The organism is Polaromonas vacuolata (genome assembly GCF_012584515.1).
In the GTDB taxonomy this organism is placed as follows: Bacteria; Pseudomonadota; Gammaproteobacteria; order Burkholderiales; family Burkholderiaceae_C; genus Polaromonas; species Polaromonas vacuolata.
On the sequence record NZ_CP051461.1, the window covers coordinates 653,015 to 709,785 of the forward strand.

Sequence of the window (56,771 nt, forward strand, 5' to 3'; positions counted from 1 at the left end):
TTGCACTTCAAGCTTGAATCCGCCGTTGATAACTTTTGTATTATTTCAATTTAAAAAAAACAAAAATTCAATAGTAATTTTTATATGTCAATTTATAGAGATTTGTACAAATATGTGGTTGGGTAGCTTTCATAGCGAGGTGCTATTCCAACTACCGCGGTGCACCGTTCGATTGCGACCTTGATGCTTGGCGGCATAGACCGCTTCGTCAGCCTGTTTGAGGGTGGGCTGTATGTCATGTGATTTATCAAGCTTAGCGGTTGCCGCGCCAATGCTCACGGTTAAGGCTATACCGCCGGGTCGCGCTGTGGCAATGATTTCATGCACGCGCTGGGCTACACGCAGTGACTGCTCTGCGTCTGAGTTTGGCAAAATAAGCGCAAACTCTTCGCCACCGTAACGAACCAGCGTATCGCTTTGGCGTGCAGCGGCTTGCAGGCACTGGCCTACATCGCGCAAAACGTCATCGCCTCGATCGTGGCTGTAGGTGTCGTTGACGGTTTTGAAGTGGTCTATATCGACCATCAAAATGGAGAACGTAGCGTCACTTTCTTGCCCTAGCTTGGCTACTGCTGATTCAAGTGCGCGTCGATTACCTAGCCCGGTCAAGCTATCGGTGTTGGTGAGAATAGTCAATGAGCGATTGGCGTCTTCTGTCACCACCATACGTGCTTCTAGTTGTGCATTGAGTTCGCGCAGACGTTCATGCGCATCTTGAAGTTGGGACGTCAGCTGCTCTGAGCGCTTGCGTGCTTCTAGTAATTCGGATTCAAAGCGGCTGCGTTCTAATGCCAAAAAAAATAACCAAATGTAGACGACCTGGTCTTTCATCAATGTTTTTTTGATGTTGGTCATGACTGGTAAGGGCGAACCATTTGGTCTATGAAGATGCAGGAAAACTTCATGTACTTCGCCATTGCGACGCAGCAACGGCCAGACATGGGTCTGACAAAAAATACTTGATGCACGGGTAAGCAAGCTGTCCATGAACTCAGGGAACAGCGCATTTTGTGCATTGCAAATTAGCGCGTTCAAATTGGGGTTTGCGCTCACTACCCGCTCGTGTTCATCCGTTACTAAAACAGCGCAGGGCAGCTCAGAAAAAATATCAAAAGTCATGGTGACGGCGGTTTACGAAAAATCAATGAACGAGCGTATGGCTGCTACCACCAACTCGGGTTGACTCATGTGGGCGCAGTGTCCCACCACATCCATGATTTCTAGTTTGCTCTGCGGCAAATGGTGGTGTAGGTACTCCCCCACTGACAAAGGGGCAAGCGTATCTTTACGATGCTGCAAGATTAGGCAAGGCACGGTCACCTTGGGCACGTCAGCGCGGTTGTCGGAGAAAAAAGTAGTTTGGGCAAAGACGCGTGCTGTGAGTGGATCGGTCGAGCAAAAACTTTTATTGAGTCTTGTGTTGGTGGCGTCGCTCGCCCCATTTTCTCCCGCCAACACGGGTGTGAGAAAGTTGGCCCAACCCATAAAATTACGGTCCATCAGGTCAAGTAGTTCTTCAAGGTCTTGGTGTTCAAAGCCACCCTTATAGTCTGGTGCTTGATTGACAAAACAGGGATTAGGTCCTACCCAGACCATTTGTTTGAATAGGCCGGGGCGGGCTATCGACGCGAGCATGCTGATAGAGCAACTCACAGAGTGACCAATAAAGACCGCGTCTTGCGTAACACCTTGGGCATCACAGACTTCTAGTAGGTCTTGGGCATAGCCTTTTAGCGTGCTGTAACGCTGGGCATCAAATGCAGACAGGTCAGACTCACCGCAGCCGACATAGTCAAACAAAACTTGCTTACAACTGCTCTCGAATGCCGGCGTAATGGCGTCCCACATGTTTTGGTTGCAGCCAAAACCATGGCCGTAAACCAGTGTCGGGTTGCCGTGACCGGTCACGGTAACGTTATTTCGCTTGTTGATGTCCATACAAATAATTCCAAATTATGCTGTTTATTGTTATTTAACATCAAATAAGTGTGAATGTATTTGGTATTGTCCGCAGTATTTAAACTAGGCGGATTCAAGCTTGAAGTGCAACCGTATGCTGATAGGACTCTAACTGTTCCATAAAAACCTGATGCGGCGTTCGATACCCTAAACATTTTCTAGGACGATGATTGAGCCTGTGCATCGCTAAAGCAATGTCATCGTCGGTGATGCAATTAAAGCGCATCCCCTTTGGGAAAAACTGGCGAATCAAACCGTTCATATTCTCGTTCGCCCCACGCTCCCACGAGGCGTATGGATGGGCGAAAAAGAAATCTGCACTCAGCGCAGAAGCTATTCGTTCATGCTGGGCAAATTCCTTGCCGTTATCAGTCGTGAGAGTGTGCACGCAATGAGCGAACGGTTTGAGTAAAGTGATTAACGCGTCCCCTACGGCTTGCGCTGTTTTGAATGGCACGTGGAAAATTATTGAATAGCGAGAGACACGCTCATTAATCGTCACTAGTGCTTGCTTCTGCCCGGCACCAATCACCAGATCAGCCTCCCAGTCGCCAAAGCGCGCACGCTCAAGCACGATGTCGGGTCGCAGTTCTATTGAGACCTGGTGAGAGATGGTGCCGCGCCGTTCACGGCCACTGCTGCGTTTTTTTCGCGTCTTCTGGCAACGCAGTGTTTTATGCAAGGTGCCGCCCGCGCGTTTGTCAGCGTAGATGTACTGGTAAATGCTCTCATAGCTAACACCGGGTTGGTGGCTAGCTTCGAGGTGGCCGCTGATTTGCTCGGGGCTCCAAGCCTCAGCCAACTTTTCCTCCACTACAGCCCATGTCGAGTCAGCAACTCTAGGACTATTGGCGCAGGCAAGTCTACGTTCTTGGGCTTTGTCATTTGCCTGCTTAGGGCGATAGCCTCGTAGACCGCGGTTACGACGCAACTCACGGCTGATGCTCGATTTATCACGGTCCATCATTTTTGCAATTTCACTTTGATTGAAGTTTGCTTTGACGAGGATTGCAATCTGGTAACGTTCGTCACGGGTGAGGTGTGTGTAAATCATTCTGGGCAACTTTGACTTGGTAGTCGGGAAGCTTGGATGCTCTCACATCTCACCCACCCGTACGGTTAATTTCAAAGTTGCACTTCAGACTTGAATCCGCGCTAATTAAAACCTGTAATGCGATGCCTCCGCACTGAAAACCGATTTAAACAATCAGGCATAAAAATTTTCAATTGGGCACATTGCGTGCGAATCTGCTGAAACTTAGCAAAATTTCTGAATGACTAATCACAGCAATACGGCGCTAAAAAAAGTGCTTGAGTGCGACCCCATTTTCTCTTTATAGCCAACTATAAAAAATCAATGCGAGAAGCGTTGAAATCATCACCAAAATAGCGTCTAACCGGGCTCGTATTGGACTGATATTCGGTTCCGAAAAGCGGCCAACTTAGTGATTAACCGCGATGAAATCGTCAAACTACTCAATGGTTTGGCGACGTCTGCAAAAGCTTAGATAGACGCACCTAGTCCTTGGTTTGGCAAGCCGATTTTTTTAACACCGCATAATCCTTTTATGAATTTCAACTTCAACAATCCCTACAGCTCAACCCGCTTGCCGGTGTTTGCCCGCAATGTCGTCTCTACCTCGCATCCGCTGGGCTCGCAAGCCGGTCTGCGCATGCTGCTCAAGGGCGGTAATGCTGTCGATGCAGCGATTGCCGCTGCAGCAGCTATGACGATTCTTGAGCCGGTTAGCAATGGTTTGGGCAGCGATGCTTTTTGCATTTTGTGGGATGGCAAAGAGTTGCATGGCCTAAATGCGTCGGGCCGCGCGCCACAAAGCTGGACGCCGGATTACTTTAAACAAAAATACGGTGACAACGCAGCCAGCCCGCCTAAGCGCGGCCTAGATGCAGTCACCGTTCCCGGCGCGGTGGCTAGCTGGGTGGCGCTGAGTGAGCGATTTGGTAAGTTGCCGTTTGCTGACTTAATGGAGCCAGCGATTGAAATCGCCGAGCGCGGCTATTTGCTGCCGGTCGTGATTCAAGAAAAATGGGCTGCTGCAACACCAGAGCTAAGCGCCATGCCGGGCTTTGCCCAGGCCTTTATGCCTTGGGGCCGCGCGCCCCAAGTCGGTGAGCTGTTTCAGTTCAAAGCCGCAGCACGCGGATTGCGGGCGATTGCACAGACCAAGGGTCAGGCCTTTTACGGTGGTGAGATTGCGCAAGCGCTAGAGAAATTTTCTGCGCAAAACGGCGGTAGTTTGACGGCCAGAGATCTTGAGAACTACCAACCCGAATGGGTCAAACCGATTGGCCGCGATTACCGTGGTTACACCTTGCACGAGATACCGCCGAATGGACAAGGCATCTCGGCACTGATGGCGCTGGGCATATTGGAGAAGTTTGATCTAGCCAGTCTGGCGCTTGACGGTGTGGATTCCCAGCATTTGCAAATTGAAGCCATGAAGCTGGCGTTTGCGGATACCTACAAATATGTTGCCGAGCCATCGGCAATGAAGGTGAGTCCAGAGCAAATGCTAGATGACGACTACCTCGCCTCGCGTGCCAAACTCATAGACATGAAAAAAGCACAAGATTTTGGTGCCGGCAATCCCGTCAAAGGCGGCACGATTTATCTCACCGCCGCCGACGAGGACGGCATGATGGTGAGCTTTATCCAAAGCAATTACATGGGCTTTGGCTCGGGCTGTGTGGAACCCGGTTTTGGCGTTAGTCTGCAAAACCGCGGTCACGGTTTTAGTTTAGCGCCGGGTGTGAATCAGGTCGCACCGGGTAAAAGACCGTTTCACACCATCATCCCGGCTTTCTTAAGCAAGGACGGTCAACCGGTCATGAGTTACGGCGTGATGGGCGCGAACATGCAGCCGCAAGGCCATATGCAAACCTTGGTGCGAATGCTCGACTACAAGCAAAGCCCGCAAGCCGCATGCGACGCACCGCGTTGGCGCTTTAATCAGGGCTTAGAAATTAATGTTGAATTGGCCATGCAAGCTTCCACCGTTCAAGGCTTGGCCGATCGCGGTCACAAAATGGAAGTGATTCAAGATACCTACCAAGATTTTGGTGCTGGCCAGTTCATCTGGCGCGGCGCTAACCCCAAGGTTGAAGGTTATGTCGCGGCCAGCGACTCGCGCCGAGATGGCCAAGCCGTGGGTTTTTAAAGATAAATTTTGAACAATATTTCAGATCAAGAAATCAATACAGTTAAAGAAGACAGCGCCCAGCAATTGGAAAATAAAAAAGCCAAGCAAAGCGCAATGACTACCGGCTTGGTATTAGCCGTGCTGGGCGCGATTGGGTTTAGCGGCAAAGCCATCATCGTCAAGCTGGCCTATCGCTACGATGTGGATGCGGTCACCTTGATCATGCTGCGCATGCTGTTTTCCTTGCCGGTGTTTGTGTTGATGGCTTGGTGGGCCAGCCGCGGCAAAGCGGCTCTCACACGCAAAGACTGGATAGGCGTAGCTTGGTTGGGTTTTACCGGTTATTACTTAGCGAGTTTTTTAGACTTTGCTGGCTTGGCCTACATCAGCGCATCGCTTGAGCGCTTAATTCTCTACCTCAATCCCACGCTGGTGATGATCATGGGTTTGGTGCTTTACAAACGCAAAGTGACTAGGCCGCAAATACTCGGTATGGCGCTGAGTTACTGCGGCGTAGTGTTGGTGTTTGGTCACGAGATTTCAAGCCTAGGCAGCAGAGCTGCATGGGGCGCACTGCTGGTGTTTTTGAGCGCGATCAGCTATGCGGTTTATTTGGTTTACAGCGGCGAGATGGTGCGACGTTTAGGCTCACTCAGACTGGTGGGGCTGGCCAGCACTGTTGCTTGTGTATTGTGCCTATTACAGTTTGTCATCCTCATGCCTTTAAGCGCAGCACTGGTCGCGCCTGAAGTGGTTTGGTTGTCTATTCTTAACGCTGCGCTATGCACTGTGGCACCGGTACTTATGGTGATGATGGCGATTGAGCGCATAGGCGCGAGTGCTGCGGCGCAGACCGGAATGGTGGGGCCACTGTCAACTATCTTGATGAGTGTACTGATTTTGGGCGAGCCGTTTACGGTCTGGATTGCCGTGGGAACACTGCTGGTGATCACCGGTATTTTTGTTTTTACCCGATCTGCGCGGCGCTGACTAAGACAGTCTAACTAAGACGTGCTAGATAAGCACTTTTGCTGCTTGTGAAAGCTGAGTTTGCAAGGTTGGTGATAGCGGTAGTTTTAGCGTTTGGAGTGCAGTTTGTATCGCCAATAATTGGGGCTGAGTTAACGTTTCAAATGCGAGATAGTTGCCTAGCTTTTGAATCAATTCCTCCTTTGAGTCATCCATTTCTTGACGCGACTCCTGCGTTGCACCATCTGTGACCGCGCCCCACAGTTGGTTGTGCTGATCTAACTCTTTTTGTATCGTTGACAGCTTCACAAAATCATCGACAAACTGGTCTGTGTGTGTGGGTTTCGCAGTCATGAGCATTATTTGTGCGCTGTCGATCCAGTTTTTCTCAAGCCTGTCGCTAAAGACTGACGATAAGCCTGAGATCATGCGTTGCATAGTAAAAGTATCTTCCTTAAAGACGCCTTCTGCATCCAGACTTTTAAGCTCTTTGCTTGAAAGAAAACGTAAAAAATTACTCGTATTAACCGCTGATTCTTGCGAGTCCTCGGCGCTGGTTAAAAATTGTTCAAAGCTAGACACCAATAAGCTGCTGCGCAGTTTTAGTCTTTCTTCAGCGCTGCCTATCAGTAGACCGTCGCGTAATAATTTAGCGTCTGCTTCAAAACATAATTCTTTATAAATCGAATGAACTTTGTCGTCTGTTTTGCCGTCGTTTTTAGCGGCTATAGCAATTGCATCTTCTATCAAAATTTTAAAATCTTTTGATTTGACTGGCGGATTCAAGCTTGAAGTGCAACCGTATGCTGATAGGACTCTAACTGTTCCATAAAAACCTGATGCGGCGTTCGATACCCTAAACATTTTCTAGGACGATGATTGAGCCTGTGCATCGCTAAAGCAATGTCATCGTCGGTGATGCAATTAAAGCGCATCCCCTTTGGGAAAAACTGGCGAATCAAACCGTTCATATTCTCGTTTGCCCCACGCTCCCACGAGGCGTATGGATGGGCGAAAAAGAAATCTGCACTCAGCGCAGAAGCTATTCGTTCATGCTGAGAAAATTCCTTGCCGTTATCTGTCGTGAGTGTGTGCACGCAATGAGCGAATGGTTTAAGTAAAGTGATTAACGCGTCCCCTACGGCTTGCGCTGTTTTGAATGGCACGTGGAAAATTATTGAATACCGAGAGACACGCTCGTTAATCGTCACTAGGGCTTGCTTCTGCCCGGCACCAATCACCAGATCAGCCTCCCAGTCGCCAAAGCGCGCACGCTCAAGCACGATGGCGGGTCGCAGTTCTATTGAGACCTGGCGAGAGATGGTGCCGCGCCGTTCACGGCCGCTGCTGCGTTTTTTTCGCGTCTTCTGGCAACGCAGTGTTTTATGCAAGGTGCCGCCCGCGCGTTTGTCAGCGTAGATGTACTGGTAAATGCTCTCATAGCTAACACCGGGTTGGCATCGAGCTTCGAGGTGGCCGCTGATTTGTTCGGGGCTCCAAGCCTCAGCCAACTTTTCCTCCACTACAGCCCATGTCGAGTCAGCAACTCTAGGACTGTTGGCGCAGGCAAGTCTACGTTCTTGGGCTTTGTCATTTGCCTGCTTAGGGCGATAGCCTCGTAGACCGCGGTTACGACGCAACTCACGGCTGATGCTCGATTTATCACGGTCCATCATTTTTGCAATTTCACTTTGATTGAAGTTTGCTTTGACGAGGATTGCAATCTGGTAACGTTCGTCACGGGTGAGGTGTGTGTAAATCATTCTGGGCAACTTTGACTTGGTAGTCGGGAAGCTTGGATGCTCTCACATCTCACCCACCCGTACGGTTAATTTCAAAGTTGCACTTCAGACTTGAATCCGCGATTCATAAACATAGTCTTGCTTAGTATTTCCGGGGGTATGTATTTCAAGGGACAGTTGCCTTCTTTTACCGCTAATTCATACATTTCAGCGGTACGCATATGTGGTTGTAAAAACGCAATCAGTTGGCTGTTTCCCATGACTTGTGCCAAAGCTAACTGATACATTTTTTCTGTGCGCTTGTTTTCTGGCACATACGCTATAGCCATAATGTTGTTGGCTACGGCTGCATCCCGCAACGCTGGCGTATGAAATTGTGGTTTTATTTTTCCAAGCGCTAAACCGTTGCTTTTCACCGCGATCATGGCCAAATCAGCACCCAAACTTGTATGGGCTTCTTCCCGAAATTTTCTTGGAATATGCGGCCATGCCAAGCCGTTTTGCTTTAATGCGGCTTTGCATATGTTTAAGTCTCGCATCCCCATAGGCAGAGTTGATAACACCATTGCGTTAAGGCTGACCATAGTCATCAACATAGATTTAGGAATGCGGTTGTCTATAGATTTATTGTCGCGACTGCTTATCCATACCCTGTTGAGAGACTGAAATTGATCGCCACAAAAACTGGCCATCAAAGGAAAAAATTCTTTTGGAATAGCATTAAACGTTGGCTTACTAGAAGCACTAGAAGCACTAGAAGCACTAGAATTTTTGCTGTCCAATATTTCAACGTTATGCAGTCTGGGTGTTTGCGGACTTAGCGCAATTGCTGTATGGCTGCTTAATGCTGGAGTACTGTGGCGGCTAGTGGCTAACAATTCATTTGAGCGTGGATTCTCGGGCGCTAGCGAAATAACGGGTGAAATCACTGGCTGCATCACCGGCGACAGCATTGGCGACAGCACTGGCGCTATTGGCGTTATTGGCGTAATAACTGGTGAATTACTCTGTGTTGTAGGGGCGGTGGCAATGTGTAGATTTACAGGATTCATTTGCTATTCCTTTCGGTTTGTCATTCACTACGCTTTTTATGTGTGAGCACTGTGCAGTGCAAGTTTTGAAGCATGACTTTTCATTTCAAACACTATTGACCGATGTCAGGTTTTTAGACTTTATTTATATAGTCTCAAAATAGTACAAAAAGTAATGTAAATAGTATTGACTAATTGATCTGTGCGTGACGCGGTACTTTCCCTTAGTACTTTCATGTGGCTAAAGCTTGCGCGCTTGTGTGTCGCTACGCCTTTAGTAACTGTTTTGCTGGGGCTTATTGGGAAATTAGATGTTGACTTTATTGCGGCCCGTTTTGCGTGTCTGGCATCGCTTAGCTTTGTGTTTGCGGGTCTGTTTAAGCGGGGAAAGTTACAGTCATGCGTAATACTTTTTAAACTTATCTCACACTAGGCGCGTCATTCCTCGGCACATATCTCGATCGGTATTTGCCGGCCTACATTGGTGCGATGATTGCGTTGGCCGCAGTCTTTCGTTGACTGCTTGAGTTAGGCTCCTACTTTTTCTTGCAATCTTGATGCGTCGTTTCATAAAACGATTTTTCTAATTGCCTCTCTTAATTAACAGCGGTTTCACCGCATAAAAAGGCTTTATATGGATTTAGGTATTTCAGGCAAATGGGCATTGGTTTGCGGCGCTAGCAAGGGTCTGGGTCTGGGTTGTGCACAAGCACTGGTTAAAGAGGGTGTGCACGTGTTGGTAGTTGCGCGTGGCGTTGAGCTTCTCTCGGCTTCAGTACAAGCAATGCTGGCCGATACCAGCCGCCCTACCGGCACAGAAGTGCTGTTTGTTGCCGCTGACATCACCACTACTGAAGGTCGTGCTGCTGTATTTGCCGTGCGCCGCGAGTTTGATATTGTTGTGACCAATGCTGGCGGTCCGCCTCCCGGTGACTTTAGGGATTGGGACAGGGAGGCGTGGATTAAAGCGGTCGACGCCAATATGCTCACGCCGATAGAGCTGATTAAGGCCACTGTTGACGGTATGGCTGCGCGTGGCTTTGGCCGCATCATCAACATCACATCTAGCTCGGTCAAAGCGCCTATTGATATTTTGGGTTTATCCAACGGTGCGCGCAGTGGTTTGACTGGTTTTGTCGCGGGTGTGGCGCGCAGCGGCTTGGCCGCCAAAGGTGTGACGATTAATAATTTACTGCCCGGTGCGTTTGATACCGACCGTCTGCGCGGCACCATGAGTGGTGCGGCTGCTAAGTCTGGCAAACCGATTGAAGAGGTCATGGATGCTCGGCGAAAAAATATTCCGGCGCAGCGTTTTGGCAACCCGCAAGAGTTCGGTGCGATTTGCGCCTTTTTGTGCAGCACCCACGCGGGCTATATGACGGGTCAAAATGTGCTGGCCGATGGCGGTGCTTTCTCTGGAACGTTTTAACTTTTGAGGTAGTCTTTGTTAGCCATGGCACCCGGCCCAAACTGGGCGCTTTAATAGCGCAAAATAGCAGGCATGAAACCACCTAAAAGATTGCAAGCACTGATTGAAGAAGGTCTGATAGATACAGTCGTCAGGCAGTTAATGAGCGGTAAAGAAGCGACGGTTTTCGTGGTTCGCTGCGGCGACGAAACGCGCTGTGCCAAGGTCTACAAAGAAGCCACTGAACGCAGTTTTCGTCAAGCGGTGGACTACACCGAAAATCGTAAAGTTAAAAATACCCGTCAAGCCAGAGCCATGGCTAAGGGCACTCGCTTTGGCCGTCAAGCACAAGAAGCGGCTTGGCAAAGCGCTGAGGTTGATGCGCTTTATCGTTTGGCTGATGCTGGTGTGCGGGTGCCTAAACCGTATAACTTTTGTGATGGCGTGCTCATCATGGAGTTGGTGACGGATGAGAATGGGGACGCCGCCCCTCGCCTAAACGACGTGGCCTTTAGCCCTGAGCAAGCGCGCCGTCATCACGCTACTTTGTTGCTGGAGGTTGTGCGCATGTTGTGCGCTGGCGTTGTGCATGGCGACTTGTCTGAGTTTAATATTCTGCTCGGCCATGAGTCGGGTGTGGACTGCCCAGTGATTATTGATTTACCCCAAGCCGTGGATGCGGCCGGCAACAACCACGCCAGCCGTATGCTGCTGCGTGATGTGGCTAATTTGCGCGCCTATTTCACCCAGTTTGCGCCTGAACTGCGCAGCACTGATTACGGCTTAGAGATATGGGACTTGTATCAGCGCGGCGTTTTACAAACGGAGAGTGTGCTGACGGGGCGCTTTGTGCAGCAAGCAGGCAGCGTAGACATGCGCAGTGTGATGCGCGAGATTGATGACGCGAGAGATGAAGAAAGTGCACGCCTTATTCGCATGGGCTAGGCGCATGGACTAGGTATTTATCGCAGTGAAGAATGAATAAAAAATACTAAGAATGCATATGAATTTTAAAGTTTTGGTTACTGCAACCGAACTGGCCACAGAGGGATTGGTTCTACTTGAACAAGCTGGCGCTAAAGTGATCTACATGCAGGAACCCGAAAGCACGCATGAGCTAAGCCTTATTTTGGCCAGCCAAGCCGTAGACGCCATCATCGCCAGAACCGTGACTATTTCTGCTGAGGCTATGGCTAAAAGCTGCACGCTAAAAGTGATTTCTAAGCACGGTGTAGGTTTCAACAATATTGATGTGGCGGCCGCGACAGCGCTGGGCATACCGGTTTTTTTTACACCCGGTGTGAACGCCGCATCGGTGGCTGAAATGACCATAGGTTTATTGCTGGCTGCGGCGCGACGTATCAGTTGGATGGATAAAGAAGTGCATGCTGGCCGCTGGTCGCGATTGCAACACGGCATAGAGCTGCAAGGCAAAACCATAGGCTTGGTGGGTCTGGGTCAAGTCGGAAGGCGCGTTGCCCTTGTCTGCCAAGCGCTAGGCATGCGGGTGCTGGCTTTTAGCCCTTCGCTCAAAACTAGTCCGCTGCATGGGGTTGAACTTTGCGCGTCACTAGCGCAACTGCTTCAAACCAGCGATGTGCTCAGCTTGCATTTGCCGCTGACGGCGCAAAACAAAAACCTGTTGGGTGCGGCGCAATTTGCACTCATGCCGCGCGGCGCTATTTTGATCAATACGGCGCGCGGTGAATTGGTCAATGAAGTCGCACTGGCCGAAGCTTTGCAAACCGGTCAGTTGTTTGCAGCAGGCATTGACACCACGGTGCAAGAACCCTTGCCTGATGGCAGTGCGCTGCGGGGTTTGCAAAATTTGGTGATCACGCCGCATGTGGCTGCCTCTACTCCAGCGGCGCTGGCGGGCATGGCCAGTGGTGCGGCGCGCAATTTGTTAGATTTTTTGCGCGGTCAATCCATGCAACATGCAGCCTGCGCTAATCGTCAAGTGCTGCGTTAAGACTAAGCGCGCACTTTTCGTTGCCGTGACGACAGCACAATTCCGCCGGCGATCAGCATAAAGGCTAGCGCGTGAAAGAGTTGCGGCATCTCGCCGAGAAACGCGGCTGACAGCAAAGCGGTAAACAGTGGCGCGAGATTAGAGAAAAATCCTGCAACTGCCGGTCCAACCCGCTGCACGCCCAGACCCCAGCAGCGATAAGCAATCACCGCCGGGCCGACCGCAATATAGAGCAGGGCGGTGATCAGTGGCCAACCCCAACTGATGCTGGCTGGCGTTAAGGTCCACTCAGCGCCGGCAAACAGGCCTGACCAGAATAGGCCAAACACAATTTGTCCTATCAGTAGCGCAGCCCAGTTGCTGCGAATGTCGTCTGGCGCTTTGGCGAGAGACAGCATCCAGTTATAAAACGCCCAAGACAAAGTGGCGAGCAGCACATAAAAGTCGCCCGGCACCAAGCGAATTTGCGTCAGCAAAGTCCAGTCACCGCGAGACAGCACGACCAGCACGCCCGCCACAGACAGCGCCGCGCCGCCCAATTGCTGACGGCGAATGCGCTGGCCGAAAAACACTGCACCCACCAGCAGCATCCACACTGGAATGCTGGAAGCGACCAGCGTCACATTCAGCGCTGTGGAGGTTTTTAGCGCCAAGTATTGCAGTGAGTTGTAGCAACCCACACCGAGCAGACCTAACAACGCAAAATGCCGCCAAGCGGGCCACAGACTGCTGCTGCTCCTGAGCACGCGCCAGCCCAGCGGCAGCAATATCAACAAGGCCAGCACCCAGCGAATAAAGTTCAGCGTCATGGGCGGCACCAGACCGCTGACCAGTCTGCCAACGACTGCATTGCCAGCCCAGAGCAATGGCGGCACGATTAACAGGGCGGCAGTGCCGGGAGTCAGTCTTTGGTTCATATGGGCTACTCTAACCGCTGTAAGTTCTGTGCTCGGCAGGCGCTGACGATTCGTGGCAACATAACTGGCCAGTCGTTAGGCCGTCGGCCAACGCATTAAGCAGAGACAAAAAAACAAGGAAATTTCCATGAGTGTTAGCGCATCCACAATCTCCAAAGCCGTTCGTATTGATAAGCATGGTGGTCCTGAAGAGCTCAAGCTAGTTGACGTCGAAGTTGGCGAACCCGGCCCTGGTGAAATCCGCATTCGCCACAAAGCCATAGGTCTTAACTTCATCGATATCTATCAACGCAGCGGCCTCTACCAGTTGCCCATGCCCTTGCAAATGGGTATGGAGGCCTCGGGTGTGATTGAAGCGGTTGGTGAGGGTGTGAGCCACCTTCAAGTGGGTGATCGCGCTGCTTATGCCAGTCAGCCACCGGGTAGTTACTGCGAACTGCGTGTAATGCCAGCCAAGTGCGTCTGCAAGCTACCCGATGCTATTTCTTTTGAGACCGGTGCGGCCATGATGCTCAAAGGCTTGACCGCGCAATACCTGCTGCGCCGCACCTTGCCCCAAGGCGGTCTGCAAGCCGGAGATTTCATCTTGTTCCATGCCGCTGCCGGCGGCGTTGGCCTGATCGCCTGTCAGTGGGCCCGTGCACTCGGTCTGCAACTGATTGGCACGGCGGGATCGGATGAGAAATGTGCGTTGGCCAAGCAAATGGGTGCAGCGCACGTGATTAATTATTCGACCGAAGATTTTGTTGCCCGGGTCAAAGAAATCACCGGCGGCAAGGGCGTTAAAGTGGTTTACGACTCGGTCGGTAAAGACACGTTTGACCGCTCGCTAGACTGTTTGAGCCCGTTTGGTTTGATGGCCAGTTTTGGTAATGCGTCCGGCCCGGTCGCGCCATTCTCGCCCGGTATTCTTGGCCCCAAGGGTTCCATTTATGTGACGCGCCAGACGCTGTTCTCGCACATCACCACGCGTGAAAACACGCAGGCCATGGCTGATGAATTGTTTGACATGGTGGTTAGCGGCAAGGTTGAAATTCGTATTGATCAGCGTTTTGCATCCGCCGACGTGGCGCTAGCGCATCGCTCTATGGAAGAGCGCAAGACAACTGGTTGCAGCATTCTCACGCTGTAGACGCTAAGGTCTATCCGGTCTGGCCAAGGGCTTGACCGGATATCTGGCTAGAGAATTAGTTGGGTGATTAGTTGGGTGAATAGTTAACTAACTAACCATCAAGCCGTGTTCAACGGCTTTTTCTTACCCTGAGCAATTCATCGAGTATCAAACAAATCGCGCCAATCGTGATGGCGGCGTCGGCCACATTAAACGCCGGGAAATGCCAACCCAAATAATGAAAGTCTAAAAAGTCCACCACATAGCCGTGCATGCTGCGGTCAATCACATTGCCCAGCGCGCCGCCCAAAATGCAGGCCAGCGCAAACGAGAATAGTTTTTGCCCCGCGTGCGACCTGAGCATCCAAATAATAAAGCCCGCAGCAGCCACGCCTATGGCGGTAAAGAACCAGCGTTGCCAGCCTGAAGCACCGGCTAAAAAAGAAAACGCTGCACCGCTGTTATGCACCCGCACCAAATTAAAAAAGCTGGTCACATAGCTCGTATCACCCAAGCGAAAGTAACCCACAACCAGCACTTTGACGAACTGGTCAACAATCAAAATTATCAAGGCTAGCCCCAGCCAAGGCAGCATGCTGCTAGCCGCTGAGGTGGACGATGATTTTCTCACTAGGGTGGTTTTGGCCATGATTTTTTGTTTTTAAAATGAACCGTGCTCTCGCATCAGTGAATTTTTATTTGCTCTTTTTTTTGCGCTGAATTTTTGCTTTAGGCAAATTGGCGTGTCTCGCCCGCACCAAACAAATTGCTGGTACAACGCCCGCAAATAGTTGGATGGGCAGCATCAACGCCGACGTCCTCGCGGTAATGCCAGCAACGCTCGCACTTGGCGTTTGTGCTGGTGCTAACGCTGGTGGCGAGTGCCTCACCTGGCTTTAGCGTGATGCTTGATGTGATGAAGACAAACTTCAAATCTTCACCCAACGAGGCGAGTAAAGCGTGGTCTGCGCTGGCCGCTTCTAGCGTGACTTCGGCTTGCAGCGATGAGCCTACTTTGCCGTCTGCGCGCAAGGCTTCAATGTCTTTATTTACCGCGTCGCGAATCTCGCGCAAGCGGCTCCATTTGGCCAGCAGCGCTTCGTCTGGCTTGGCTAAATCGCTATAGGTTTCTAAAAAGATAGATTCCGATTTACCAAAAATCGTCCACGCTTCTTCTGCGGTAAAGCTCAAGAATGGCGCCATCCAGCGCAGCATGGCGTGGGTAATCGTCCATAGCGCGGTTTGCGCGCTGCGCCGGGCCAGTGAATCAGGGGCGTAGGTGTAGAGCCGGTCTTTGAGAATGTCTAGGTAGAAAGAGCCCAAGTCTTCGCTGCAATAAATCTGCAACTTAGAGACCACCGGCTGGAATTCATAAACCTCGTAATGCGCCAGAATGTCGGCCTGCAATTGTGCGGCGCGGCTCAGTGCGTAACGGTCTATCTCCAACATCTGATCGACGGGAACGGTTTGTGTCGTTGGATCGAAGTCACTGATATTGGCGAGCAAAAAGCGCAGTGTGTTGCGAATCCGGCGGTAGGCGTCGACAACCCGGGCCAGAATTTTATCGTCAATGCTCAGGTCGCCCGAGTAGTCGGTCGAGGCGCACCACAAGCGAATAATCTCAGCGCCTAGCTTGCCTGAGACCTGCTGGGGCGCAATCACATTGCCTTCGCTTTTACTCATCTTGCGGCCCTTGCCGTCAACCGTGAAACCGTGGGTGAGCAGGCCTTTGTAGGGCGCGTGGTCATACATGGCACAAGCGGTGAGCAAGGATGAGTGGAACCAGCCGCGGTGCTGGTCATGGCCTTCTAGATAAAGGTCTGCCGGCCAAGTCGATTGGGCGGCATGGCTGTGCCGCAGCACATGGTCGTGGGTGGTGCCGGAGTCAAACCAGACATCAAGTATGTCGGTGCTTTTGAGGTAGTCGGCGGCGTCTGCGCCAATAATGGATTCGGCGCTGGCATTGCTCCAAGCCTCAATCCCGCCGGCTTCCACCATGCGTGCTGCTTGGTCCATGATTTCCATCGTGCGTGGGTGCAGCTCGCCGGTAGCGGTGTGGATGAAAAATGGCAGTGGCACGCCCCAGTTACGCTGGCGGCTAATGCACCAATCGGGCCGGCCGGCAATCATGCCGTGTAGTCTGGTTTTGCCGTTTTCTGGATAGAAACGGGTTTCTTCAATCGCTGCCAATGCCAATTCGCGCAGGCTTTTGCTGGCCGGCGTGCTGGTGAAAACACCTTGGCTGGCCGGGCCTGGTGCATCCATACGGATAAACCATTGGGCGGCGGCGCGGTAAATCACCGGCGTTTTGTGGCGCCAGCAATGTGGGTAGCTGTGGGTGATGTCGTGGGTGGAAAACAGCCGGCCGTGCTCGCGCAGTTTGTCTATCACCAGTGGTGCAGCTTTCCAGATGTTCAGGCCGCCAAAAAATGGCAACTCGTCAACATAGCGGCCATTGCCTTGGACTGGGTTGAGTATGTCTTCATGGGCAATGCCATTGGCGACGCAGGAGTTAAAGTCTTCTACCCCGTAAGCGGGTGAGGAATGAACCAAGCCGGTGCCGTCGTCAGCCGTGGCGTAGTCGGCCAGAAACACCGGGCTCATGCGCTGGTAGCCGGGGTCTACATCGTAGAAGGGGTGCATGAAGTTAAGCAGCGCCAGATTTTTACCCTGGGTCGTGGCCAACACGCTGCCGGTGAGTTGGTAGCGCTCTAGGCAGGCGCTCACTAGCGATTCGGCCAGCAGCAAAATACCGCGCTCGGTGTCAACCAAGGCGTAAATTAATTCTGGATTCAGGTTCAGGGCTTGGTTCGCCGGTATGGTCCAAGCGGTCGTCGTCCAGATAACCGCGAAGGCTTCTTTGGATAAATGGGCCAGACCAAAAGCGGCGGCGAGTTTGTCTGGCTCGGCGCATTTAAAACCCACGTCTAATGTGTGCGACTTTTTGTCAGCGTATTCAATTTCAAATTCGGCTAGCGACGAGCCGCAATCGAAGCACCAGTAAACCGGTTTCAGGCCGCGATAAACAAAGCCGCGTTCCATGATTCGCTTGAGCGCGCGTATTTCATTGGCTTCGTTCGCGAAATCCATGGTTCGATACGGGTTGTCCCATTCACCGAGTACGCCTAAGCGCTTGAAGTCAGCCATCTGACCGGCGATTTGTTCGGTCGCAAAGGCGCGGCTTTTGGCTTGGACTTCGGCGCGCGGCAGATTGCGGCCATGCAGTTTTTCAATCGCGTTTTCAATTGGCAAACCGTGGCAGTCCCAGCCCGGCACATAAATCGCGTCCATGCCTTTGAGTTGGCGCGCTTTGACAATCATGTCCTTAAGGACTTTGTTCACGGCGTGACCGATATGAATCTGGCCATTGGCATACGGAGGGCCGTCGTGCAGCACAAACTTGACCGCACCTTGACGCGCATCGCGCAGTTTTTTGTAAATGCCTTTGTCTTCCCACTCTTGGACCCAACCGGCTTCCCGCTTGGGTAAGTCGCCGCGCATGGGGAACGCTGTATCTGGCAAATTTAAGGTGCTACGGTAATCGATTTTTTGGTCTTGCATGTTGCGCTTGTGCTTGTATTGGGGGTGGAAGTTGTCGCGAGGTTTTGGGCAAAAAATGCCCTAGCGTCGTCGCAGTCCCGGTTGATGCCGGCCTTTAGGCTTTCAAGGCTGTCGTATTTGAGCTCGTCATGCAGCTTGTGCAGCAGTTCCACGCGCACGATCTTACCGTACGCCCCATCGAGCCCTAGCTCGGCTGGCCACTCTAGGCAACTGGTCTCAAGCAGCACTCGACCACCATTGACATCGTTGGCATCGACCGAGGGACGAACGCCTAAGTTGGCAACGCCGGGTAGGCTGTGTTCGGCCAGACCATGGACTTGTACCGCAAAGATCCCACTGGCCGCCGGGTTCCAATGTGAAAAGCGTTGGTTGAGTGTTCTAAAACCTAACTCGCGCCCCAATTTTCGACCATGTACTACGTGACCAGAGATGCTGTAAGGCCTACCTAACAAGCGTGTGACGCGTTCCATCTGCCCCAAACTCAAGGCTTCGCGCACGGCGGAACTTGAGACGCGGCTGCTGTGCACTGGGCTGCTATCTTGCTGCTGGCTTTTGAGTGCTGCGTCGGGAATTTCATAGCTATTCATACGTGCGACTTCAAAGCCTAAGCGCGCCCCAGCCGCTTGCAGCATGGCGTAGTCGCCCGCGCGTTTGGCGCCAAAACGAAAGTCATCGCCGACCAGTAGATATTTAACGCCAAGTGCTGCGACCAGTACTTTTTCGATAAAGTCTTCTGGCGTTTGCGTTGCTAAGTCGGCACCAAACGGCATGATGACGCACTGGTCTATATCGCAGCGGGACAGCTCGGTGAGCTTGTCGCGCAAGGTGGCGATGCGCGCTGGTGCTAGTTCTGGCCGATTGGCTTTGGCGGCAAAGTAGTCGCGCGGATGGGGCTCAAAACTCATCACGCAACTGGGAATATCTAGGTGCCGGGCTTCGTTTCTGAGTAGTGCCAACATGGCCTGATGACCACGGTGTACACCGTCGAAATTGCCAATGGTTAAAGCGCAGGCTGGCGCGAGCTGGGAATGGCGGTAGCCGCGAAAAACTTTCATAGCTTTGATTATCGTTTTTATAGCGGCGCAGCCATTTGCCACGGGCTTTTGTGATGTGCTTGGCTCGCTGTCATGTTTTCCCTGTATATTGCATTGAGGTATTCGATGGGTTGCAAGCAACACATTTGCAAGCAGCTTTTTCTGACGTCATCTACTTAAGTGGAGGTTCGTTTTGAAGGTTTTGAAACTATCAGCTCAAGGACTGCCGCAGTCTTGGATTAGCCTCGAAGAGGCGGTCTTGCATTACGCTGCCGACGAGGTGCGTTGGGAAATGGGTGCGCGCATCGCCACTTTCCATGGCGGTCACAACGCCATGACTGGTGTGCAGTCAGTCATCGATATCAATAGCATTATTGGCACCAAAGGTCTGCCCAAAATCAATCCGTTTCAGCTCAAACCCGGGCTAACCAATGGCAAGTTGTTTGTGCGTGACCGCAATGTCTGCGCTTATTGCGGTCAGCATTTTCATGAAGACGCATTGACCCGCGAGCACATCGTACCGTTTGCGCAAAATGGCGTAGACACATGGATGAATGTGGTGACCGCTTGCCGCGCCTGCAACCACCGCAAAAGCAGTCGCACACCAGAGCAAGCCAACATGCCGCTTTTGTATACGCCTTATGTGCCCAGTCTTTGGGAAGATTTTATTTTGCGCAATCGCCGAATCTTGGCGGATCAGATGGAGTTTTTAATGGCCCACGTGCCGCGCACCTCACGACTGATCAGTTAGCTGTTTAATTCCTGTATGTTGCCCCTGCGCAAGCTGGCTTTACTCGCCAGCTTGCGTTTTTTTGGGCTCAGGTTTTTAGCTTTAGTTTTTTGCTTTAGGCAAACACGCCAGCGGTTTCTTGCATCTTGTCTGAAACTTGTCCCAGCTGATAAATGCTGTCGCCAAAAGTCATTTCCAGTTGCGTGAGCTTTTTAAAGTAATGGCTCACGATGTACTCGTCAGTCATGCCAATGCCGCCGTGCAGCTGCACGGATTGCTGGCCCACAAAACGCATGGATTGACCGAGTTGGTACTTGGCTCTGGCCATGGCGCGGCTGCGCTCAGCTGGTGGTGAATTGAGTTTTAGCGAAGCGTAGTAGCTCATGGAGCGCGCCAATTCAAGCTGCATCTTCATATCGGCGACGCGGTGACGCAAGGCTTGAAAACTGCTCACGGCTACTTTGAACTGCTTGCGCGTATTCATGTATTCAACCGTTACGGCGAGTGCTTTATCCATCACGCCAACGGCTTCTGCGCAACTCGCCGCAATGCCTATGTCCATGGCGTGTGCCAAGGCGGGTAGACCGTCTGCTGTCATGAGAGTTGCTGGGCAGTTTTTGAGATGCAGTTCGGCAGCACAAGCGCCGTCTTGAGTCAGATAGTCTTGCGTCGACAAACCGGCAGCGTTTTTAGCGACCACGAACATCGCGAGCTTGCCGTTAGCCATAGCTGGCACCATAAACGCATCCGCATGCGCGCCGGCTGTGACCATGCTCTTGGTGGCGTTCAGCGTCCACTGACCGTCTTTTTTAATCGCTGTGGCTTTGCATTGCGTAAAGTCGTAACGTGCGCCGCGTTCTTGTTGGGCCAGTACCACCAGTGCTTCGCCAGAAGCGATGCCGGGCAGCCACTTGGCTTTAACTTCTGCGCTGGCGTAGTTGGCCAGCAGTGCGCCAGCAATTAAGGCTTGGGTAATTGGCTCTAACACGATGCCGCGCCCTAGCTCTTCCATCACTACCATGCCTTCGACTGGGCCCATGCCCATGCCGCCGTCGTCTTCGGGAACATACAAACCGGTCAGGCCGAGTGCAGCTAGTTCTGCATAAGCTTCGCGTGAGAAGCCGCCAGCAGCGGTAATGCTTTTGCGGCGCTCAAAGTCATAGCCTTTGGAGACCCATTTGTTGACCGCGTCGCGCAGTTGTTCTTGATCGTCTGTGAAATCGAAATCCATATTTTTCTCCTTTAGCCCAACAGAACTTGCGAGACGATGTTGCGCTGCACTTCGTTAGAGCCGCCGTAAATCGTGGTTTTGCGCATATTGAAATAAGTCGATGCCAAAGGCGCATCGGCAGTCGCGCCGCCGGGGAAGTTGCCTTGCCAGCCGGCTTCCATAGCTTCTTCGATGAAGGGTAGGCTAAATGGGCCGGCGGCCAACATCATGAGCTCGCTGTAGCGCTGCTGTATTTCACTGCCGCGAATTTTGAGCAGACCGGCGATATCCAATGAATTTTTGCCAGCTTTCTCAGCTGAGAGTACGCGCAACACCAACATTTCAAGTGCCACAACGTCGACTTCAAGCTTGGCAACTTCGTCGCGAAAGCGCAGATCTTGGTAGACACCTTCTTGCTCGGCAATGCGTTTGAGACGCTCTGGTTCGCGCTTGGCGCGGTTCACGTCGGCGATATTGGTGCGCTCGTGGCCGAGCAAATATTTGGCATAAGTCCAGCCTTGATTTTCTTCACCGATCAGGTTGTTGTCGGGTACTTCGACATTGTCAAACCAGACTTCATTGACTTCGGATTCACCGTCTAGCAGTTTGATCGGACGCACTGTCACGCCGGGCGACTTCATGTCAATCAGCAGGAAGGAAATGCCGGCTTGCGGTTTGCCTTCGGTGCTGGTGCGAACCAAGCAAAAAATCCATTCGCCGTACTGGCCCAGCGTAGTCCAAGTTTTTTGTCCGTTGACAATAAATTTGTTGCCTTGGCGTTCGGCGCGGCATTTGAGCGAGGCCAAATCTGAGCCCGCACCTGGCTCGCTATAGCCTTGGCTCCACCAGACTTCGCCACTGGCGATGCCGGGTAAAAAACGCGCTTGCTGCTCTGCATTGCCAAAACTCATGATGACGGGTGCAACCATGACGGGGCCAAACGGCACCACTCTGGGTGCGCCGGCGAGTGCGCATTCTTCTTCAAACAAATGTTTTTGCACGGCGTTCCAACCGGGGCCGCCAAACTCTTTCGGCCAGCCGTGGCCTAGCCAGCCTTTTTTGCCGAGAATTTTGGCCCAGCGCTGCATGTCGTCACGCGACAGGCGCAAGGCGTTGTGCACTTTGTGCGAAATGTCAGCGGGCAAATTGGCATGAACCCAGGCGCGTATTTCCTCGCGGAAGGCCTGCTCTTGCGGGGTGAAAGCTAAATCCATGGTGGTTTTGTCCTGGTTGTGAGCGTAGTGATTGCTTGATAACCACGGTTTTAGCACGATTGTGCTTTTTAGCTTGTCAAGGTGGTGACTCCGGTCTTAAATGTGATGCCCAGTTGCTCGCTGATGTCTAAGAGTTGATGGCGAAGCGCGTTGTTGTCGGCTTTAAGTTGAGCCACGCTGTTTTCTAAGGCTGTCAGGCGTGCGATTAATTCTGAGCTTTCTTCTTTATGGGGCAGGCTCGCTGCCAGTGCTTGCAGATCGGGCTCGCCACACAGCAGATGGACCCAACGCTGTTCGCGCGCGCCCGGCATACGCGGCAGTTTTTGCACCATCGGTTGGCCGCCGTCGTCGCCGCGTTGTTGCAACTCTTGCAACACGCCCTCAATCGCTGCGTTGTCTGCGAAACGGTGCCAGCGGTCTCCATTGGTGCGCAGCTCTGCTGGTGTTTGTGGTCCGCGCAGCATGAGTAAGCCCATCACGACGGATTGGGTTTCGCTACTGCCGCTGCCGCGCTGAAAATTGTGCTCAAAGCGCGGTACGCGGCTGGAGCTGGCTTCAAACACCAGGCTTTGGGTTTTCAGGCTGGTGAGTGCTTGGCGAGCCTCGTCGTCGTTGATTTCCATTAAGGGCTCGCGGCTGGATTTTTGGTTGCAACCCAGTACCAGTGTGTTCAGACTCAAAGGGTAGCTGTCAGGTACTGTGCGTGCTTTCTCCATCAAGGTTGCGAGTACACGGGCTTCAATAGGGGTGAGTGTTCGTATGGTCATAAACTATGCGCTTGATAAATGTTGGTTAATTCAGGTTTTGTCGGTTTTTGCAGGTTGCGGGAATATGGATAGTCACAAGAAAAACATTGTTATTTTGATATCTGGCAGTGGCTCAAATATGGCTTGCATTGTGCAGGCTGCCCGGCGTGAGCAGTGGCATAAGCGTTTTGATGCGCAGATTGCTTGCGTGATCAGCAACCGGCCGAATGCCGAGGGTTTGTCGCTTGCCGACAAGTTGGGGCTGGCCAATCAGGTGCTGGATCACCAGCTATTTGCTTCGCGCCAAGCTTTTGATGCTGAGCTGATGCAGCTGATCGATAGGTGGCAGCCGGCGCTGGTGGTGCTGGCTGGTTTTATGCGTATTCTCACGCCAGATTTCGTAGAGCATTACGCCGGCCGCATGCTCAATATTCATCCGTCATTGCTGCCTGCGTTTACCGGCTTACACACGCATCAACGCGCGATTGATGCTGGTTGCAAGGTTGCAGGGGCCACCGTTCACCAAGTAGTCGCCGAGCTCGATCACGGACCGATACTGGCTCAAGCTGTGGTGCCGGTAGTTGCCGGAGACACTGCGCAAAGCCTGGCTGCGCGCGTTCTGAGTCAAGAGCATTTGCTCTATCCAAAAGCGATTCGGGAATGGCTGGAGAGGGCTTGATGCTGAATTTTTTAGTCGTACCTGGACTTTTTTTAAGCTGACTTTGCTTAGATTTTGGGTTCGCGACACAGTCTTCTTTTTTCAAATCTATAGTTTGCTTAACTAAGAGCCCGCTTTGCGTCTAAGCACCATGCATTTGTCCAATTGATTTATTTGTACGTCTAAATAACTACATTTTTTTACATGGTCATATTGAATCCAATCCTAAATTCAGTCCGTATACCTAACAGCAGCTGAGATTAATTCTTAAGTTCAGCTTCTCATTAACTACTACCTACAGGATTTCAAATGCAAACAAAACACAAAATCGCTTCTATTGGCCTGGCTATCGCAATGACTATGGGCGCCGCTTCGGCTTTTGCTCAAGTGATGGTGGGCGGCGCTTCTATGCTGCCGACTAAGGACATCATTGACAATGCTGTCAATTCAAAAGACCACACCACACTGGTTGCTGCTGTTAAGGCCGCCGGTCTGGTTGATACCCTGAAAAGTGCCGGTCCTTTCACCGTTTTTGCACCTACTAACGAAGCTTTCGCTGCACTGCCAGCCGGTACAGTTGACACCTTGCTCAAGCCAGAAAACAAAGCCACGCTCAGCGGCATTTTGACCTACCACGTTGTGGCTGGAAAAATGGATGCTGCAGCACTGACCAAAGCGATTAAGGCTGGCGGCGGTTCGGCTTCACTCAAGACAGTTGCTGGCGGTACCTTGATTGCTAAGGCAGCAATGGGCGGCGTGACTATTACTGACGAAAAAGGCGATGTTGCCAAGGTCACTATTGCAGACGTATACCAGTCAAATGGCGTGATTCACGTGATCAACAAAGTGATGTTGCCTAAGTAAGTTCAGCATTTGCTAAATTAATTTTAGCTAATCTGCAAAGCCCGCCAGCAGTTTTCTGCTGGCGGGCTTTTTCGTGTTTACTCAGGCGCAGTGAGTTGGTGCATGGCCGCGCTGGCTATGCTTTTGGCATTCACACCAAAAAATTCACGCAGCGCAGCGCGCGTGTCACTGCGGCCAAAGCCGTCTGTGCCCAATGTGATAAAGCTTCTGCCCTTGGGCAGGAAGGCTCGAATGCTTTCCGGCACTGCACGCACATAGTCGGTGGCCGCAATGATGGGTCCCTGGCTTGAGTCTAGTTGCTGCGTGACGAATGGGCGTTCAGAGGTATCGCCACCGTTTAATGCTTTTTGCTGGCAGGCTGCACCGTCTCTGGCCAGCTCACTCCAGCTGGTCACGCTGTAGACCGTGACGCTGACGCCTTGGGCGGTGAGCAAAGCGGCGGCTTTGATGACTTCGGTGAGAATCGCGCCCGAGCCCATTAAGCTGACTTTGGCGTTGGCCGTGTTATTGCTGGCGGGGTAGTCAGCAAATTTATAGCAACCGCGTATGACTTGGTCCTCTATCCCAGCAGGAAGGTCTGGCTGTGCGTAGTTCTCGTTCATCAAGGTTATGTAGTAGAAAACATCTTGCTGCTCGAACATCATCTCCCGCATGCCGCGGTCCAAAATAATCGCTAACTCTCCTGCAAAAGCGGGATCGTAGGCTTTGCAGTTGGGAATAGTGGCCGCCATTAAGTGGCTGCTGCCGTCTTGGTGCTGCAAACCTTCACCGCCCAGCGTGGTACGTCCCGAGGTCGCGCCGAGTAAAAAGCCGCGCGCGCGTTGGTCGGCTGCAGCCCAAATTTGGTCGCCCACACGCTGAAAGCCAAACATTGAGTAATAAATATAAAAAGGCAACATGGCCAAGGCATGCACGCTATAGCTGGTGGCCGCTGCCGTCCAACTGGCCAATGCACCGGCTTCGCTAATGCCTTCTTCCAAAATCTGGCCGTCCATGGCTTCCCGGTAACTCAGCACCGAGCCAATGTCTTCGGGTGCATAGCGCTGGCCGAGACTGGAGTAAATACCAACTTGCTTAAATAAGTTGGCCATGCCGAAGGTGCGCGCTTCATCGGCCACTATCGGCACTATGCGTTGGCCTAACAACGGGTCTTTGAGAAGACCGCCCAACATACGCACAAAGGCCATGGTGGTGCTCATTTCTTTACCGGCTGGGGCTAGTGCAAAGCTGGCGTATGCGCTTAAGGACGGAATGGCTATTGGATCAGCCGTTGTGTCGCGCTTGGGCAAGTAGCCGCCCAAAGCTTTGCGGCGTGCGTGCATGTATTGCATTTCTGCACTGTCTTTTGCTGGTTTGTAAAAAGCCAGATTGCTGGCTTGCTCGTCGCTCAAGGGCAGGTTAAAGCGATTGCGAAAAGCCAGTAGTTCGTTACCATCGAATTTTTTCTGCGAATGGGTAGTCATCTTGCCTTGACCGGCGCTGCCCATGCCATAACCTTTTTTGGTATGGGCCAAAATCACAGTGGGTTGGCCTTTATGGGCTGCAGCCTTTGCATAAGCCGCGTGGATTTTGACTAAATCATGGCCGCCGCGCTTGAGGTGGTCGATCTGATCGTCCGTCATGCCTTGGGCAAGCCTTGCCAGCTCTGGATTTTGACCAAAGAAACTGTCCCGGTTAAAGCGCCCATCCTTGGCGGCAAAAGTCTGCATCTGGCCGTCTACCGTTTGCGCAAAAGCTTTGACCAGTGCGCCCGTCAAGTCGCGTGCAAACAGGCCATCCCAGTCGCTGCCCCAGACAAGCTTGATGACGTTCCAGCCAGCGCCTGCAAACAGTTTTTCAAGCTCATCAATGATGCGGCCGTTGCCCCGCACTGGGCCGTCTAGGCGCTGTAAATTGCAGTTCACCACCCAGACCATGTTGTCCAGACCCTCGCGTGCGGCCAAAGTCAGAGCACTCATGGATTCGGGCTCATCCATCTCACCGTCTCCAAACACGCCCCAAACCTTGCGGCCGCTGCAATCTAACAATCGACGGTGCGTGAGGTAGCGCATAAAGCGCGCATGGTAGATCGAGCTGATAGGTCCTATGCCCATGGAGCCAGTGGGAAACTGCCAGAAGTCTGGCATGAGATAGGGGTGGGGATAGCTGCTTAAACCCCGCGCGCCTTGGCTGGCGGCGCTAAGTTCTTGGCGGTAAAAGCCTAGGTCTTGCTCGCTGAGTCGGCCTTCTAGAAAAGCTCTGGCGTAAACGCCGGGTGCGCTGTGCGGCTGCAAAAACACCAAGTCGCCCCTGTGCTCGTTTGCGCCAAGGCCTTCGCGGGCATGAAAGAAATGGTTAAAGCCGGTTTCAAATAAATCGGCTGCGCTGGCGTAACTGGCGATATGGCCGCCTAGCTCGGCTGAGCCACCGGTTTCCACCTGATTGGCGCGCACCACCATGGCCAGTGCGTTCCAGCGCATGAGAGAAGCGAGTCTTTCCTCCATCGCCAAATCTCCCGGGAAAACCGGTTGCTCATCCACATCTATGCTGTTGATGTAAGGCGTTTCCAGCTCAGGCTGCCAGCCGATTCGGTGTTGGCGCGCTAGACGGCTCAATTCGTTAAGCATGTGTTTGGCACGTTCTGGGCCTTGTGTTGCAGCCAAGGCTTCGAAGGCTTGACACCATTCTGCGGTTTCCTCGGGGTCGTTATCGACCGTGTCTTGGGTAGCTCGCGTCAGAGTTGGGCTTGGGAGATGCTTGGGTGGAGTATTGTTCATAGCCATTTAACTGTAGCCCGCTTGCCGCCAAAGGTGTTGCCTTTGTCAGTATGGGAATAGGGCTGGAACAGCATAAAATGCCGTAAAAACGATTAATCTAAGATGATGCAACTTGATAACACCGATTTAAAGATTCTTGATGAGCTTCAACGCGACGGCTCACTGTCCAATACTGAGTTGGCCAAGCGGGTGCATTTAAGCGCTTCGCCGTGCTTGGTGCGGGTCAGAGCAATGGAAGAGTCCGGGGTGATAGACCGCTATGTCGCCATCGCCAATGCTTCAGCATTGGGTTTGGGTTTGAGCGTTTTTATCTCGATTAGCCTGCGCACTCAAAGCAAACAAGCGCTGGCAGAGTTCGAGCGTTTGATTGCGGAGCACGACGAGGTGATGGAGTGCTACCTGATGACTGGCGACAGCGACTACTTGATTCGTGTGGCTGTAGCTGATTTGGCGGCGCTAGAGCGCTTTATCCTCGATCAGCTCACGCCGATTCCGGGGATAGAGAAAATTCGCTCTAGCTTTGCGCTTAAACAAGTGCGCTATAAAACCGCCTTGCCTTTGTATGGCTTGGGCAAATAACTGGCTAACGGTTAGTGCGATATCGTCAGCGCACTTTCGTCAGTGCGCTATCGTTAGCTCAGCCGTAAGCGATGAAATTACATTTTTGACTGAAACACCAGTCCCGCATGTTCACGTAGCGCATGAAAGCGAATCTTGGGCCACTGCTGCTCGACCGCGCGCAGCGTGGCGCTGTGGTCTACCAGCAGCGTAGGCGCGTCGACTGCATCCAAGGCCACACGGTGCGCGTTGGCTTCCATGAATTTCTTTAATTCGTTTGGATCTTCTGCGGTTACCCAGCGTGCCAAGTTGAAGTGGCTGGAGAGGATTCGGGCTTTGACGCCGTATTCATGCTCAAGCCGGTGTGCAACGACTTCAAACTGAAGTTGTCCAACCGCGCCCAGTAGCAGCAACGAGCCGCCAATTGGGCGGAAAACCTGAATCGCGCCTTCTTCACCCAATTGCGTCAGACCGGCACGCAGTTGTTTGCTGCGCAGCGGGTCGGCGACTTCAACAGCACGAAACATCTCTGGCGCAAAAAAGGGCAGGCCGGTGAACTGCAAGGCTTCGCCTTCAGTTAGCGTGTCACCGAGTTGTAGCACGCCGTGGTTGGGTATACCTATGATGTCGCCGGCAAAAGCGGTATCTAACAATTCGCGGCGTTGGCTCATAAAGCTCACCACGGTGTTGGGCCTTAGCTCTTTGCCGCTGCGAACAACCTTTAAGCGCATGCCGCGTGTGAACTCGCCGCTGGCGACGCGTAAAAAGGCAATCCGGTCACGATGGGCCGGGTCCATATTGGCTTGAATTTTAAAAACTACGCCAGAAAACTTCTTTTCTTCAGGATGGACTACGCGCTGCATGGCTTCGCGGTTGGCCGGTGCGGGTGCTAAGTCGACTAAGGCGTCCAGCACTTCTTGCACGCCGAAGTTGTTAATCGCTGAGCCAAAAAACATCGGTGTCTGGCGGCCGGCTAAAAATTCTTCGCGGTTAAATTCTGGCGTGGCACCGGCAACTAGTTCGATTTCGCCTTTGGCTTGGGTGTATTCGTCGCCAAAGCGTCGGGCCGCTTCTGCGTTTTCTAGGCCCGACAAAATCTCGTCGTCGCCGCCAGCCTTGTCTTCGCCGGGGCTAAACACGCGCATACGGTCTTCGCGTCTGTCGTAGACGCCGTGAAACAACTTGCCCATGCCGACTGGCCAGGTAAAGGGCACGACAGTCATGCCTAATTCGCGCTCAATTTCATCCATCACGCTGATGGGATCTTGAACTTCGCGGTCCATCTTGTTGACGAAGGTCAAAATGGGAGTGTTGCGTGCACGACACACTTGCAGCAGGCGCCGTGTTTGGGGTTCTACGCCGTTGGCAGCGTCAATCACCATCAAGGCGGCATCGACAGCAGTTAGCACGCGATAGGTATCTTCTGAGAAGTCTTGGTGGCCCGGAGTGTCGAGCAGATTGATCACGCAGTCGCGGTATTCCATCTGCATCACTGAGCTGGCAACCGATATGCCGCGCTGCTTTTCGATCTCCATCCAGTCAGAGGTTGCATGGCGTGCGGCCTTGCGGGCTTTAACGCTGCCAGCGATTTGAATCGCACCGGAGAACAGCAGTAGTTTCTCGGTTAACGTGGTTTTACCTGCGTCTGGGTGGGAGATGATGGCAAACGTACGGCGGCGTTTGACTTGTTTTTCGATGGCGGTGATTTCGGACATAACCCATGATTATCGGTGACTCAGCCCCGTCTTGCGGGCTAGTTGGTAATTAGTCGGCTTGGCGGCTAAAACGGGGCTGGCGCACGCCGTCAATCACCACTTCTTCATTGAACATAGCAGCAGGGCGTACCCACAGGCCGTGTTCGCCATAAAGCGCGCGGTATAGCGTCATGGGTTCTAGAGTTTCGCTGTGGCGCACTGTGCCCTCGACACGGTAAAGCATGCCCTTGTAATGACGGTAAAGGCCGGGCGGGGTCTGAATCAGGATGGGCATTTCATCGGACATTGTTGATTTATATTTATTTATTTAAAGCTCAATTGTGGCGGCAGTGGGACAATAGTCGGTTATGCATCCAAAAGCCCTCCTCGATAGTTGTTCCGAGCTGCTCAAGCAAGTACTCAGATTTGATCACCCCGCCGACATGGTTTTGTCGCGCTATTTCCGTGAGTTTCGTCTCGGGCCGCGTGAGCGCGCCACGATAGCTGAAACCATTTACGGTGTACTGCGCAAGAAAAACCTTTACGCTTATTTAGCCCAGCACGGTAGTGGCCCGCCAGAGCGGCGCTTAGCTATCTTGGGCTTTACCAGCGACAGGGAATATCTCTCTAGCGCGCTAACCGACCAAGAACTTGACTGGCTGCAACGCTGCGATCAGGTCTTGCCCGAAGACTTGATGGAACTACACCGCCACAATTTGCCGCAATGGCTGGTTGATCCGCTCAAAGAGCAGTTGGGCGCAGACTTTTGGCCATTGGTTGAAAGCCTGAACGCACCCGCTGGTTTGGACATGCGCGTCAATACCCTTAAAGACAAACGTGCTGATGTGCAAAAAGAATTGCTCAAAGTCGGCTTGAAAACCACGGCAACGCCTTATTCCCCTTGGGGCCTGCGCTTAGCTGACAAATCACAGTTGGGCAAGCTAGATGCCTTTACCCGCGGCGCTATTGAAGTGCAAGACGAGGGCTCGCAACTATTGGCTTTGCTAGTTGACGCCAAGCGCGGTGAGATGGTGGTGGACTTTTGCGCCGGCGCCGGTGGCAAAACGCTGGCGATTGGCGCTGCCATGCGCAATACCGGCCGTCTTTATGCGTTTGATACGTCAGCGCATAGGCTGGAAGCCCTTAAGCCGCGGCTGGCGCGCAGCGGTTTGTCAAACGTTCATCCGGTTGCGATAGCGCATGAGCGTGACGACCGCATCAAGCGTTTAGCTGGCAAGATTGATCGTGTGTTGGTTGATTCGCCTTGTTCGGGGTTGGGCACTTTGCGCCGTAACCCGGATTTGAAATGGCGTCAAAACCCCAAGGCAATTGAAGAGTTAACCGCCAAGCAAACCGCTATTTTGCAAAGCGCTGCCAGATTGCTCAAGCCTGGCGGTCGCTTGGTTTATGCCACTTGCAGTATATTGCGCGAAGAAAACGAAGCCATCGCCGAGGCTTTTAGCCTAGCCAATCCCGGTTTTACCCTAATGGAAGCCGGGCCAATACTGACGCATATGGGTGTGGAGCATGCTGACACTTTGGTGCGCGGCCCCTACCTTCGCCTGTGGCCTTACCTGCACCAGACGGACGGGTTTTTTGCTGCAGTTTGGCAAAAAGAGCTGTAATTTTGTAGGTTAATAAGCATTTTTTAGCGGGCTTTAGCGACATTTAGATTTGATTTACGGATTTTCGTGGGTGTTTAGGGTTATCACGCCGAGATTCGCTTTTTAAGTTGCTACGCCATACAATAGATGCTTGTTTGTCATCGCTTCAAAAGCTAGGCCTCATGCTGGTAGCGGATACAAAGGATACAAAAATTGTTTAAAGGACTTGTATGATCTTTTTCGATGCCGCCGTTGAATGGCTGGCTCATGGACTGCTTGCTGCAACTTGGTGGCAAATCGTCCTGTACACGCTGGTGACAACACACATCACGATTGCCAGCGTGACTATTTACCTGCATCGCCATCAAGCGCACCGCTCAATGGACTTGCACGCGATTCCGTCGCACTTTTTCCGCCTCTGGCTTTGGCTGGCAACCGGTCAGGTGACTAAAGAGTGGGTTTCGATTCACCGCAAGCACCACGCTAAATGCGAGACTTCTGAAGATCCACACAGTCCTCACGCGCACGGTATTAAAACCGTGTTCTGGAAGGGTGCAGAGTTGTATCGTGCTGAAAGCAAGAACCGTGAAACCATGGCCAAGTTTGGTCATGGCACGCCTAACGACTGGATTGAACGCAACCTTTATACCCGCTATAGCTGGCAAGGCGTTGGTTTGATGATGATCATCAACCTAGCTCTCTTCGGTGTAGCTGGTCTGTCGGTTTGGGCAATTCAAATGGTTTGGATTCCTGTGACTGCAGCGGGCATCATTAATGGCATTGGTCACTATTGGGGCTACCGCAACTTTGAAGCACCGGACGCGAGCACCAACATCTCGCCATGGGGCATCATGATTGGCGGCGAAGAGTTGCACAACAATCATCACACTTACCCGACTTCGGCGAAGTTTTCGGTCAAGCCTTATGAGTTCGATATTGGTTGGTTCTACATCCGAGCACTCGAGCGCGTAGGACTCGCAACGGTTAAAAAAGTACCGCCTAAACTTCAAGTGGGTTCCCTAAAGGCCGTAGCGGATGAAAAAACGCTGCAAGCTTTGATTGCCCACAGGTATGAAGTCATGGCCGGCTTTGCACGCGAACTCCGCTTGGCAGGCAAGGCTGAAATAGCAGTCCTGAAGGCTAAAAAAGCTGACTTCTCAGTGTTGCTAGCCGCTAACCGCTGGCTGCACCGTGATGCTGACAAGGTTCCGGCGGCTGCTGTATCGCAAGTTGCACAAGCCAGAGCAGAGCATCCCATACTAGACAAGATGGTTACCATGCGCGAAGAGTTGCGTGTGATGTGGATGTCAACTAGCGCAAGCAGCGAGCAGTTGGCTTCTGACTTGCAAGCTTGGTGCCGACGCGCAGAGAACAGCGGCATTGCTGCACTGCATGAGTTCTCTGTCAAATTGCGCACAGCGCGCGCTTAATCGTCTTATGCAACGTCATACGGCTTAGCGCTGTATGGCTAACAGAAACCAAAAAAACCGCCTTGGTTCTTAGAACTTAGGCGGTTTTTTTTATTTTTGTTATTCGAGTGTGAATCGTATTTGATCGGTTTTGCTTGAGGGTTTTGCTCAGGCACTAATGCACTAATGCACTAATGCACTAATGCACTAAGGCTCTTAGCTCTTAGCTCTTAGCTCTTAGCTCTTAGGTGTCCGGTTTTGACGGGTGTTTCGGTTGTGGTTTAAGTCTCTTTTGATGCAGTGCAGGCTAAGGCTCTAAACATTCCAAGCCGCTATAGGCGTCTGGCGGAAGCCGACTTAATGGTTGTTTTTTTCATGGTTTGAGCCAAGGTCATTTCTTCGCCTGAGGCCTAAGCATCACCAGCATCAGCACCAACACCAGTAACCACCACCGCTACTTAATAGTCTTAAACCTTAGTCGTTGGATCAACTGAGTTTTGACTGAATGCTCACTTTTATTTAAAAGTTAATGAGAGACAAATTGTGGACATAAAAAAACCCGCTGTAATGACAACGGGTTTTTTAGTGCGGCATAGAGCCGGAAGTCCTCCAAGCTGAATTACTTCAGTTTGATTTCCTTGTACTCAACATGCTTACGAACCTTAGGGTCGAACTTCATGATGAGCATTTTGTCAGGAGTGGTCTTCTTGTTTTTGGTGGTCGTGTAGAAGTGACCTGTGCCGGCGGTAGATTCCAGCTTGATTTTTTCGCGTGCGCCTTTTGCCATGATTTATTTCCTTAGACTTCGCCGCGGGCACGCAAGTCAACCAAGACTTCGTCGATGCCTTTTTTGTCGATTAGACGGATACCGGCGCCGGTGACGCGTAAACGCACCCAACGGTTCTCGGTTTCGACCCAGAAGCGACGGTACTGCAGATTAGGCATGAACCGGCGCTTGGTTTTGTTATTTGCGTGGGAAACATTATTCCCCACCATTGGGCCTTTGCCCGTGACCTGACAGACGCGTGCCATGCGCACTCTCCGTAAAAAAATAAAATCGGATGCGAGATACCCTTGCGGATATTCAACTTAGCCATAGAGTATAGCCTGAAAACTCAAGCGAGACTAACGGCTCTGGTGTACTTTCCTCAAAACCGGTTTAATCCGGCCTTCGAAAAGCATACCTTGATCAGCCTACTTGTTCCAAGAACCGCTGAGCGTCTAGTGCTGCCATGCAGCCGGTACCAGAGCTGGTAATGGCTTGGCGGTAAACATGATCTTGCACATCGCCGGCGGCGAAAACGCCGGGCACACTGGTCATAGTGGCAAAGCCTTGAAGACCGGTGCGGGTGGTGATGTAGCCATCTTTCATCTCTAGTTGACCAGCGAATATTTCGGTATTTGGCTTGTGACCAATGGCGATAAAGCAGCCTTTGAGGGTGATGTCCTCTAGCGCGCTATTGATTGTGCTTTTGAGTCGTACGCCGGTCACACCACCTGCATCGCCAAGAACTTCTTCTAGCGTGTTGTTAATCTTGAGTACGATTTTGCCTGCCGCTACTTTTTCATGCAGCTTGTCTATCAAAATGGCTTCGGCTTTGAATTTGTCGCGCCGGTGAACAAGGTAGACCTTGCTGGCGATGTTGGATAGGTATAAGGCCTCTTCTACCGCCGTATTGCCGCCGCCGACGACGCAGACTTCTTGCTCACGATAGAAAAAACCGTCGCAGGTTGCACAACCGGACACGCCGCGGCCCATGAACGCAGTCTCTGATTCCAGTCCCAAGTACTGTGCTGAAGCGCCAGTTGCCAAAATCAAGCTGTCGCAGGTGTAAGTGCCGCTGTCGCCCGTTAGAGTAAATGGGCGTTGGCTGAGGTCGACGGTGTGAACGTGGTCAAAAATAACCTCGGTTTTAAATCGCAGTGCGTGGTCTAAAAAACGTTGCATCAGCTCTGGTCCTTGTACGCCGTCGACGTCGGCGGGCCAGTTGTCCACGTCGGTGGTGGTCATTAACTGGCCGCCTTGGGCGATGCCGGTGACCAGAACTGGGCTTAGGTTTGCTCGCGCTGCATAAATCGCAGCCGTGTAGCCTGCGGGGCCTGAGCCGAGTATCAAAACTTTAGAGTGTTTCATGTAGTTGTTGGCAAATGGGGCTGTCAGCGCATGTCTTGAACATTTGCCTTAGTCCAAAGCGTATTGGTTTAGCCTGAAAAAATTTTCAAAATTTAAGTTCTTATTGTATGAACTCGCGCAAGCCCCGTTCTTGTCGAGGTCAGACGTAAGCTCCCCACTCCTTTTGCGACTTCAAAGTCAAAACCATTAACGAAAAATAGCGATGTTTAGCTTGCCAATACAAGTTAGTGCGGGTCTGGCTGGGTTAAGCTCTGATTCGGCCTTATGACTTACACACTCGACATTCTTAATTCCCGCAACAAGCCTGGCTCTGAACCGCCCAGCGGTATCAAACGCTTCGCACATGAAGTGGGTCTAATTTTGGGCCTACTTGGCTTACTCCTTTGGTGCGCTGCGTTATTGAGTTTTTCGGCGCAGGATGCGGCTTGGTCGAGCTCCGGCAGCATTCAGACCAGCGCTGCTTTGCCCAGTGGTATTCATAACTGGGTCGGCCGGCTGGGTGCTTGGTTGGCTGACGGCAGTTATTTTTTGCTTGGTTTTTCGGTTTGGTGGTTACTCGCTGCTGGCAGTCGCGTCTGGCTGGCGTCACTAGCGCGTTGGCTACGTGGCGAGCGCTTAGACAATCGGCCACCCTTGCATTCGGGACGCATACAGTTTTGGCTCTGCCTGTTGCTTTTGTTATCCGCGAGTTGCGCGCTGGAATGGTCTCGCCTTTACCGCTTTGAGGCCTATCTGCCGGATCAGGCCGGTGGCGCTGTGGGTTATTTATTTGGTAGTTTGAGTGTGAAATGGTTAGGTTTTGCTGGCTCTGGCTTGATGCTGATTGCGTTGAGTGTGATTGCGGTGTCGGTAGTGTTCGCTTTTTCTTGGGCGCACACTGCTCAGAGTCTGGGTGAGTGGGTTGCCACTCGCGTTGATTCATTACGCGTTAACCGTGAGATTGCTCAAGACGAAGCCTTCGGGAAAGCCGCTGCCAAGCAGCGCGAGGAAACTTTGGTTGACGAGCGCATAGAGATTCACGAACAACACCCAGTGCCTGTGTTCATTGAACCCGCGCCTGTAGACATTCCCAAAAGTGAGCGCGTTGCCAAAGAACGCCAAAAGCCGCTGTTTACCGAAATGCCTGACTCTAAGCTGCCCCAAGTTGATCTGCTTGATGCTGCGCTGGCGCGCCAAGATAGCGTAGCGCCCGAGACGCTAGAGATGACCTCACGGCTGATTGAGAAAAAACTCAAAGACTTTGGCGTTGAAGTGCGTGTGATCGCCGCCGCGCCGGGTCCAGTCATTACCCGCTATGAAATAGAGCCAGCTGTGGGCGTTAAAGGCTCTCAAGTGGTGAATTTAGCCAAGGATTTGGCGCGCGCCCTGAGTTTGGTTTCTATCCGCGTCATCGAGACTATTCCTGGCAAAAACCTGATGGCTTTGGAGTTACCCAACGCCAAGCGTCAGTCCATCAAGCTCAGTGAGATTCTTGGCTCCCAAGCCTATAACGAAGCCAAGTCCTTGCTCACCATAGGCTTAGGTAAGGACATAGGCGGCAATGCCGTGGTTGCTGACTTAGCCAAAATGCCGCACTGTTTGGTTGCGGGCACGACGGGCTCTGGCAAATCGGTGGGCATTAACGCCATGATCTTGAGCCTGCTTTACAAGGCTGATGCGCGCGATGTGCGTTTGCTGCTGATTGACCCCAAGATGCTGGAGATGAGCGTCTACGAAGGCATACCGCATTTGCTCGCCCCAGTAGTGACGGATATGCGTCAAGCTGCCCACGGCCTGAACTGGTGCGTGGCTGAGATGGAAAAACGCTACAAGCTCATGAGTAAGTTGGGCGTGCGAAATCTGGCGGGCTACAACGCAAAAATCGACGAGGGCAAGCAAAAAGAAGCCTTAATCTACAACCCCTTTAGCCTGACACCCGAGCAGCCCGAGCCGCTTGAGCGCTTGCCTTACATCGTCGTGGTCATAGATGAGTTGGCTGATTTGATGATGGTGGTGGGCAAAAAAATTGAAGAATTAATTGCCCGCTTGGCCCAGAAAGCCCGCGCCGCTGGTATTCATTTGGTGTTAGCGACTCAGCGCCCCAGTGTGGACGTGATTACCGGCCTGATTAAAGCCAATATTCCCACGCGCTTGTCTTTTCAGGTCAGCAGCAAGATAGACAGCCGCACCATTCTTGATCAGATGGGCGCCGAGGCGCTGCTGGGTATGGGTGACATGCTTTATATGCCCAGCGGCTCCGGCTTTGCACAGCGCGTGCACGGCGCTTTTGTCAGCGATGAAGAGGTCCACCGCGTCGTCGCCTACCTAAAGCAGCAGGGTGAGCCCAACTACGTTGAAGGACTGCTTGAAGGCGGCACCTTAGACGGCGAGGAGGGGGATTCGCTCTCAGGCGCGACTGACAGTGCCAGCGAGAAAGACCCGATGTACGACCAAGCAGTTGAGATAGTCCTGAAAAACCGTAAAGCCTCCATCTCTTTGGTTCAGCGCCATCTCAAGATCGGCTACAACCGCGCCGCACGCATGCTGGAAGAAATGGAGAAAGCCGGCATGATCAGCACCATGTCAGGCAGTGGTCAGCGCGAGATTCTGGTGCCGGTTCGGGCTGAATGACGACAGCTGGGGGCTGTTTTTTAAGCCATACTGCTTGGATGATTCAATACCAATTTGCAGTTGCCGGCGTGGCGCTTAAGCGTCCCGCCCTGAGCCTTGCTAAATGCTTTGGCGCCTTAGCGCTTTGCGCCCTAGCCAGTGTTGCCAGTGCTCAAACCGTGGCTTCCCAAGGCTTGGAAAGCCTAGAGAATTTTGTTAAAAACACCAAAACGGGTAGCGCCAGTTTTACCCAAATCGTGACCAGCCCGTCCCGTGACGGACAAACGCCTAAAACCAAAAGCTCTAGCGGCAGTTTTGAGTTCTCAAGGCCAAACCGCTTTCGCTTTATCTACAAAAATCCTTTCGAGCAAAGCATAGTCTCGGACGGCCAGACGCTCTGGTTGCATGACGTCGGCTTGAATCAGGTGACGACCTCTAAGTTGGCGAAAGCACTAAACGGCACACCAGCCGCCATGATTGCATCGGCAACTGACATCAAAGGAATGCAGGCCGAGTTCGTGCTCAAGGCGCTGCCTGATAAAGACGGTTTTCAATGGGTTCAAGCCACACCCAAGACTAAAGACGGTCAGTTGCAGAGCTTTAGCATGGGTTTTAAGTCCACCGACAAAGGCCAAGCGCTGGCCTCGCTGGAGATATTGGATGGCCTAGGCCAACGCTCTGTGATGCTGTTTAACCAGTTTGAGGTCAATCCGGTGCTACCAGATTCAGTCTTTAAGTTCACACCACCGGCTGGCGCTGATGTGATCAAGCAGTAAGAGTCATAAAAGTATTCAAAGTGGTTTTTGCTATCTATGAAGTCTGACGCCAATAAAACTTCGCCATCACGCGGCGCGCCCGCACCACTTGCCGAGCGCTTGCGACCGCAAAACTTGGGCGAGGTTATAGGTCAGCGCCATCTGCTGGGCGAAGGCATGCCACTGCGTATTGCGTTCGAATCTGGTCAACCCCACAGCTGTATTTTGTGGGGCCCGCCTGGTGTGGGAAAAACGACGATTGCACGTCTGATGGCCAGCAGTTTTGAGGCGCATTTCATCACTATTTCGGCAGTCTTAGGCGGTATTAAGGAAATCCGCGAGGCGGTTGAGCAGGCCAGTATCTGGCGCGGTCAAAGTAGCGATTTGGCTCAGGCTGGCGGCAAACCCAGCATTGTTTTTGTCGATGAGGTGCACCGCTTTAACAAAAGCCAGCAAGACGCCTTTTTGCCGCATGTTGAAAGCGGGCTGTTTACTTTTATTGGCGCGACGACGGAGAACCCTTCGTTCGAGGTCAACTCAGCCCTGCTCTCGCGTTCTACTGTCTACGTACTGCAACCCCTTGGCGAAGCTGATCTACGCCAAATTGTTGCGGTGGCTTTGGAGCGCCAAGCAATTGGCGCAATCCAAAGCATAGATCCCGAAGCACTAGACCGCTTAGCGGCTTATGCCGATGGCGATGCGCGCCGACTGCTCAATACTTTGGAGACCTTGGGTGTTGCCGCTGGCAATGAGAAGGGCGCTGAAAAACTGAGCCACATCAGTGACGACTGGCTGCTCAAGGTGCTGGGCGAGCGTATGCGTCGCTATGACAAAGGTGGTGAGCAGTTCTACGACACTATCTCGGCACTGCACAAATCCGTGCGTGGCTCTGACCCCGATGCTGCCCTGTATTGGTTTATGCGCATGCTGGACGGCGGTGCAGAGCCTAAATATATGGCTAGGCGCTTGGTGCGCATGGCCAGCGAAGACATTGGTTTGGCCGATCCGCGTGCCCTGCGCATGGCCCTAGACGCTGCTGAGGTCTACGAGCGGCTGGGCTCCCCAGAAGGTGAACTGGCGCTAGCCCAATGTGTGATTTATCTTGCCGTAGCGCCTAAGTCGAACGCTGTCTACAAGGCCTTTAATGAGGCCAAGGCCTTAATCAAAAAGGACGGCACACGCCCAGTGCCCTTGCATCTGCGCAATGCGCCTACAAAGCTGATGAAGTCCTTGGATTACGGCAAAGACTACCGTTATGCGCATGACGAGGAGGACGGTTTTGCCGCGGGGGAAAACTACTTCCCAGAGGGCATGACTGCCACGGAATTTTACCGACCGGTTAACCGTGGCTTAGAAATCCGTATTGCAGATAAGTTGAGAGAATTAAAAATAAAAAACCATAAGTCAGGCTAATGAAGCAAAAATCCTGCTGATAAGTTGGTTTTCGACATTATTTTTTAACTATCTCAAGGGTAAATACTTGTCAAACGCTTAATTTGGCCCGTTTCTCGCTATAGTCCGGTTGCTACAATTTGTATGTAAGCTCGCGTCCTGATCCAGTCTTCTGGCCTCAGGTGCGGGCTTTTTGTTAAGCCCACCGGCTGTTGCAGTGAGCGTCGTCCGAAATGGACGCACAAATTCAATCCATTCGTCACGGAGAAGCTAAGTTATGGAAGTATTCCTGCAGCAGATTATTAATGGTCTGGTACTTGGCAGTATGTATGCCTTGATCGCATTGGGCTACACCATGGTCTACGGCATCATTAACCTGATCAATTTCGCCCACGGCGAAGTGCTCATGGTGGGTGCGCTAACCAGTTGGACCATTATTGGTTGGATGCAAACCGCCATGCCTTGGGCGCCAGGTTGGTTGATGTTGTTGATTTCGTTGTTAATTGCGTTCGTGGTTTGCGGCGCGCTTAATTTTGCAATTGAAAAAATCGCCTACCGCCCGCTGCGCAATTCGCCTAGGTTGGCCCCACTGATTACCGCCATCGGTATGTCGCTGCTGCTGCAAACACTGGCCATGATTATCTGGAAGCCTAACTACAAGCCTTATCCGACTTTGTTGCCGGCCCAGCCGATAGAGATCGCCGGCGCTGTGATTACAGTGACACAAATTTTTATTTTGGGTACCACTGCGGTCACTTTGGCAATATTGATGTGGCTGGTAAATCACACCAAACTCGGCCGTGCTATGCGCGCTACCGCTGAGAATCCACGGGTTGCGGCTTTGATGGGTGTAAAGCCAGATACGGTGATTTCAGCAACCTTTGTGATTGGTGCGGTGCTCGCAGCGCTAGCCGGTGTGATGTATGCCTCGAACTACGGCACCGTGCAACACACCATGGGCTTTTTGCCCGGTCTTAAAGCTTTTACCGCAGCCGTTTTTGGCGGCATTGGCAATCTTGGCGGAGCAGTTCTGGGCGGTATTTTGCTTGGCTTAATTGAGTCTATAGGTGCGGGCTACATCGGCCCACTCACGGGCGGTGTGCTGGGCAGTCAGTACTCTGATATTTTTGCCTTTATCGTGCTTATCGTCGTGCTGACCCTGCGCCCTTCTGGCCTGCTGGGCGAGCGTGTGGCGGATAGAGCCTGACCCTAGACATTCACGAAAAATTCTCATGAACTCCACAAAACTCCTCAAATACATCTTCATCACGGTCGCCTTGCTGTTGCTGCCGCTGGTGTTGCAGCAAGGCGGTAACGCCTGGGTGCGTATCTTAGACATGGCGCTTTTATATGTGCTGCTGTCGCTGGGTCTGAACATAGTGGTCGGCTATGCCGGTCTGCTCGACTTGGGCTATGTCGCTTTCTTTGCCGTCGGTGCCTATCTTTACGCTTTGCTGGCTTCGCCGCATTTGTCCGAAGCTTTTCCATGGATTGCGGCAGCTTTCCCTAACGGATTGCATCTACCGATCTGGGCGATTATTCCTGTGGCTGCCGCGGTCGCAGGCTTGTTTGGACTCGTGCTGGGTGCACCTACTTTGAAATTGCGTGGTGACTACCTCGCCATTGTGACGCTGGGCTTTGGCGAAATCATTCGGGTGTTTCTGAATAATCTGGATCGCCCCATCAACCTGACAAACGGCCCAAAAGGTATTAATCAGATCGACTCTATTAAAGTGTTTGGTCTGGACTTGGGCGATACGCATAGCTTTTTTGGCTTTGCTGTTAACTCGGTGTCCATGTATTACTACTTGTTTTTAGCGTTGGTAGTGATTTCAGTCGTCATCTGCCACCGCTTAGAAAACTCACGCATTGGCCGCGCATGGATGGCGATTCGTGAAGATGAAATTGCGGCTAAGGCTATGGGCATCAATACCCGCAACCTTAAGCTCTTAGCCTTCGGCATGGGTGCAACGTTTGGCGGCGTATCTGGCGCTATGTTTGCATCCTTTCAGGGCTTTGTCTCACCCGAGTCGTTTAGCTTGATGGAGTCCATCATGATTGTCGCTATGGTGGTGTTAGGCGGCATAGGCCACTTGCCTGGCGTGATACTGGGCGCCTTATTGCTCGCCTCGCTGCCTGAAGTGCTGCGCCATGTGGCGGGTCCGTTGCAGGCTATGACTGACGGCCGACTCGACTCGGCAATTTTGCGCCAGCTGCTGATTGCATTGGCCATGATTAGTATCATGCTGCTGCGACCACGCGGTCTATGGCCTTCGCCAGAGCACGGCAAGATCCCCAATAAATCTGACAATAACTAAGGGCAATGGCCATGAGTGAAACCATTCTCAAAGTCTCCGGTGTCTCTAAACGCTTTGGCGGTTTGCAGGCCCTCAGTGATGTCGGCATACATATTGAACGCGGCATGGTCTACGGACTAATCGGCCCCAATGGTGCTGGTAAGACTACTTTCTTTAATGTGTTGACTGGCCTTTACACGCCCGACAGTGGCACGTTTGAGCTCGCTGGTAAACCTTACACGCCTTCGGCTGTGCATGAAGTGGCCAAGGCCGGCATTGCCCGCACCTTTCAAAACATACGCTTGTTTGCTGAAATGACTGCCTTGGAAAACGTCATGGTCGGTCGTCACGCACGTACTAAGTCCGGCTTGATCGGTGCGGTGTTTCGCACCAGCAGCTTTAAGTCTGAGGAAGCCGCGATTGCTAGGCGTGCGCATGAGTTGCTTGACTATGTTGGCATCGGTAAATACGCCGACTTCAAAGCCCGAACACTGAGTTACGGTGACCAGCGTCGGCTTGAGATTGCGCGCGCGCTGGCCACTGATCCACAACTGATCGCGCTAGACGAGCCAGCTGCTGGTATGAATGCAACTGAAAAAGTGCAGCTGCGTGAACTCATTGACCAGATTCGTAAAGATAACCGCACGATCTTGCTCATTGAGCATGACGTCAAACTGGTTATGGGTTTGTGTGATCGCGTGACGGTGCTGGATTACGGTAAGCCGATCGCGGAAGGCATACCCGCCGATGTGCAGAAAAATGAAAAAGTGATCACGGCCTATTTAGGCTCTGGTCACTGAAGGAAATTTTAATAATGGCAAATACATTCCTCAAAATTACCGGCCTTAAGGTTGCCTACGGCGGTATCAAGGCCGTTAAAGGCGTAGACCTTGAAGTTAACGAAGGTGAACTGGTCACTCTGATCGGCTCCAATGGCGCTGGTAAGACCACCACCATGAAAGCCATTACCGGAAGCCTGCCAATGGCTGAAGGCGATATTGAGTATCTCGGCAAAAGCATACGCGGCAAGGGCGCATGGGATTTGGTCAAAGAGGGCTTGGCCATGGTGCCGGAAGGCCGCGGCGTTTTCATGCGCATGACGATTGCCGAAAACCTGCACATGGGCGCTTACATCCGTAACGACAAAGCCGGTATTGCCGACGACGTCGAGAAAATGTTCACGATTTTTCCGCGTCTACGCGAGCGCAAAGACCAGCTCGCTGGCACCATGTCTGGTGGTGAGCAACAAATGTTGGCCATGGGCAGGGCGCTCATGAGTCGTCCAAAAGTGTTGTTGCTCGATGAGCCTTCCATGGGTTTATCCCCCATCATGGTTGACAAGATTTTTGAAGTTGTGCGCGATGTATCCGCCAACGGTGTGACAATTTTATTGGTCGAACAAAATGCTAGTCGCGCACTAGGCGTTGCCAATCGCGGTTATGTGATGGAGTCGGGCGTGATTAGTATGAATGGCCCGGCCAAAGATTTATTGAGTGACCCAAGAGTGCGCGCCGCTTATTTGGGCGAGTAAAAAACAAACTTTTATGTGGCCAGAAAAAATCTTCTGGCCTATCTTTCAAGTCTGTGACTTAGCGCTCAGATTTACGTTTTTTTCGGGTTATACTAGATACATCAGCGGCTGTAGCTCAGTTGGATAGAGTACTTGGCTACGAACCAAGGGGTCGTGGGTTCAATTCCTGCCAGCCGCACCAAACGAAAACCCTGGAACAGAAATGTTCCAGGGTTTATTCGTTTCTGAGCCCTGCTTTAAGTCTATTGAAAGCTTTGCGTTACGACGGCATTGCCGAATCAAATCGTAGATTCACACAGCGCTTATTCTTAATTCTTACTTTTGTATTTTTTTAAATATAAGGTGTTAACACCTATCGTCACAGAAGCAAGTTTTCAATTTTCTTGACCCGTTAAATGCTGTGATTTTGTTGAGACTCGCATTTACCTGTCCTGATTAATCAAAAAGTCTAGATCGTTAAATCAGCGCAAAAAAAAAGCTCGCGATTAAGAAGACTTAATCCCAAGCTTTTTTTATGCGCGCTGATCGCAGCAGTCACTGTCCATTCAGCGCTACCGCTTATTTTTTTAATTTTAAGAAATACTTGATTTAGCCTGCGCACGTGCTTTGAGATCGCTTCTGATTGAGCTCCAAACCGCCCATATCAGCAAGACTGCTGTCACACCCAAAATGGAGGCACTGATGGGACGCTCAACAAACGTCATCATGTCGCCGCGGGACAGTAGCAGTGCGCGGCGAAGATTCTCTTCTACTAACGGGCCGAGTACAAAACCCAGCAGCAGTGGGGCAGCTGGAAACTTAAAGACATTCATGAAGTAGCCCAGCGTGCCCAGCGCAGCGACCACGTAAACATCAAATGTATTGTTATTGACGCTGTAAACACCAAGACTCATAAACACCAAAATAATCGGGTAAAGCACTCGATAAGGTATGCGCAAGATCGAAACCCAAAGGCCAACTAACGGTATGTTGAGCACCAGCAGCAAGATGTTACCAACGCCAAAACTCACGATCAAACCCCAGAAGATTTCCGGTTGCTCGCTCATCATCGAAGGACCCGGTTGAATGCCGTGAATCATCAATGCGCCCAGCATCAAGGCCATAGTCGCATCACCGGGAATGCCCAGCGTTAGCGTCGGTACAAAAGCGGTTTGAGCGCCTGCGTTATTGGCGGACTCTGGAGCCGTCACACCTTCGATCGCACCTTTGCCAAATCGGCTTGGATCTTTGGCCACTTTCTTTTCGACGGCATAAGCCATGAATGAAGAGATAGATCCACCGGTGCCCGGCAGAGCGCCAAAAAAACTACCTACTGCACTACCGCGCAGCATGGGCATGATGGAGTCTTTGAACTCTTGACGCGATGGCGTCATAGTGCGCATGGTAATTTTTTCTTTGCTGATGGTGCCTTGAACTTGGTTGACTTTTGCGACCACTTCAGAAACACCAAACACCGCCATAGCTAATGCGACCAGACTGATGCTGTCGGTCAGTTCGGGAATGTCAAAACTAAAGCGTGCAACACCAGAATTAACGTCAGTTCCAACGCTGCCTAGCAACAAGCCCAACACCACCATTGCCAAGCTTTTGGCGGGTGAGCCCATGCTCAGTGTTGATGCGGCGATTAAACCCATCAACATGATGGAGAAATATTCTGCCGGTCCAAACTTAAAGCCAAGCTCTGTGATAGCGGGAGCGAACATGATGAGTAAAAACAGACCAATCATGGAGCCGAAAAACGATGCAATCGTTGTCATGAAAAGGGCTACGCCAGCTTTCCCCTTTTGCGCCATGGGGTAGCCGTCAAGACAGGCCACGGCTGATGACGCTGTGCCGGGTAGATTTAATAAAATAGAGGCAGTTGATCCGCCGTAAGACGCGCCGTAATAAACACCGGCCAACATCACGATGGCCTCTGTGGGCGGAATTTGATAAGTAATCGGCAGCAATAGCGAAATGGTAGCCAGTGCGCCTATGCCTGGCAAAACGCCAATCAAGGTGCCGAGAAAAACGCCGCCAAAGCAATACAGCAGCGTTGATGGCTGCATGATGATTTGTAGGCCATATAAAAGGCCGTCCATGATATCCATAGATTTGTCTCTTTAAATTTTTTTATAGAAAAGAAATCACGCTAGTCGCGTGATGTTTTGTGCGATGTGCCGCGCCGAGCGGCGCGATTTCATACTGCTTTTGTCGCAGTACTCAGTACTTAATAGCTCCAAGGCCAGACGGGAATAGTCATGCCGAGTCCAAAAATGAAGATGAGATAAATGATGGGCGCAACACCGGCCGCCATAAAAGCGCGGGTTCGCCAAGTGGTGTCGTGGTCTGCGAGAGAGGCCACGACAACTGTAATCATGCTCGCCAACATGAGACCTAAGCTTTGTAGCGTAAGGCCAAAAAGCACCACGCTGCCAATCACGATGAACATGGTTTTCCAACTTATTTTAGGACCAATACCGGCCTTGAGAAATGCCGGTATTGCTATCAGTAATCCGAGCAAAGCCATGATCACGCCGAGCACTACCGGAAAGTATCCCGGCCCCATTCTGTTGAGCGTGCCCATGTTGTAGCGCTGTGCGTAGAGTGCGAAGAAAAGGCCTAATCCAGTTAAGAAAAGGCCGCCAATAATGTCTGTTGTGTCTCTGTTTTTTATAGTCATTAATTATCCTAGCAGCGTTGCAATAACAAGTGCTTAACTTTTACAGCTCTTACAGCTGTTACGGTAAGCTTGCATTTTGTTTGCTATTGAAAGTGCGAATGCCTGCATGGATATGCTCAGAAGATGACTTAACTGCGGCGCTGTACTAGGGTCTGGTTTTCATAGTTTGTGTGAGCACTTGAATCTGTATTTTTAGCGACCAATTAATAGCCTCAAGTCCAATGTTATGGTGATCCCAAATGAGTAAAGCCTTTACTAAAGAAAACGATTCTGGCGACGCCGCAGGTGACGACGAAATCACTCTCCCACCCTTACCGCCCGGGGGTAAAAACTACATCACGCCAAAGGGCTACAAAGTGCTGCGCGATGAGTTGCTCGCGCTAATCGATGACGAGCGTCCACGCGTGGTTGAAGCCGTTCACTGGGCTGCGAGCAATGGTGATCGATCAGAAAACGGTGACTATATTTATGGCAAAAAACGCCTTCGCGAAATTGACAGACGGATTCGTTTTCTGACCCAACGTTTAGAGATTGCTGAGATCAGTAATCCTTCGGTGCATCACGGCAGTGAACAAGTTTTTTTTGGCGCCACCGTCACTTATGCTGACGCGTCAGGACTGCTGCGCAGTGTCACCATATTGGGCATTGATGAGGCCGACTCGCTGCACGGACAAATCAGCTGGGTCTCGCCAGTCTCGCGTGCGCTGCTCAAATCTCGCCGTGGTGACGAGGTTAATTTAGTCACACCTAACGGCGTGCAACAGCTTGAGGTGATTGATGTGCAGTATCCAGAACCTAGCCCTGAGCCGGACTAACGCTGTAGAAAAACGCCAGCGTTGGCTTGGGTTTTTAAACTCTCTCCGCCCCAGGTCTGGCCCGTTGCACCCGTAATACTGAAGGCGTGCGTTTAACGTTGCGAAGAACGGATGCCATGTGAATTCGGTCGCGTACTTCGATGCCAAAGCGTAATTCGGTTGCGTCTTCAACGCGTTCGTGGCCCATGTTGACTTGGGTGATATCAGCTTCTGCGGCTGCTAATGCGACGGCAACTCTTGCCAGCACGCCCTTGCCGTTGGTGACAGTCACCATAATCGATGACTCGAAAGTACGCACCGGCTCTTCTGACCAATCGACTGCGATGAAGCGTTCGCTGTCTCGGTACTGCAAGCGCTTAGCGACGGCACAGTCGTCGGTATGAACCACCAACGCTTCGCCGCGGCCAAGATAGCCCAAAATACCATCTCCGGGTATCGGTTTACAGCAGCTGGCGAACTGAACCGAAGCGCCTTCGCTGCCGTCGAGTAATAGCGAGCCTTGCGAGACAGAGTCGTGTTCGGTGTAGCGCTCAAGACTCATCAGCAGTGCATTCGGCCGTTGACCGGTCTCGGCGAGCAACGTCACGATGCGTTTAGCGACCATGCTGGCGATGCGTTTACCCAGCCCTAAGTCGGTCAGCAGATCGGCGCGTGAGCGATTGCCGCTAAAGCGCAGAATTTTCTCCCACAGCGTGCGGTTGGTTTCATCGTCTTCTGGCAGCCGCTCTATGCCTTCGGCGCGCAGCGACTGCGTCAACATTTTCTCGCCCAGATCTTGAGACTCCGTCAGCGCCATCGTTTTGAGGTAGTGGCGTATTTTGGATCTGGCTTTTCCGGTACGTACAAAGCCAAGCCAGCCGGGGTTTGGCTTGGCTACAGGCGCTGTGATGATTTCGATGACATCACCGTTGCGCAGTTCCGAGCGCAATGGCACTTGCTCGCCATTGACCTTGGCTGAGACCGCACGGTGGCCGATGTCACTGTGAATCGCATAGGCAAAGTCGACCATGGTGGCATTGCGCGGCATCGCCATGATTTGGCTTTTGGGCGTGAAAACATAGACTGCTTCGGGGAATAAATCAATCTTGACGTGGTCCCAAAATTCGGCCGCGTCGCGGGTTTCATTTTGGATATCAAGTAGCGACTGCAGCCACTGTGTGCCAAGGCTTTGCGATGCAACGCTGTTGGGGTCTGATGCCTTATAAAGCCAGTGCGCAGCCACGCCGGACTCGGCCACTACGTGCATAGCGTCGGTGCGCATTTGAAATTCAATCACCGTGCCAAACGGGCCAATCAATGTGGTGTGCAGCGACTGGTAACCATTGATCTTAGGGATCGCAATATAGTCCTTAAATTTGCCTGGCAGCGGCTTGTATTCTTGGTGCAGCAAGCCAAGTGCGGTGTAGCAGGTGGTTAAGTCATTAACCACGACCCTAAAGCCATACAAGTCTGTGACTTGGGCAAAAGACAGGTGTTTTTCTTCCATCTTGCAGTAGATGGAATAAAGCGTTTTCTCGCGGCCCGAAATTTTCATTGGCAGGCTTGCCTTGGAAAAAGCCGTTTCTACTTCGTCTTGAACCCGTTTGATTACATCGCGTCGGCGTCCTCTTGCTTTGGTTAAAGCCTTGGTTAAGGTCACGTAGCGCCACGGGTGAAGGTGTTGGAAGGACAGGTCTTGCAGTTCGCGGTAGGTGGTGTTTAACCCTAGGCGGTGGGCAATCGGTGCGTAGATGTCCAGCGTTTCGCGCGAAATCCTAGCCCATTTGGTGCGTGGCGCATTGCTCAGTGTGCGCATATTGTGGGTACGGTCGGCAAGTTTTATCAAAATCACGCGCACGTCTCTGGCCATGGCCAGCAGCATCTTGCGGAAAGACTCAGCTTGATTTTCTTCCCGCGTGTTGAATTCGAGCTTTTCGAGCTTGGTCAGTCCATCGACTAATTCGGCAACGGGAGCGCCGAAGCGTTCAATCAGTTCTGGCTTAGTCACGCCGCAGTCTTCGATTGCGTCGTGTAGCAGTGCCGCCATCAGTGCTTGTGCGTCGAGTTTCCATTCAGCGCATTGCTGTGCGACAGCGATGGGGTGGGTAATGTATGGCTCGCCACTGTTGCGCAACTGGCCTAAATGAGCTTGGTCAGCATAGCGATAAGCACTGCGTACGGCATCAACGTCGTCTGCGCTCATGTAGTCGAGTTTTGCAGTTAGCACGGCAAAGCTGGCTGCCGCTGCATTGACGGCAGCGGGTGTTTGTTTGGTTTTGAATTTTGGGGAAAGCAGTGCGCTCATGCTTCGAATATATCGTGCCAGCTAAGAAACATAAACGAAATGGCTTTAAGCGTGCCAATAACGACTTTTAAATCGCCTCGATAACGAAAAAAGCACCGACAAGCGGTGCTTTTGTTTTCCTTTAGTACTAGTTATGGCTAGTGCTTGGAGTCGCTTCAATTAACCTGGGACTTTTTTCAGCATTTCTAAGCCGACTTTGCCTTCAGCGATTTCGCGCAAGGCTGTGACTGCAGGCTTGTTTTTGCTTTCAATCTTAGCCGCATGGCCTTGGCTGAGCATGCGGGCGCGGTAGGTTGCCGCGAGCACCAACTGGAAGCGGTTGGGAATTTTTTCGAGGCAGTCTTCAACGGTAATGCGGGCCATATGGATCTCCGGTGCGGGGGTATTAAAAGCAAAAAAGCGATTGTTCAAGGAATTTGCAGGGCTTCGAAAGTCTCTGCACGGGCACGTCTTTGTGCCGAAAATTTGAGCCGCTGAGCGTGAACAATTGTTTTTAGGTCGAAAACAGCACGCTCAAATAACTCGTTGATTATAACGAAGTCAAATTCCCGTGACTGTGCCATTTCTGCGGCGGCATTTTCTAGTCTCAATTCAATCACCTCAGCGCTGTCTTCGCCGCGCCGTTGCAGACGTGAGCGTAGCTCTTCCCAGCTAGGCGGCAGTATGAAAATTAACACTGCATTGGCATAAATCCGCTTGACGTTGATGGCACCTTGAAAGTCGATTTCAAGAATCACATCAGCGCCGTGCGCCATACGCTCTTCAATCGCATGCTTAGAAGTGCCGTAACGATGACCGTGTACCTTGGCCCATTCGAGAAACGAGCCTCTGAGCACCATGCCGTCGAATTCATCGGGCGAGAGGAAAAAGTACTCGCGGCCGTGTTTTTCTTGACCGCGTGGTGAGCGCGTGGTGTGAGATACGGCGGGTTGAACCAGCGTATCGAGTTCCATTAAGGCCTTCACCAAGCTGGATTTTCCGGCTCCGCTGGGGGCTGCGACAACAAATAAATTTCCGGGATAGTCCATAGTGGCTTGGTGTATTTTTTCTATTCTTAGCCGGCCTTGTGCCGATCGGTGGGTGGGCGCGCTAATCACTCTATGTTTTGAACCTGCTCACGAATTTGCTCTATCAAGACCTTCATGTCTACTGAGATATGTGTCATCTCTAGTGATGTTGATTTCGAGCCCAAGGTGTTGGCCTCGCGGTGCAGTTCTTGAATTAAAAAGTCCAGCCGCTTGCCGAGCTCGCCGCCGGCTTCTAGCAAGCGGTCGATTTCATCTAAATGTGAGGCTATGCGGGTGATTTCTTCGGCCACATCAATGCGTATTGCAAAGGCGGTTGCTTCTGCCAACGCCCGGTCTTGCGCCACTTCGGGCAAGACTTGTTTTTCGGGCAGATTCATGGCCTCTTTCCAGCGCTCAAGAAAACGGTTTTTTTGCTGCTCAACTAACAGCGGCACCAGTGGCACGGCCTGGGCTGATAGCACACGCAACTGTGCCGTACGCTCGGTCAGCATTAACTTGAGTCGGCCGCCTTCACGCTGGCGCGCAGAAAGTAAGTCTTTGAGTGCTTTTTTGCTCAGTTTGATTAGCTCTTCGCTGTGATCATGGGGCTTTTTGTCTTCGTTGCTCGCCAGTCTGAGTACGTCAGCCACGCTCAGTGCGCCGGCCTGTGGCAACCAAGACTTGATGGTGTCTTCGATTGAGCCAAGACGCTGCAGCGTCATAGGCGAGGGTGCTTTAAGGCTGCTGGCGGCGTTGCTGTCTAGCGCAACCCGAATTTCTACTTTGCCGCGTTTGAGCTTTGCGGTGAGCAGCTCTCGTAGCATAGGCTCAGCCTGACGCAGCTCGTCCGGCAGCCTAAAGCTCAAGTCCAGAAATCGGCTGTTAACCGATCGGATCTCTACCCCCAAGCGCGTGTTGGTTTCTAGCGTCGCTTCAGAGTCTAGCGTCTGATTGGCACTACTGGATTGAACGGCTGCGTAGCCCGTCATGCTATAAACTGACATCTTAATTTTTTGCTTTTTCGTTTTGGTGAGAACGCGTTTTTCAGGACTTTATGACGGCAGCCAAGCCGCTCTTACATTGCCCAAATTATGTCAAAAGTTAAGCCAGCGCCCTTGCCACCCGATACCGTCATTGGCGGATACCGGGTTGTGCGCAAGTTATCTTCTGGCGGCTTTGGAGTAGTTTACTTGGCTGTGGACAACCAAGGCCAGCAAGTTGCGGTTAAAGAATACTTGCCTTCTTCGCTGGCTAGTCGTTCACCCGGTGATTTGTTGCCCCATATTGAAGCCGACAAACTCTCTTTGTACCGCTTGGGTCTGAAAAGTTTTTTTGAAGAGGGCCGCTCACTGGCTCAAATTTCCCACAGTTCTGTGGTCAGCGTACTGAACTTCTTCCGGGAAAATGAGACCGTCTACATGGTCATGAATTACCTCGAAGGCGCAACTCTACAAGACTTCATCATCACGGCCCGAGAGCTAAAAAAACAAAAAGTCTTTCGCGAGTCCACCATCAGGTCTTTGTTCGACGAAATATTACGCGGCCTGCGCATTGTTCATCAGCACAAGATGCTGCACCTAGACATAAAGCCGGCCAACATTTTCATCACCGACGATAACAAGGCTGTGATGATAGATTTTGGCGCCGCACGCGAGGTGCTTTCTAAGGAGGGCAATTTCATCCGCCCTATGTACACGCCAGGTTTTGCCGCACCCGAAATGTACCGGCGCGACACCGCTCTAGGCCCGTGGACCGATATGTACGCCATAGGTGCTTGTATTTACGCCAGCATGCAAGGCTACCCTCCCAACGATGCGCCGCAGCGCTTAGATAAAGACCGCCTTTCGCTGGCTTTGTCGCGGCTGCGTGGGGTTTATTCTGATAATTTGATCGAGGTTGTCGAATGGTGCATGGCGATTGATCCTTTATCTCGGCCGCAATCGGCGTTCGCTCTGCAAAAAGAGTTGAGTCGGGAAGGCGAGCGCCGCTATACCAAGCTCACCGTGGGTGAAAAGGTGCGCCTACAGTTGGATAATATTTTGCTCGATACCAAAAAAACTGCGCGTAAGGCCACTGGTTTTATTAACAAACTCAAGTAGAACACCATGAAATTTTCCGTCTTTCAAGTTAGCCGCAAAGGCGGACGCGACAATAACGAAGATCGCATGGGTTACTGCTACACGCGCGAATCGGGTTTGTTTTTGTTGGCCGATGGTTTGGGTGGTCACCCGAATGGCGAAGTCGCGGCCCAGATCGCGCTGCAAACGGTCTCCGCGCTTTACCAAAAAGAGGCTAAACCGCAGATTCAGGATTGCACCGCCTTTTTCACTGCCGCCGTATTGGCCGCCCACTACCAAATATTGCGCTACGCCAGCGGGCAAGGTCTGCTTGATACGCCGCGTACTACTTTGGTTGCCGTAGTCTTGCAGGATTCGGGCGCTAGCTGGGTTCATTGTGGCGATTCGCGGCTGTATCTGGTGCGCGATGGTGAGCTGCTAGCCCGCACGCGTGACCACTCCTTCGCTGAACAGCGCGCCGCCGGTGTGGTGAAGATGGACAGTGTCAGTCGTGACATTCTTTTTACCTGTCTGGGCTCACCCACCAAGCCGGTGTTTGATATCGTCGGCCCGGTGCAGTTGCAGCAGGGCGACAAACTGCTGCTTTGCTCGGACGGCCTGTGGAGTAGTTTGAGCGATGAAGAAATCGTGCGCCACTTAACGGGTAACAGCGTTAGCGACGCCGTACCCGATCTGGTCGAGAGTGCTTTGCGTGTTGGCGGTCAGGGCGGTGACAACGTCACTGTGCTGGCAATGGAGTGGGAAACCCCGGATGCATTCGAGTCCACTCGCGGTGTATCGACTGATAGTGTGACGGACGGCGTATTTGCCTCCACAATACAAGCTGGTTGTCTTGACAACATAGCCGATGATTTGGACGAAGCGGCGATTGAACGGTCCATCGCCGAAATCAACGAGGCTATACGCCGTTCTGCCGCGCGTCGCGGTTAAGCCGTTCGCTGTCAAATCTTTGGTTGATGTGCCGCTGGCACTAACCGCTCCCCCTTTAAATTGAGCCGATCAGGTTTGCTCTGACCGATCGGCTACATTCTTTTTCAATCCTATCCGGCGGCTCCCGCTAGAAAGCATTTCAACATGAACGATTTCACCCGCAGCGACGCACGCGCTTTTGACGCCTTGCGTCAGGTCACCATCACACGCAACTACACCGTGCATGCCGAAGGCTCTGTGCTGATTGAGTTTGGCGGCACCAAGGTGCTTTGCACTGCATCGGTAGAAGAGAAAGTTCCCGGCCACAAGCGCGGCAGTGGCGAAGGCTGGGTAACGGCCGAATACGGCATGCTGCCACGCGCTACGCATACCCGTAGCGACCGGGAAGCTGCACGCGGCAAGCAAAGCGGCCGAACCCAAGAAATTCAGCGCTTGATAGGGCGTTCTATGCGCTCGGTTTTCGACCTTAAAAAGCTCGGTGAGCGCACTATTTATCTCGACTGCGATGTCTTACAGGCCGACGGCGGCACCCGCACCGCCAGCATCACTGGCGCTTTTGTAGCCGCCCAAGACGCGGTTAATCGTTTGCTGGCCGAGGGCAAGATCAGTGAAACACCCATCCTCGACCAGGTCGCTGCGATATCGGTCGGCATTGTCAAAGGCTTGCCGTTGCTAGACCTTGAATACATAGAAGACTCGGCCTGCGACACCGACATGAATGTGGTGATGACAGGGGCTGGCAATTTTGTCGAAGTCCAAGGCACGGCCGAAGGCGCGGCTTTCTCGCGTATCGAAATGGACGCTTTGCTGCAACTGGCTGAAAAAGGCATACGCGAGTTAGTCGTGATGCAACAGCAATCACTGAAAAGTTAATGCCATGATGAAAATCGTATTGGCCTCAAACAACCAAGGCAAACTGCTAGAACTGCAAGCCCTGTTTGCGCCCCTGGGTGTGCAACTGGTGCGCCAGTCGGAACTGGGAATTCCCGAAGCCGACGAGCCTTTTCACACTTTTGTTGAAAACGCACTGGCCAAAGCCAGACACGCATCGCGCGTGAGCGGCCTGCCAGCGCTGGCTGATGATGCCGGTTTGTGCGTCGACGCTTTTGGTGGTTTGCCCGGCGTGCAAACTGCTTTTTATGCAACGCATCATGGTTATGCCAAGGGCGACGATAACAACGTGCTGGCACTGCTAGAGCAGATGCAAGGCATCGATAACCGCCGTGCTGCGCTGGTTAGCACCTTGGTCGCATTGCGCTCGGCGGATGACCCTGAGCCCTTAATTGCCTGTGGCCGTGTGGTCGGCGACATCACGCAAAAACCCATAGGCAGCAACGGCTTTGGCTTTGATCCGGTGATGTTTTTGCCTGAATTTGGCAAAACTTTTGCGCAGTTGCCGGTTGAGATCAAAAACGCTAACAGCCACCGCGGCCGTGCAGCCAAGCAAATGCTGGACTTGATGCGTGAGCAGTGGCGCCTAGCATGATCCCGATAATTGTTGCGCCCAACACACCGCCTGTGGTGCTGCGCGATTTGCAGCACTACATGCGAGACGGCACACTGCAACTGGGCAGTCTGCCCACGCTCTCGCTCTACGTGCATCTGCCTTGGTGCATTAAGAAATGTCCTTACTGCGATTTCAACTCCCACGAGTTGGTCGGTGAAATGCAGGAGCAGCCTTACATCGATGCCTTGATAGCTGACTTGGAGTCCTCGCTGCCGCTGATTTGGGGCCGCAGCGTGCACAGCATTTTTATTGGTGGCGGCACGCCCAGCTTATTCTCGCCAGAGGCAATAGACCGGCTGCTAGGCCAGTTGCGCGCAAGACTAAAACTCACACCCGATTGTGAAATCACACTTGAAGCCAACCCCGGCACGTTCGAGAAAGACCGCTTCAAGGCTTTTAGAGCCGCCGGCGTAACGCGCCTGTCCATCGGTGTGCAAAGCTTTGATGACGACCACCTAAAAGCTTTAGGTCGTATTCACGATAGAGCCCAAGCCATAGCCGCTGTCGAAGAAGCCGCACAGGCTTTTGATACCTACAACCTTGACATCATGTACGCCCTGCCGGGCCAGACCATGCAAGGTGTAGTGCGCGACATGACGCAGGCCTTGGCGTTTAATCCGCCACACATCTCGATTTACCACCTCACCATAGAGCCCAACACATATTTCGCTAAGTACCCGCCGGTCATTCCAGAAGAAGACTTGGCCTACGACATGCTGGACAAAATCACTGAGATGACGGCCGCTGCGGGGCTGGCCCGTTATGAGATTTCGGCCTATGCACGCGATAAGCACGAGTGTTTTCACAACCTCAATTATTGGCAATTTGGCGACTATCTAGGCATAGGTGCGGGTGCGCACAGCAAGCTCAGTTTCGCCCACCGTGTGGTGCGCCAAGTGCGCTTTCGTGAACCCAAGCTGTACATGGAAAAAGCCCGGGCTGGCACGGCTGTCTCGCAGGAAAACGAAGTGGCACGTTCAGAGTTGCCATTTGAATTCATGCTCAATGCGCTGCGTTTGCGCAGCGGTTTTAAGCTGCGTGACTTTTGCGAAAAAACCGGACTCCCCGTCAGCGCTATTGAATCTGCGCTAGTGCAGGCTGAGAAAAAAGGTTTGATAGAAAGAGACTTGGTTCAGGTCAAACCATCAGAGCGTGGATTTGATTTTCTAAACGATTTACAGGCGCTTTTCTTGCCATAAGGCAGTTGGCGAAAAACGAAATTTTATGCAGACTCCCGACCTTATTCTGATTGTAATTAGCGCTGCTCTAGGCTTAGCAATGAACCGAATTTTCATGCATTTCCGCAAGAAAAAGCGCGCTAAAGAAATGGCTGCTTTGCAGGCTATTCAAGCGCAATTTTTAAAGGATATGCCGCCCGAGCCTGAGTCCAATAATAAAAGTAAACGTAAACGCCAACAGCTAGCGCAGCAGCTGAAAAATAAATCCGTATAACCAGCTGCCGTATAACCAGCTGCCGTATAACCAGCTGCCGTATAAATAGCTGATTATTGGTTCTTGATCTGTCAAAAATTAATGGGAATGTTGAGCTTTAGCATCACTCGTCACGGCAACCAAATTTCACCGACATTAAGAAACGCTTGATAGCTGTGTGGACGACAACGTTAAGCTGAATATTTTTTACGCCAGTATTTTTTTAATTAGATTTAAACCATCCACTGCTCGAAAGAGATAGGCTTATTTCTAGTCATAGTTGGCGTACAAACGCAGCGCATTGACGCCCTCGTGGTAGCTGTACTCCATACGGTCACTGGCAAGGCGGATTATTTTCAAACCAAAACCGCTTTCGGGGAAATGGGTGAAATCGGTTTCAGGTGAATCACTAGGCGGCTCAAAGCGCTCGCCCAGATATTTAAAATCAAGTACCAAACCCTTGGCGCTTTGCTCAGCCATGATTTCTATCGGCGCGCCCAACACCAATCCGCTGGCGTGACGAATGACGTTGGTGACTACTTCAACTGCGGCGACAGTGAGTAAGTCAGCTTTTTTCTGGATTAAACGGGTGCAGTTTTCGGTCATGAAGTTGCGTAACTGGCGCAGAGAGCTCAGTGAGACGTTTAGCTCTAATCGAGTGACTTCGCGCCGGGTGTCGCAGCGCATCAGCATGACCATAGTCAGGTCATCCGTCATATTGAGTTGGTGCAGCGATAGTTCTTGCCTGAGTGCGTGCAAAGCCATGCTTGGCGTTGCGTGCTGACTCATTTTTTTTACTGCTTCAAGGTTGATGCGTTCTCGCCCTAGCCGTTGACCGTTTCCCATTAATGCGTCGGGCGCGCCGTCAGAGCATAGAAAAACGGCGTCTCCTGGATTGAGTGGACAGTCGTTTTGAGCATATTGTCCGTTTATAGAAAGACCGACGGGTGGATGCTGGTTGCTTAGCAAGCGCTTGTTTCCAAACCGATCTACGATGAGAGTTTCCTCATGTCCGCAACCGACCCAAGTCAGGCGGTTAGCCTTAAAGTCA

At 52.1% G+C, this 56,771-nt stretch carries 54 protein-coding genes and 1 tRNA gene (2 of these 55 running past the window's edge); 29 read left to right on the forward strand and 26 right to left on the reverse strand.

All coding sequences use genetic code 11. The annotated features are described in order from the left end of the window. Positions 1-17, forward strand: the final stretch of a protein-coding gene (locus tag HC248_RS03100; RefSeq protein WP_168921224.1) for an IS30 family transposase. Its footprint begins 964 nt before the window's first position; only the last 17 of its 981 coding nucleotides appear in the window; the start codon falls outside the window, past its left edge; the stop codon is at positions 15-17. 112 nt (positions 18-129) lie between these two features. On the opposite strand, the gene HC248_RS03105 is transcribed toward HC248_RS03100, so the two are convergent. From HC248_RS03105 to HC248_RS03115, 3 genes are all read right to left on the reverse strand, one after another. Next, complete coding sequence (locus tag HC248_RS03105; RefSeq protein ID WP_168921225.1) at positions 130-1,119, reverse strand: sensor domain-containing diguanylate cyclase; 990 nt, start codon at positions 1,117-1,119, stop codon at positions 130-132. Between the two features lie 12 nt (positions 1,120-1,131). Further along, entirely contained in the window at positions 1,132-1,938 is an 807-nt protein-coding gene (locus tag HC248_RS03110; protein WP_168921226.1) for an alpha/beta fold hydrolase, read from the reverse strand. 94 nt (positions 1,939-2,032) lie between these two features. Beyond that, positions 2,033-3,013: an IS30 family transposase gene (locus HC248_RS03115; protein WP_168920864.1), complete on the reverse strand. Its 981-nt coding sequence runs from the start codon at positions 3,011-3,013 to the stop codon at positions 2,033-2,035. 514 nt (positions 3,014-3,527) lie between these two features. On the opposite strand from HC248_RS03115, the gene HC248_RS03120 reads away from it, so the two are divergent. Beyond that, the gene (locus HC248_RS03120; protein ID WP_168921227.1) at positions 3,528-5,138 is read left to right on the forward strand and encodes a gamma-glutamyltransferase family protein; all 1,611 of its coding nucleotides are present in this window, start codon (positions 3,528-3,530) and stop codon (positions 5,136-5,138) included. A gap of 96 nt (positions 5,139-5,234) precedes the next feature. Beyond that, positions 5,235-6,110: a DMT family transporter gene (locus HC248_RS03125; protein WP_168923638.1), complete on the forward strand. Its 876-nt coding sequence runs from the start codon at positions 5,235-5,237 to the stop codon at positions 6,108-6,110. Positions 6,111-6,134: 24 nt separating this feature from the next. On the opposite strand, the gene HC248_RS03130 is transcribed toward HC248_RS03125, so the two are convergent. The 3 genes from HC248_RS03130 to HC248_RS03140 all read right to left on the reverse strand — a co-directional run bounded on the left by HC248_RS03130 (position 6,135) and on the right by HC248_RS03140 (position 8,613). After that, positions 6,135-6,875, reverse strand: a complete 741-nt coding sequence (locus tag HC248_RS03130; protein ID WP_168921228.1) for a hypothetical protein — start codon at positions 6,873-6,875, stop codon at positions 6,135-6,137. Next, positions 6,872-7,852 carry an IS30 family transposase gene (locus HC248_RS03135; RefSeq protein ID WP_168921229.1) on the reverse strand — a complete coding sequence of 327 codons (981 nt, stop codon included), beginning with the start codon at positions 7,850-7,852 and terminating at the stop codon, positions 6,872-6,874. Before HC248_RS03135 ends, HC248_RS03130 begins: the two co-directional genes overlap by 4 nt. 71 nt (positions 7,853-7,923) lie before the next feature. Then, positions 7,924-8,613, reverse strand: a complete 690-nt coding sequence (locus HC248_RS03140) for a DUF4116 domain-containing protein (RefSeq protein WP_168921230.1) — start codon at positions 8,611-8,613, stop codon at positions 7,924-7,926. Between the two features lie 85 nt (positions 8,614-8,698). Here HC248_RS03140 and HC248_RS03145 point away from each other — a divergent pair, with 85 nt between their 5' ends. From HC248_RS03145 to HC248_RS03160, 4 genes are all read left to right on the forward strand, one after another. Next, positions 8,699-8,929: a hypothetical protein gene (locus HC248_RS03145; RefSeq protein WP_168921231.1), complete on the forward strand. Its 231-nt coding sequence runs from the start codon at positions 8,699-8,701 to the stop codon at positions 8,927-8,929. 567 nt (positions 8,930-9,496) lie between these two features. Next, on the forward strand, positions 9,497-10,291 hold the full coding sequence (locus HC248_RS03150) for an SDR family oxidoreductase (protein ID WP_168921232.1): 795 nt from the start codon (positions 9,497-9,499) through the stop codon (positions 10,289-10,291). A 72-nt stretch (positions 10,292-10,363) separates the two neighbouring features. Beyond that, complete coding sequence (locus tag HC248_RS03155; protein ID WP_168921233.1) at positions 10,364-11,215, forward strand: PA4780 family RIO1-like protein kinase; 852 nt, start codon at positions 10,364-10,366, stop codon at positions 11,213-11,215. 58 nt (positions 11,216-11,273) lie between these two features. After that, positions 11,274-12,242 carry a hydroxyacid dehydrogenase gene (locus HC248_RS03160; protein ID WP_168921234.1) on the forward strand — a complete coding sequence of 323 codons (969 nt, stop codon included), beginning with the start codon at positions 11,274-11,276 and terminating at the stop codon, positions 12,240-12,242. A 2-nt stretch (positions 12,243-12,244) separates the two neighbouring features. Here HC248_RS03160 and HC248_RS03165 read toward each other — a convergent pair whose 3' ends face one another. Beyond that, the gene (locus HC248_RS03165; RefSeq protein WP_168921235.1) at positions 12,245-13,159 is read right to left on the reverse strand and encodes a DMT family transporter; all 915 of its coding nucleotides are present in this window, start codon (positions 13,157-13,159) and stop codon (positions 12,245-12,247) included. A 127-nt stretch (positions 13,160-13,286) separates the two neighbouring features. Between HC248_RS03165 and HC248_RS03170 the strand changes: the two genes are divergently transcribed. Further along, the gene (locus HC248_RS03170) at positions 13,287-14,291 is read left to right on the forward strand and encodes a quinone oxidoreductase family protein (RefSeq protein WP_202882411.1); all 1,005 of its coding nucleotides are present in this window, start codon (positions 13,287-13,289) and stop codon (positions 14,289-14,291) included. Positions 14,292-14,400: 109 nt separating this feature from the next. On the opposite strand, the gene lspA is transcribed toward HC248_RS03170, so the two are convergent. From lspA to HC248_RS03185, 3 genes are all read right to left on the reverse strand, one after another. Next, complete coding sequence (lspA, locus tag HC248_RS03175) at positions 14,401-14,919, reverse strand: signal peptidase II (protein WP_168921236.1); 519 nt, start codon at positions 14,917-14,919, stop codon at positions 14,401-14,403. Between the two features lie 80 nt (positions 14,920-14,999). Further along, entirely contained in the window at positions 15,000-17,831 is a 2,832-nt protein-coding gene (gene ileS / locus HC248_RS03180) for an isoleucine--tRNA ligase (protein ID WP_168921237.1), read from the reverse strand. After that, on the reverse strand, positions 17,795-18,886 hold the full coding sequence (locus HC248_RS03185; RefSeq protein WP_168921238.1) for a bifunctional riboflavin kinase/FAD synthetase: 1,092 nt from the start codon (positions 18,884-18,886) through the stop codon (positions 17,795-17,797). Before HC248_RS03185 ends, ileS begins: the two co-directional genes overlap by 37 nt. Positions 18,887-19,058: 172 nt before the next feature. On the opposite strand from HC248_RS03185, the gene HC248_RS03190 reads away from it, so the two are divergent. Then, positions 19,059-19,616 (forward strand): HNH endonuclease, encoded by a 558-nt coding sequence (locus HC248_RS03190; protein WP_168921239.1) that lies wholly within the window; start codon positions 19,059-19,061, stop codon positions 19,614-19,616. Between the two features lie 94 nt (positions 19,617-19,710). Here HC248_RS03190 and HC248_RS03195 read toward each other — a convergent pair whose 3' ends face one another. The 3 genes from HC248_RS03195 to HC248_RS03205 all read right to left on the reverse strand — a co-directional run bounded on the left by HC248_RS03195 (position 19,711) and on the right by HC248_RS03205 (position 22,786). Further along, positions 19,711-20,826, reverse strand: coding sequence for an acyl-CoA dehydrogenase family protein (locus tag HC248_RS03195; protein ID WP_168921240.1), 1,116 nt, complete (start codon positions 20,824-20,826; stop codon positions 19,711-19,713). 11 nt (positions 20,827-20,837) lie between these two features. Then, positions 20,838-22,019 carry an acyl-CoA dehydrogenase family protein gene (locus HC248_RS03200; protein ID WP_168921241.1) on the reverse strand — a complete coding sequence of 394 codons (1,182 nt, stop codon included), beginning with the start codon at positions 22,017-22,019 and terminating at the stop codon, positions 20,838-20,840. 68 nt (positions 22,020-22,087) lie between these two features. Then, positions 22,088-22,786 (reverse strand): YceH family protein, encoded by a 699-nt coding sequence (locus HC248_RS03205; RefSeq protein WP_168921242.1) that lies wholly within the window; start codon positions 22,784-22,786, stop codon positions 22,088-22,090. Positions 22,787-22,850: 64 nt separating this feature from the next. Between HC248_RS03205 and purN the strand changes: the two genes are divergently transcribed. Then, positions 22,851-23,444: a phosphoribosylglycinamide formyltransferase gene (gene purN / locus HC248_RS03210; protein ID WP_168921243.1), complete on the forward strand. Its 594-nt coding sequence runs from the start codon at positions 22,851-22,853 to the stop codon at positions 23,442-23,444. 288 nt (positions 23,445-23,732) lie between these two features. Continuing rightward, a complete protein-coding gene (locus HC248_RS03215) occupies positions 23,733-24,287 on the forward strand; it encodes a fasciclin domain-containing protein (RefSeq protein ID WP_168921244.1) in 555 nt (184 codons plus the stop codon). 77 nt (positions 24,288-24,364) lie between these two features. Here the strand turns inward: HC248_RS03215 and mdeB are convergent, their stop codons facing one another. After that, positions 24,365-27,043 carry an alpha-ketoglutarate dehydrogenase gene (gene mdeB / locus HC248_RS03220; RefSeq protein WP_168921245.1) on the reverse strand — a complete coding sequence of 893 codons (2,679 nt, stop codon included), beginning with the start codon at positions 27,041-27,043 and terminating at the stop codon, positions 24,365-24,367. Positions 27,044-27,148: 105 nt separating this feature from the next. On the opposite strand from mdeB, the gene HC248_RS03225 reads away from it, so the two are divergent. Next, a complete protein-coding gene (locus tag HC248_RS03225) occupies positions 27,149-27,622 on the forward strand; it encodes an Lrp/AsnC family transcriptional regulator (RefSeq protein WP_168923640.1) in 474 nt (157 codons plus the stop codon). 77 nt (positions 27,623-27,699) lie between these two features. Here HC248_RS03225 and HC248_RS03230 read toward each other — a convergent pair whose 3' ends face one another. Together HC248_RS03230 and HC248_RS03235 are read right to left on the reverse strand one after the other, a co-directional pair. Continuing rightward, entirely contained in the window at positions 27,700-29,316 is a 1,617-nt protein-coding gene (locus tag HC248_RS03230) for a peptide chain release factor 3 (protein ID WP_168921246.1), read from the reverse strand. A 49-nt stretch (positions 29,317-29,365) separates the two neighbouring features. Further along, positions 29,366-29,602, reverse strand: a complete 237-nt coding sequence (locus HC248_RS03235; RefSeq protein WP_168921247.1) for a DUF1653 domain-containing protein — start codon at positions 29,600-29,602, stop codon at positions 29,366-29,368. A 61-nt stretch (positions 29,603-29,663) separates the two neighbouring features. On the opposite strand from HC248_RS03235, the gene HC248_RS03240 reads away from it, so the two are divergent. Then, positions 29,664-30,920, forward strand: coding sequence for an RsmB/NOP family class I SAM-dependent RNA methyltransferase (locus HC248_RS03240; protein WP_168921248.1), 1,257 nt, complete (start codon positions 29,664-29,666; stop codon positions 30,918-30,920). 209 nt (positions 30,921-31,129) lie between these two features. Further along, complete coding sequence (locus tag HC248_RS03245; protein WP_168921249.1) at positions 31,130-32,329, forward strand: DesA family fatty acid desaturase; 1,200 nt, start codon at positions 31,130-31,132, stop codon at positions 32,327-32,329. Positions 32,330-32,927: 598 nt separating this feature from the next. Here the strand turns inward: HC248_RS03245 and rpmG are convergent. The 3 genes from rpmG to trxB form a co-directional block, all read right to left on the reverse strand. After that, the gene (gene rpmG / locus HC248_RS03250) at positions 32,928-33,095 is read right to left on the reverse strand and encodes a 50S ribosomal protein L33 (protein WP_168921250.1); all 168 of its coding nucleotides are present in this window, start codon (positions 33,093-33,095) and stop codon (positions 32,928-32,930) included. 11 nt (positions 33,096-33,106) lie between these two features. Further along, positions 33,107-33,340: a 50S ribosomal protein L28 gene (gene rpmB, locus HC248_RS03255; RefSeq protein WP_168921251.1), complete on the reverse strand. Its 234-nt coding sequence runs from the start codon at positions 33,338-33,340 to the stop codon at positions 33,107-33,109. 157 nt (positions 33,341-33,497) lie between these two features. Further along, a complete protein-coding gene (gene trxB / locus HC248_RS03260; protein WP_168921252.1) occupies positions 33,498-34,442 on the reverse strand; it encodes a thioredoxin-disulfide reductase in 945 nt (314 codons plus the stop codon). Between the two features lie 264 nt (positions 34,443-34,706). On the opposite strand from trxB, the gene HC248_RS03265 reads away from it, so the two are divergent. From HC248_RS03265 to HC248_RS03300, 8 genes are all read left to right on the forward strand, one after another. Next, the gene (locus HC248_RS03265) at positions 34,707-37,052 is read left to right on the forward strand and encodes a DNA translocase FtsK (protein WP_168921253.1); all 2,346 of its coding nucleotides are present in this window, start codon (positions 34,707-34,709) and stop codon (positions 37,050-37,052) included. A 38-nt stretch (positions 37,053-37,090) separates the two neighbouring features. Next, positions 37,091-37,807 (forward strand): outer membrane lipoprotein periplasmic chaperone LolA, encoded by a 717-nt coding sequence (lolA, locus tag HC248_RS03270; protein WP_168921254.1) that lies wholly within the window; start codon positions 37,091-37,093, stop codon positions 37,805-37,807. Between the two features lie 36 nt (positions 37,808-37,843). Then, entirely contained in the window at positions 37,844-39,199 is a 1,356-nt protein-coding gene (locus HC248_RS03275) for a replication-associated recombination protein A (RefSeq protein ID WP_168921255.1), read from the forward strand. A 256-nt stretch (positions 39,200-39,455) separates the two neighbouring features. Beyond that, positions 39,456-40,385, forward strand: coding sequence for a branched-chain amino acid ABC transporter permease (locus HC248_RS03280; RefSeq protein ID WP_168921256.1), 930 nt, complete (start codon positions 39,456-39,458; stop codon positions 40,383-40,385). Positions 40,386-40,410: 25 nt separating this feature from the next. Beyond that, positions 40,411-41,496 carry a branched-chain amino acid ABC transporter permease gene (locus tag HC248_RS03285; protein WP_168921257.1) on the forward strand — a complete coding sequence of 362 codons (1,086 nt, stop codon included), beginning with the start codon at positions 40,411-40,413 and terminating at the stop codon, positions 41,494-41,496. 11 nt (positions 41,497-41,507) lie between these two features. Next, positions 41,508-42,275, forward strand: coding sequence for an ABC transporter ATP-binding protein (locus HC248_RS03290; RefSeq protein WP_168921258.1), 768 nt, complete (start codon positions 41,508-41,510; stop codon positions 42,273-42,275). A gap of 14 nt (positions 42,276-42,289) precedes the next feature. After that, entirely contained in the window at positions 42,290-43,006 is a 717-nt protein-coding gene (locus HC248_RS03295) for an ABC transporter ATP-binding protein (RefSeq protein ID WP_168921259.1), read from the forward strand. 104 nt (positions 43,007-43,110) lie between these two features. After that, positions 43,111-43,187: transfer RNA gene (locus HC248_RS03300), tRNA-Arg, on the forward strand. Between the two features lie 391 nt (positions 43,188-43,578). Here the strand turns inward: HC248_RS03300 and HC248_RS03305 are convergent. Together HC248_RS03305 and HC248_RS03310 are read right to left on the reverse strand one after the other, a co-directional pair. Beyond that, complete coding sequence (locus HC248_RS03305) at positions 43,579-45,096, reverse strand: tripartite tricarboxylate transporter permease (protein ID WP_168921260.1); 1,518 nt, start codon at positions 45,094-45,096, stop codon at positions 43,579-43,581. A 119-nt stretch (positions 45,097-45,215) separates the two neighbouring features. After that, the gene (locus HC248_RS03310) at positions 45,216-45,668 is read right to left on the reverse strand and encodes a tripartite tricarboxylate transporter TctB family protein (RefSeq protein ID WP_168921261.1); all 453 of its coding nucleotides are present in this window, start codon (positions 45,666-45,668) and stop codon (positions 45,216-45,218) included. A 239-nt stretch (positions 45,669-45,907) separates the two neighbouring features. Between HC248_RS03310 and greB the strand changes: the two genes are divergently transcribed. Then, the gene (gene greB, locus HC248_RS03315) at positions 45,908-46,483 is read left to right on the forward strand and encodes a transcription elongation factor GreB (RefSeq protein WP_168921262.1); all 576 of its coding nucleotides are present in this window, start codon (positions 45,908-45,910) and stop codon (positions 46,481-46,483) included. Positions 46,484-46,517: 34 nt separating this feature from the next. On the opposite strand, the gene HC248_RS03320 is transcribed toward greB, so the two are convergent. The 4 genes from HC248_RS03320 to HC248_RS03335 all read right to left on the reverse strand — a co-directional run bounded on the left by HC248_RS03320 (position 46,518) and on the right by HC248_RS03335 (position 50,778). Next, positions 46,518-48,767, reverse strand: a complete 2,250-nt coding sequence (locus tag HC248_RS03320) for a RelA/SpoT family protein (protein WP_168921263.1) — start codon at positions 48,765-48,767, stop codon at positions 46,518-46,520. A gap of 159 nt (positions 48,768-48,926) precedes the next feature. Continuing rightward, positions 48,927-49,130 carry a DNA-directed RNA polymerase subunit omega gene (rpoZ, locus tag HC248_RS03325; protein ID WP_168921264.1) on the reverse strand — a complete coding sequence of 68 codons (204 nt, stop codon included), beginning with the start codon at positions 49,128-49,130 and terminating at the stop codon, positions 48,927-48,929. 44 nt (positions 49,131-49,174) lie between these two features. Then, a complete protein-coding gene (gene gmk / locus HC248_RS03330) occupies positions 49,175-49,795 on the reverse strand; it encodes a guanylate kinase (protein WP_168923641.1) in 621 nt (206 codons plus the stop codon). Positions 49,796-49,860: 65 nt separating this feature from the next. After that, positions 49,861-50,778: a YicC/YloC family endoribonuclease gene (locus HC248_RS03335; protein WP_168921265.1), complete on the reverse strand. Its 918-nt coding sequence runs from the start codon at positions 50,776-50,778 to the stop codon at positions 49,861-49,863. A gap of 87 nt (positions 50,779-50,865) precedes the next feature. On the opposite strand from HC248_RS03335, the gene HC248_RS03340 reads away from it, so the two are divergent. The 6 genes from HC248_RS03340 (at position 50,866) to HC248_RS03365 (ending at position 55,741) form a co-directional block, all read left to right on the forward strand. Next, on the forward strand, positions 50,866-51,873 hold the full coding sequence (locus HC248_RS03340) for a serine/threonine protein kinase (RefSeq protein ID WP_168921266.1): 1,008 nt from the start codon (positions 50,866-50,868) through the stop codon (positions 51,871-51,873). A gap of 6 nt (positions 51,874-51,879) precedes the next feature. After that, the gene (locus HC248_RS03345; RefSeq protein ID WP_168921267.1) at positions 51,880-52,782 is read left to right on the forward strand and encodes a PP2C family protein-serine/threonine phosphatase; all 903 of its coding nucleotides are present in this window, start codon (positions 51,880-51,882) and stop codon (positions 52,780-52,782) included. Between the two features lie 144 nt (positions 52,783-52,926). Beyond that, positions 52,927-53,655: a ribonuclease PH gene (gene rph, locus HC248_RS03350; protein WP_168921268.1), complete on the forward strand. Its 729-nt coding sequence runs from the start codon at positions 52,927-52,929 to the stop codon at positions 53,653-53,655. Between the two features lie 7 nt (positions 53,656-53,662). Then, positions 53,663-54,268 (forward strand): RdgB/HAM1 family non-canonical purine NTP pyrophosphatase, encoded by a 606-nt coding sequence (gene rdgB, locus HC248_RS03355; RefSeq protein WP_168923642.1) that lies wholly within the window; start codon positions 53,663-53,665, stop codon positions 54,266-54,268. Continuing rightward, positions 54,265-55,488, forward strand: a complete 1,224-nt coding sequence (gene hemW, locus HC248_RS03360) for a radical SAM family heme chaperone HemW (RefSeq protein WP_168921269.1) — start codon at positions 54,265-54,267, stop codon at positions 55,486-55,488. Before rdgB ends, hemW begins: the two co-directional genes overlap by 4 nt. Positions 55,489-55,513: 25 nt before the next feature. Continuing rightward, entirely contained in the window at positions 55,514-55,741 is a 228-nt protein-coding gene (locus tag HC248_RS03365) for a hypothetical protein (RefSeq protein WP_168921270.1), read from the forward strand. A gap of 249 nt (positions 55,742-55,990) precedes the next feature. Here HC248_RS03365 and HC248_RS03370 read toward each other — a convergent pair whose 3' ends face one another. Further along, positions 55,991-56,771 carry the end of a SpoIIE family protein phosphatase gene (locus tag HC248_RS03370; RefSeq protein ID WP_168921271.1) on the reverse strand. The gene runs 1,562 nt beyond the window's last position, so the window shows 781 of its 2,343 coding nt (coding positions 1,563-2,343); the start codon falls outside the window, past its right edge — the gene reads right to left on this strand; the stop codon is at positions 55,991-55,993.

Excerpts from the sequence above, each read along its gene's own strand:
- HC248_RS03215 (WP_168921244.1), top strand. The coding sequence starts at position 23,733 with ATGCAAACAAAACACAAAATCGCTTCTATTGGCCTGGCTATCGCAATG.
- purN (WP_168921243.1), top strand. The coding sequence starts at position 22,851 with ATGGATAGTCACAAGAAAAACATTGTTATTTTGATATCTGGCAGTGGC.
- HC248_RS03135 (WP_168921229.1), bottom strand. The coding sequence starts at position 7,852 with ATGATTTACACACACCTCACCCGTGACGAACGTTACCAGATTGCAATC.
- HC248_RS03165 (WP_168921235.1), bottom strand. The coding sequence starts at position 13,159 with ATGAACCAAAGACTGACTCCCGGCACTGCCGCCCTGTTAATCGTGCCG.
- trxB (WP_168921252.1), bottom strand. The coding sequence starts at position 34,442 with ATGAAACACTCTAAAGTTTTGATACTCGGCTCAGGCCCCGCAGGCTAC.
- HC248_RS03225 (WP_168923640.1), top strand. The coding sequence starts at position 27,149 with ATGCAACTTGATAACACCGATTTAAAGATTCTTGATGAGCTTCAACGC.
- lolA (WP_168921254.1), top strand. The coding sequence starts at position 37,091 with ATGATTCAATACCAATTTGCAGTTGCCGGCGTGGCGCTTAAGCGTCCC.
- HC248_RS03185 (WP_168921238.1), bottom strand. The coding sequence starts at position 18,886 with ATGAAAGTTTTTCGCGGCTACCGCCATTCCCAGCTCGCGCCAGCCTGC.
- HC248_RS03280 (WP_168921256.1), top strand. The coding sequence starts at position 39,456 with ATGGAAGTATTCCTGCAGCAGATTATTAATGGTCTGGTACTTGGCAGT.
- HC248_RS03285 (WP_168921257.1), top strand. The coding sequence starts at position 40,411 with ATGAACTCCACAAAACTCCTCAAATACATCTTCATCACGGTCGCCTTG.
- HC248_RS03115 (WP_168920864.1), bottom strand. The coding sequence starts at position 3,013 with ATGATTTACACACACCTCACCCGTGACGAACGTTACCAGATTGCAATC.
- HC248_RS03195 (WP_168921240.1), bottom strand. The coding sequence starts at position 20,826 with ATGGATTTCGATTTCACAGACGATCAAGAACAACTGCGCGACGCGGTC.
- rpmG (WP_168921250.1), bottom strand. The coding sequence starts at position 33,095 with ATGGCAAAAGGCGCACGCGAAAAAATCAAGCTGGAATCTACCGCCGGC.
- rpoZ (WP_168921264.1), bottom strand. The coding sequence starts at position 49,130 with ATGGCCCGCATTACCGTTGAAGACTGCCTCGAAAAAATTCCCAACCGC.
- mdeB (WP_168921245.1), bottom strand. The coding sequence starts at position 27,043 with ATGAACAATACTCCACCCAAGCATCTCCCAAGCCCAACTCTGACGCGA.
- rpmB (WP_168921251.1), bottom strand. The coding sequence starts at position 33,340 with ATGGCACGCGTCTGTCAGGTCACGGGCAAAGGCCCAATGGTGGGGAAT.
- HC248_RS03275 (WP_168921255.1), top strand. The coding sequence starts at position 37,844 with ATGAAGTCTGACGCCAATAAAACTTCGCCATCACGCGGCGCGCCCGCA.
- gmk (WP_168923641.1), bottom strand. The coding sequence starts at position 49,795 with ATGGACTATCCCGGAAATTTATTTGTTGTCGCAGCCCCCAGCGGAGCC.
- ileS (WP_168921237.1), bottom strand. The coding sequence starts at position 17,831 with ATGCAAGACCAAAAAATCGATTACCGTAGCACCTTAAATTTGCCAGAT.
- HC248_RS03155 (WP_168921233.1), top strand. The coding sequence starts at position 10,364 with ATGAAACCACCTAAAAGATTGCAAGCACTGATTGAAGAAGGTCTGATA.
- lspA (WP_168921236.1), bottom strand. The coding sequence starts at position 14,919 with ATGGCCAAAACCACCCTAGTGAGAAAATCATCGTCCACCTCAGCGGCT.
- HC248_RS03105 (WP_168921225.1), bottom strand. The coding sequence starts at position 1,119 with ATGACTTTTGATATTTTTTCTGAGCTGCCCTGCGCTGTTTTAGTAACG.
- HC248_RS03310 (WP_168921261.1), bottom strand. The coding sequence starts at position 45,668 with ATGACTATAAAAAACAGAGACACAACAGACATTATTGGCGGCCTTTTC.
- HC248_RS03110 (WP_168921226.1), bottom strand. The coding sequence starts at position 1,938 with ATGGACATCAACAAGCGAAATAACGTTACCGTGACCGGTCACGGCAAC.
- HC248_RS03150 (WP_168921232.1), top strand. The coding sequence starts at position 9,497 with ATGGATTTAGGTATTTCAGGCAAATGGGCATTGGTTTGCGGCGCTAGC.
- HC248_RS03340 (WP_168921266.1), top strand. The coding sequence starts at position 50,866 with ATGTCAAAAGTTAAGCCAGCGCCCTTGCCACCCGATACCGTCATTGGC.
- greB (WP_168921262.1), top strand. The coding sequence starts at position 45,908 with ATGAGTAAAGCCTTTACTAAAGAAAACGATTCTGGCGACGCCGCAGGT.
- HC248_RS03230 (WP_168921246.1), bottom strand. The coding sequence starts at position 29,316 with ATGTCCGAAATCACCGCCATCGAAAAACAAGTCAAACGCCGCCGTACG.
- HC248_RS03265 (WP_168921253.1), top strand. The coding sequence starts at position 34,707 with ATGACTTACACACTCGACATTCTTAATTCCCGCAACAAGCCTGGCTCT.
- HC248_RS03295 (WP_168921259.1), top strand. The coding sequence starts at position 42,290 with ATGGCAAATACATTCCTCAAAATTACCGGCCTTAAGGTTGCCTACGGC.
- HC248_RS03125 (WP_168923638.1), top strand. The coding sequence starts at position 5,235 with ATGACTACCGGCTTGGTATTAGCCGTGCTGGGCGCGATTGGGTTTAGC.
- HC248_RS03200 (WP_168921241.1), bottom strand. The coding sequence starts at position 22,019 with ATGGATTTAGCTTTCACCCCGCAAGAGCAGGCCTTCCGCGAGGAAATA.
- hemW (WP_168921269.1), top strand. The coding sequence starts at position 54,265 with ATGATCCCGATAATTGTTGCGCCCAACACACCGCCTGTGGTGCTGCGC.
- HC248_RS03240 (WP_168921248.1), top strand. The coding sequence starts at position 29,664 with ATGCATCCAAAAGCCCTCCTCGATAGTTGTTCCGAGCTGCTCAAGCAA.
- rdgB (WP_168923642.1), top strand. The coding sequence starts at position 53,663 with ATGAAAATCGTATTGGCCTCAAACAACCAAGGCAAACTGCTAGAACTG.
- HC248_RS03345 (WP_168921267.1), top strand. The coding sequence starts at position 51,880 with ATGAAATTTTCCGTCTTTCAAGTTAGCCGCAAAGGCGGACGCGACAAT.
- HC248_RS03170 (WP_202882411.1), top strand. The coding sequence starts at position 13,287 with ATGAGTGTTAGCGCATCCACAATCTCCAAAGCCGTTCGTATTGATAAG.
- HC248_RS03205 (WP_168921242.1), bottom strand. The coding sequence starts at position 22,786 with ATGACCATACGAACACTCACCCCTATTGAAGCCCGTGTACTCGCAACC.
- HC248_RS03365 (WP_168921270.1), top strand. The coding sequence starts at position 55,514 with ATGCAGACTCCCGACCTTATTCTGATTGTAATTAGCGCTGCTCTAGGC.
- HC248_RS03290 (WP_168921258.1), top strand. The coding sequence starts at position 41,508 with ATGAGTGAAACCATTCTCAAAGTCTCCGGTGTCTCTAAACGCTTTGGC.
- HC248_RS03160 (WP_168921234.1), top strand. The coding sequence starts at position 11,274 with ATGAATTTTAAAGTTTTGGTTACTGCAACCGAACTGGCCACAGAGGGA.
- HC248_RS03305 (WP_168921260.1), bottom strand. The coding sequence starts at position 45,096 with ATGGATATCATGGACGGCCTTTTATATGGCCTACAAATCATCATGCAG.
- HC248_RS03335 (WP_168921265.1), bottom strand. The coding sequence starts at position 50,778 with ATGTCAGTTTATAGCATGACGGGCTACGCAGCCGTTCAATCCAGTAGT.
- HC248_RS03120 (WP_168921227.1), top strand. The coding sequence starts at position 3,528 with ATGAATTTCAACTTCAACAATCCCTACAGCTCAACCCGCTTGCCGGTG.
- HC248_RS03245 (WP_168921249.1), top strand. The coding sequence starts at position 31,130 with ATGATCTTTTTCGATGCCGCCGTTGAATGGCTGGCTCATGGACTGCTT.
- HC248_RS03320 (WP_168921263.1), bottom strand. The coding sequence starts at position 48,767 with ATGAGCGCACTGCTTTCCCCAAAATTCAAAACCAAACAAACACCCGCT.
- rph (WP_168921268.1), top strand. The coding sequence starts at position 52,927 with ATGAACGATTTCACCCGCAGCGACGCACGCGCTTTTGACGCCTTGCGT.
- HC248_RS03235 (WP_168921247.1), bottom strand. The coding sequence starts at position 29,602 with ATGTCCGATGAAATGCCCATCCTGATTCAGACCCCGCCCGGCCTTTAC.